45 protein-coding genes are annotated in these 51724 nt (G+C 70.7%); 24 read left to right on the top strand and 21 right to left on the bottom strand.

The annotated features are described in order from the left end of the window. Positions 1–113: 113 nt before the first annotated feature. Entirely contained in the window at positions 114–1130 is a 1017-nt protein-coding gene (locus ACFWYS_RS07110) for an iron-siderophore ABC transporter substrate-binding protein (protein WP_384764517.1), read from the bottom strand. Between the two features lie 86 nt (positions 1131–1216). Continuing rightward, positions 1217–2170 (bottom strand): methionyl-tRNA formyltransferase, encoded by a 954-nt coding sequence (locus ACFWYS_RS07115; protein WP_384764519.1) that lies wholly within the window; start codon positions 2168–2170, stop codon positions 1217–1219. An 84-nt stretch (positions 2171–2254) separates the two neighbouring features. Between ACFWYS_RS07115 and ACFWYS_RS07120 the strand changes: the two genes are divergently transcribed. Then, on the top strand, positions 2255–3580 hold the full coding sequence (locus ACFWYS_RS07120; RefSeq protein WP_384764521.1) for a lysine N(6)-hydroxylase/L-ornithine N(5)-oxygenase family protein: 1326 nt from the start codon (positions 2255–2257) through the stop codon (positions 3578–3580). Between the two features lie 7 nt (positions 3581–3587). On the opposite strand, the gene ACFWYS_RS07125 is transcribed toward ACFWYS_RS07120, so the two are convergent. From ACFWYS_RS07125 to ACFWYS_RS07135, 3 genes are all read right to left on the bottom strand, one after another. After that, a complete protein-coding gene (locus ACFWYS_RS07125; protein WP_384764523.1) occupies positions 3588–4268 on the bottom strand; it encodes an isochorismatase family protein in 681 nt (226 codons plus the stop codon). 83 nt (positions 4269–4351) lie between these two features. Further along, entirely contained in the window at positions 4352–6199 is a 1848-nt protein-coding gene (locus ACFWYS_RS07130; RefSeq protein WP_384764525.1) for a glycoside hydrolase family 15 protein, read from the bottom strand. A 199-nt stretch (positions 6200–6398) separates the two neighbouring features. After that, positions 6399–7178 carry a DeoR/GlpR family DNA-binding transcription regulator gene (locus ACFWYS_RS07135; protein ID WP_384764527.1) on the bottom strand — a complete coding sequence of 260 codons (780 nt, stop codon included), beginning with the start codon at positions 7176–7178 and terminating at the stop codon, positions 6399–6401. A 133-nt stretch (positions 7179–7311) separates the two neighbouring features. On the opposite strand from ACFWYS_RS07135, the gene ACFWYS_RS07140 reads away from it, so the two are divergent. Together ACFWYS_RS07140 and ACFWYS_RS07145 are read left to right on the top strand one after the other, a co-directional pair. After that, positions 7312–8193, top strand: coding sequence for an SIS domain-containing protein (locus tag ACFWYS_RS07140; RefSeq protein ID WP_384764529.1), 882 nt, complete (start codon positions 7312–7314; stop codon positions 8191–8193). 33 nt (positions 8194–8226) lie between these two features. After that, positions 8227–9081: a ketose-bisphosphate aldolase gene (locus tag ACFWYS_RS07145; protein WP_384764531.1), complete on the top strand. Its 855-nt coding sequence runs from the start codon at positions 8227–8229 to the stop codon at positions 9079–9081. Positions 9082–9120: 39 nt separating this feature from the next. Here ACFWYS_RS07145 and ACFWYS_RS07150 read toward each other — a convergent pair whose 3' ends face one another. Further along, positions 9121–10254: a methyltransferase gene (locus ACFWYS_RS07150; protein WP_384764685.1), complete on the bottom strand. Its 1134-nt coding sequence runs from the start codon at positions 10252–10254 to the stop codon at positions 9121–9123. 102 nt (positions 10255–10356) lie between these two features. Here ACFWYS_RS07150 and ACFWYS_RS07155 point away from each other — a divergent pair, with 102 nt between their 5' ends. Further along, complete coding sequence (locus ACFWYS_RS07155) at positions 10357–11013, top strand: alpha-ketoglutarate-dependent dioxygenase AlkB family protein (RefSeq protein ID WP_384764532.1); 657 nt, start codon at positions 10357–10359, stop codon at positions 11011–11013. 36 nt (positions 11014–11049) lie between these two features. Beyond that, on the top strand, positions 11050–12288 hold the full coding sequence (locus tag ACFWYS_RS07160) for an ROK family protein (RefSeq protein WP_384764534.1): 1239 nt from the start codon (positions 11050–11052) through the stop codon (positions 12286–12288). 185 nt (positions 12289–12473) lie between these two features. Here ACFWYS_RS07160 and ACFWYS_RS07165 read toward each other — a convergent pair whose 3' ends face one another. Continuing rightward, positions 12474–12761: a hypothetical protein gene (locus tag ACFWYS_RS07165; RefSeq protein WP_384764535.1), complete on the bottom strand. Its 288-nt coding sequence runs from the start codon at positions 12759–12761 to the stop codon at positions 12474–12476. A gap of 84 nt (positions 12762–12845) precedes the next feature. Between ACFWYS_RS07165 and ACFWYS_RS07170 the strand changes: the two genes are divergently transcribed. Continuing rightward, the gene (locus tag ACFWYS_RS07170; protein ID WP_384764537.1) at positions 12846–13295 is read left to right on the top strand and encodes an RpiB/LacA/LacB family sugar-phosphate isomerase; all 450 of its coding nucleotides are present in this window, start codon (positions 12846–12848) and stop codon (positions 13293–13295) included. Positions 13296–13354: 59 nt separating this feature from the next. Here the strand turns inward: ACFWYS_RS07170 and ACFWYS_RS07175 are convergent, their stop codons facing one another. The 3 genes from ACFWYS_RS07175 to ACFWYS_RS07185 all read right to left on the bottom strand — a co-directional run bounded on the left by ACFWYS_RS07175 (position 13355) and on the right by ACFWYS_RS07185 (position 15018). Continuing rightward, the gene (locus ACFWYS_RS07175; RefSeq protein WP_384764539.1) at positions 13355–13756 is read right to left on the bottom strand and encodes a tautomerase family protein; all 402 of its coding nucleotides are present in this window, start codon (positions 13754–13756) and stop codon (positions 13355–13357) included. A 106-nt stretch (positions 13757–13862) separates the two neighbouring features. Then, positions 13863–14435, bottom strand: coding sequence for a DUF4865 family protein (locus ACFWYS_RS07180; protein ID WP_384764542.1), 573 nt, complete (start codon positions 14433–14435; stop codon positions 13863–13865). A 13-nt stretch (positions 14436–14448) separates the two neighbouring features. Then, positions 14449–15018 (bottom strand): TetR/AcrR family transcriptional regulator, encoded by a 570-nt coding sequence (locus ACFWYS_RS07185; protein WP_384764544.1) that lies wholly within the window; start codon positions 15016–15018, stop codon positions 14449–14451. A 216-nt stretch (positions 15019–15234) separates the two neighbouring features. On the opposite strand from ACFWYS_RS07185, the gene ACFWYS_RS07190 reads away from it, so the two are divergent. The 3 genes from ACFWYS_RS07190 to ACFWYS_RS07200 are packed head-to-tail and all read left to right on the top strand — an operon-like array spanning position 15235 to position 18838. Then, positions 15235–15516 carry an SHOCT domain-containing protein gene (locus ACFWYS_RS07190; RefSeq protein ID WP_384764546.1) on the top strand — a complete coding sequence of 94 codons (282 nt, stop codon included), beginning with the start codon at positions 15235–15237 and terminating at the stop codon, positions 15514–15516. Beyond that, positions 15513–16280, top strand: a complete 768-nt coding sequence (locus ACFWYS_RS07195) for an ABC transporter ATP-binding protein (protein ID WP_384764547.1) — start codon at positions 15513–15515, stop codon at positions 16278–16280. Before ACFWYS_RS07190 ends, ACFWYS_RS07195 begins: the two co-directional genes overlap by 4 nt. After that, complete coding sequence (locus tag ACFWYS_RS07200) at positions 16277–18838, top strand: ABC transporter permease (RefSeq protein WP_384764549.1); 2562 nt, start codon at positions 16277–16279, stop codon at positions 18836–18838. Before ACFWYS_RS07195 ends, ACFWYS_RS07200 begins: the two co-directional genes overlap by 4 nt. Positions 18839–18899: 61 nt before the next feature. On the opposite strand, the gene ACFWYS_RS07205 is transcribed toward ACFWYS_RS07200, so the two are convergent. Then, positions 18900–19526, bottom strand: a complete 627-nt coding sequence (locus ACFWYS_RS07205; protein WP_384764550.1) for an ATP-binding protein — start codon at positions 19524–19526, stop codon at positions 18900–18902. A 200-nt stretch (positions 19527–19726) separates the two neighbouring features. Next, the gene (locus ACFWYS_RS07210; RefSeq protein WP_384764552.1) at positions 19727–20050 is read right to left on the bottom strand and encodes a hypothetical protein; all 324 of its coding nucleotides are present in this window, start codon (positions 20048–20050) and stop codon (positions 19727–19729) included. Between the two features lie 343 nt (positions 20051–20393). Between ACFWYS_RS07210 and ACFWYS_RS07215 the strand changes: the two genes are divergently transcribed. Continuing rightward, a complete protein-coding gene (locus ACFWYS_RS07215) occupies positions 20394–21533 on the top strand; it encodes a PLP-dependent cysteine synthase family protein (RefSeq protein WP_384764554.1) in 1140 nt (379 codons plus the stop codon). Positions 21534–21548: 15 nt separating this feature from the next. Here the strand turns inward: ACFWYS_RS07215 and ACFWYS_RS07220 are convergent, their stop codons facing one another. Together ACFWYS_RS07220 and ACFWYS_RS07225 are read right to left on the bottom strand one after the other, a co-directional pair. Continuing rightward, positions 21549–22028 carry an SRPBCC family protein gene (locus tag ACFWYS_RS07220; RefSeq protein ID WP_384764557.1) on the bottom strand — a complete coding sequence of 160 codons (480 nt, stop codon included), beginning with the start codon at positions 22026–22028 and terminating at the stop codon, positions 21549–21551. A 183-nt stretch (positions 22029–22211) separates the two neighbouring features. After that, positions 22212–23042 carry a DeoR/GlpR family DNA-binding transcription regulator gene (locus ACFWYS_RS07225; RefSeq protein ID WP_384764559.1) on the bottom strand — a complete coding sequence of 277 codons (831 nt, stop codon included), beginning with the start codon at positions 23040–23042 and terminating at the stop codon, positions 22212–22214. A 291-nt stretch (positions 23043–23333) separates the two neighbouring features. On the opposite strand from ACFWYS_RS07225, the gene ACFWYS_RS07230 reads away from it, so the two are divergent. Continuing rightward, a complete protein-coding gene (locus ACFWYS_RS07230; protein ID WP_384764560.1) occupies positions 23334–25700 on the top strand; it encodes a hypothetical protein in 2367 nt (788 codons plus the stop codon). A gap of 64 nt (positions 25701–25764) precedes the next feature. On the opposite strand, the gene ACFWYS_RS07235 is transcribed toward ACFWYS_RS07230, so the two are convergent. The 4 genes from ACFWYS_RS07235 to ACFWYS_RS07250 form a co-directional block, all read right to left on the bottom strand. Beyond that, on the bottom strand, positions 25765–28206 hold the full coding sequence (locus ACFWYS_RS07235; RefSeq protein ID WP_384764562.1) for a right-handed parallel beta-helix repeat-containing protein: 2442 nt from the start codon (positions 28204–28206) through the stop codon (positions 25765–25767). A gap of 294 nt (positions 28207–28500) precedes the next feature. Next, positions 28501–29106: a hypothetical protein gene (locus ACFWYS_RS07240; protein ID WP_384764564.1), complete on the bottom strand. Its 606-nt coding sequence runs from the start codon at positions 29104–29106 to the stop codon at positions 28501–28503. A gap of 202 nt (positions 29107–29308) precedes the next feature. Continuing rightward, entirely contained in the window at positions 29309–30136 is an 828-nt protein-coding gene (locus tag ACFWYS_RS07245; RefSeq protein ID WP_384764566.1) for an MOSC domain-containing protein, read from the bottom strand. 43 nt (positions 30137–30179) lie between these two features. Next, the gene (locus ACFWYS_RS07250; protein ID WP_384764568.1) at positions 30180–30614 is read right to left on the bottom strand and encodes a DUF6643 family protein; all 435 of its coding nucleotides are present in this window, start codon (positions 30612–30614) and stop codon (positions 30180–30182) included. Between the two features lie 300 nt (positions 30615–30914). On the opposite strand from ACFWYS_RS07250, the gene ACFWYS_RS07255 reads away from it, so the two are divergent. After that, positions 30915–32168: a TerD family protein gene (locus ACFWYS_RS07255; protein WP_384764687.1), complete on the top strand. Its 1254-nt coding sequence runs from the start codon at positions 30915–30917 to the stop codon at positions 32166–32168. 32 nt (positions 32169–32200) lie between these two features. On the opposite strand, the gene ACFWYS_RS07260 is transcribed toward ACFWYS_RS07255, so the two are convergent. Next, positions 32201–33376, bottom strand: a complete 1176-nt coding sequence (locus tag ACFWYS_RS07260) for a glycosyltransferase (protein ID WP_384764570.1) — start codon at positions 33374–33376, stop codon at positions 32201–32203. Between the two features lie 57 nt (positions 33377–33433). Here ACFWYS_RS07260 and ACFWYS_RS07265 point away from each other — a divergent pair, with 57 nt between their 5' ends. Then, a complete protein-coding gene (locus ACFWYS_RS07265) occupies positions 33434–34219 on the top strand; it encodes a glutamate racemase (protein ID WP_384764571.1) in 786 nt (261 codons plus the stop codon). 105 nt (positions 34220–34324) lie between these two features. Further along, a complete protein-coding gene (locus ACFWYS_RS07270) occupies positions 34325–34867 on the top strand; it encodes a hypothetical protein (protein ID WP_384764573.1) in 543 nt (180 codons plus the stop codon). Between the two features lie 36 nt (positions 34868–34903). Here ACFWYS_RS07270 and ACFWYS_RS07275 read toward each other — a convergent pair whose 3' ends face one another. Further along, a complete protein-coding gene (locus tag ACFWYS_RS07275) occupies positions 34904–35971 on the bottom strand; it encodes an O-antigen ligase family protein (protein WP_384764575.1) in 1068 nt (355 codons plus the stop codon). Positions 35972–36283: 312 nt separating this feature from the next. Here ACFWYS_RS07275 and lnt point away from each other — a divergent pair, with 312 nt between their 5' ends. The 4 genes from lnt to ACFWYS_RS07295 all read left to right on the top strand — a co-directional run bounded on the left by lnt (position 36284) and on the right by ACFWYS_RS07295 (position 41373). After that, positions 36284–37894 (top strand): apolipoprotein N-acyltransferase, encoded by a 1611-nt coding sequence (lnt, locus tag ACFWYS_RS07280; RefSeq protein WP_384764577.1) that lies wholly within the window; start codon positions 36284–36286, stop codon positions 37892–37894. A 91-nt stretch (positions 37895–37985) separates the two neighbouring features. Then, positions 37986–38465, top strand: a complete 480-nt coding sequence (locus tag ACFWYS_RS07285) for an NUDIX domain-containing protein (RefSeq protein WP_384764579.1) — start codon at positions 37986–37988, stop codon at positions 38463–38465. Positions 38466–38519: 54 nt separating this feature from the next. Then, positions 38520–39329 (top strand): 3-hydroxybutyrate dehydrogenase, encoded by an 810-nt coding sequence (locus ACFWYS_RS07290; protein WP_384764581.1) that lies wholly within the window; start codon positions 38520–38522, stop codon positions 39327–39329. A gap of 97 nt (positions 39330–39426) precedes the next feature. Next, positions 39427–41373, top strand: a complete 1947-nt coding sequence (locus ACFWYS_RS07295) for a helix-turn-helix domain-containing protein (RefSeq protein ID WP_384764583.1) — start codon at positions 39427–39429, stop codon at positions 41371–41373. Positions 41374–41448: 75 nt separating this feature from the next. Here ACFWYS_RS07295 and ACFWYS_RS07300 read toward each other — a convergent pair whose 3' ends face one another. After that, on the bottom strand, positions 41449–42834 hold the full coding sequence (locus ACFWYS_RS07300; RefSeq protein ID WP_384764585.1) for an MFS transporter: 1386 nt from the start codon (positions 42832–42834) through the stop codon (positions 41449–41451). 928 nt (positions 42835–43762) lie between these two features. On the opposite strand from ACFWYS_RS07300, the gene ACFWYS_RS07305 reads away from it, so the two are divergent. From ACFWYS_RS07305 to ACFWYS_RS07330, 6 genes are all read left to right on the top strand, one after another. Then, on the top strand, positions 43763–44278 hold the full coding sequence (locus ACFWYS_RS07305; protein ID WP_384764586.1) for a hypothetical protein: 516 nt from the start codon (positions 43763–43765) through the stop codon (positions 44276–44278). 12 nt (positions 44279–44290) lie between these two features. Further along, the gene (locus ACFWYS_RS07310) at positions 44291–45307 is read left to right on the top strand and encodes a hypothetical protein (protein WP_384764588.1); all 1017 of its coding nucleotides are present in this window, start codon (positions 44291–44293) and stop codon (positions 45305–45307) included. Positions 45308–45546: 239 nt separating this feature from the next. After that, positions 45547–45810, top strand: a complete 264-nt coding sequence (locus tag ACFWYS_RS07315; protein WP_384764590.1) for a hypothetical protein — start codon at positions 45547–45549, stop codon at positions 45808–45810. Positions 45811–45890: 80 nt separating this feature from the next. Further along, positions 45891–46076 carry a hypothetical protein gene (locus ACFWYS_RS07320; protein WP_384764591.1) on the top strand — a complete coding sequence of 62 codons (186 nt, stop codon included), beginning with the start codon at positions 45891–45893 and terminating at the stop codon, positions 46074–46076. A 225-nt stretch (positions 46077–46301) separates the two neighbouring features. Then, positions 46302–47117, top strand: coding sequence for a hypothetical protein (locus ACFWYS_RS07325; RefSeq protein WP_384764592.1), 816 nt, complete (start codon positions 46302–46304; stop codon positions 47115–47117). Between the two features lie 32 nt (positions 47118–47149). Further along, on the top strand, positions 47150–51616 hold the full coding sequence (locus ACFWYS_RS07330) for a hypothetical protein (RefSeq protein WP_384764689.1): 4467 nt from the start codon (positions 47150–47152) through the stop codon (positions 51614–51616). Positions 51617–51724: the final 108 nt, after the last annotated feature.

Here is a 51724-nt window from a genome sequence, read left to right on the forward strand (position 1 = left end):
GTGTTGTGGTCTCTCTCCTCTGTTGTGGTTGGTTTTTGTTTCTGTCTTTTGTTGGTGGGGGGTGCCCCCCAACCCCCCCCACCCCCCCACCTACCGCCGCCCCCCTCGGGCCGTCAGTCGAGCTTCTTGAACCCGGGCTCCAGGTTGTCCAGCGCCCACGGGATGCCCAGCACGGACGGGCTGCGGAGCTGGCTGATGGTCGCGACGTCGGTCACGACGTACCGGCCGTCCTTCACCGAGGACATGTTCTTCACCAGGTCACTGGCCTCGAACGCCTTCTGCAGGGCTGGTGTGGTGAACGCGATGACGGCCAGATCGGCGTCCAGCTTGTCGAGCTGCTCGAAGGACAGCTCACCGGTCGGGCTGCCGTTGACCGTCTTGATGTTCTTCACCGACGGGGTCAGGCTCATCCCGACCTGGCTCATCAGCTTGGCGGCGAAGTCCTCCTCGGACGCGATGGTGAAGATCTTCGCCGGGGTGTTGCCGATGGACAGGCTGTAGGTCTTGCCGTCCAGTTTCGGGTGCTTGGTCTTCACCGCGGTGATGCTGTCCTCGGTCGCCTTGACGACCTGCTCGCCCTGCTCCTCCTTGCCTACGGCCTTGGCGACCACCTGCACATGCTCCTGCCAGGTCTGCTGCCCCCAGGCCGTCTCGTAGCCGATGGTCGGCGCCACCGCGGCGAGCTTCTTGTAGTCCTTGTCCAGGGTGAAGTCGGAGGTGGCGAGGATCAGATCGGGCTGGAGCGACGCCACCTTCTCGAAGTCGACGGCTGTCAGGGTGTCGAGAAGCTCGGTCTTCTTGGTGTCGATCCTGTCCTTCAGCCAGGGGTAGACGCCGTCCTTGCTGAGGGCGTCCTTGGAGATGGCGACCGGCGTGACATCCAGGGCGTACAGCGCGTCGATGTCGTCGGTGCCGCCGTTGCCGATCACCACGATCCGCTCGGGCGCCTTGGTGATCTTCGTGGTCCCGAACTTGTGCTTGACGGACACCGGGAAGGCGGACGAGGTGTCCGCCTTCGCGTCGCCGGAGGCATCGGAGGAGGTGTTCGAGTCGTCCTTGACGGAGCCGCAGGCCGCCAGCGCGGCGGCCAGAGTGGCGGTGAGAACGGTGCTGAGGAGCTTTCTCGACATGCGCGTCAGTAAAGCAAGGTAAGCCTTGCCTTAGCAATGCGTTTCGGACAACTTCTTTGCTTTTGGCGGCAGTTGGCGTTCTTTGATCACGGACGGGCGGTGAGGTAGCCCCCCATCGTGCGGAAGTAGTCGGTCGCCGCGTACTCCGTGCCGTCGTCGGTGCGCAGCCGCCGGATCACCAGCCCCGGCTGGCGGCCCGAGTGGGCCTCCGCGCCCGCCACGATGACGATGCCGTCGCCCTCGCGGATGAAGATCCGGCCCGGAGTGCCGCCGTAACGGCCCTCGGAGACGGCGGCCGAGACGATCCTGATCCGCTGCCCGTGATGGAACGTGTACGCGTTGGGGTACGGGTCCGACTGCGCCCGTACGAGGCGCTCCAGACGCTCCGCCGGCCAGCTCCAGTCGATGCGGCTGTCCTCCGGGGAGCGCTTGTGGAAGAAGCTCGCGCGGCTGCGGTCCTGCGGCTGCCAGTGGGCGGCGTCCTGGCCGGAGGCGATGAGGTCGAGCGACTCGCGCACGATGGGTGCGATGAGGTCGACCGTGCGGTGGAACAGGTCCGTCGCCGTGTCCTTCGGTCCGACCGCGACCGAGCGCTGCACCAGGATGTCGCCCGCGTCCAGCTCGGCGTTCATGCGGTGTGCGGTGACGCCGACGCGTGCCTCGCCGTTGATGAGCGCCCAGATGATGGGCGAGAAGCCGGCGTAGGACGGCAGCAGTGAGTCGTGGACGTTGAGCGTGCCGTGCGGGGGCAGGTCGAAGAGCTCCGGCGGCAGCCAGGTGCGCCAGTTGTTGGTGACCAGGATGTCGGGCCGGGCCTCGCGCAGGGCGGCGAGGAGTTCGGGGTCGTCCGGGCGGTTGCGCAGGAGTACGGGGACGTCGTTCTTCTCGGCCAGTTCGGCGACCGAGTCGTCCCAGATCTTTTCGTAGGCGTGGTCGCTCTTGGGGTGGGTGACCACGAGGACGACCTCGTGATCGGAGTCCAGCAAGGCCTGCAGTGTGCGGTGACCCCAGGTCTGGTAGCCGAACATGGCGACGCGCATGCGGTTCTCCCCTTCGGCGGGCTCCATTGCAAGGTAAGGCTAACCTTATCTAACATGTGGCTGCCTGAGGGAGGCGATGCCACGGTGAAGTCACCGCTCACGGGATCGGACACCACCTACGACGTCCTCGGAATCGGCTTCGGGCCGTCAAATCTCGCACTGGCCATAGCGATTGACGAACACAACGCGACCCTTCCGGCCGACCGTCGGATCAACGCCCTTTTCCTGGAGCGCCAGCCGCGTTTCGGCTGGCACCGGGGCATGCTCATCGACGACGCCACCATGCAGGTGTCGTTCCTCAAGGACCTGGTGACGCTGCGCGATCCGGCCAGCGACTTCAGCTTCCTGTGCTTCCTGCGCGAACGCGGCCGGCTGGTCGACTTCCTGAACCAGAAGACGCTCTTCCCGCTCCGCGTCGAGTTCCACGAGTACTTCGAGTGGGCCGCCGAGCGGGTGCGGCACCTCGTGGCGTACGACCACGAGGTGACCGCCATCGACCCCGTGCGCGACGACACGGGCACCGTCACGCACTTCGAGGTGGTCTGCCGCGACCCGGAGCGGCCCGACCGTCATGTCACGTACCGCGCCCGGGACATCAGCGTCGCGGTCGGCCTGGAACCCCATGTGCCGCCCGGCGTCGAACTCTCCGAACGGATCTGGCACAACAGCCAGTTACTTCCCCGGGTGACCGAACTAGCCACCACCGGGACCCCGGTGCGCCGCGCGGTCGTCCTCGGGGCCGGGCAGAGCGCCGCGGAGACCGTCGACTATCTGCACCGCTCCTTCCCGCAGGCCGAGGTCTGCGCGGTGTTCGCCAAGTACGGCTACACCCCGGCCGACGACAGCCCGTTCGCCAACCGCATCTTCGACCCGGAGGCGGTGGACGTGTACTTCGTGGCCCCCTCCGAGGTGAAACAGTCCCTCTTCGACTACCACCGCTCCACCAACTACTCCGTGGTCGACATGGAGTTGATCGAGGCCCTGTACGCCACCGCGTACCAGGAGAAGGTCACCGGCCGCGAACGGCTGCGCTTCCTCAACGTCTCCCGCATCCGCGACGTCGGACGGCGCCGTGACGGAGGGCTCGACGTCGCGGTGGAGTTCCTGCCGACCGGGGAGCAGCGGGTCCTTGAGGCCGACGTGCTCGTGCACGCCACCGGCTACCGGCCCCGCGACCTCACCGCCCTGCTCGGCGAGGCGTCGAAGGTCTGCCTCCGGGACGACGGGGACGCGATCCGGGTCAGCCGCGACCACCGCGTGGAGACCGCTCCCGACGTCGCCGCGGGAATCTACGTCCAGGGCGGCACCGAGCACACCCATGGACTCACCTCCACCCTGCTGTCGACCACCGCGATCCGCGCCGGGGAGATCCACCGCTCCCTGCTGGACCGCCGTACGGCGTCCGTCTGAGCCGGGGTCAGACCGCTTCCGCCGTGGGCACGGCGGGGGCGAAGACGGTCACCACGCGATCCGTGGACGTCACCGCCCCGCAGGTGTCCGCCACCCATTCCAGCGCGAACTCATGGCTCCCGGCGGACACATCGGCGATGGCGTCCGCGACGACGAACGGCTCCAGGTCCGCCACCCAGGCGTCGGCGGCCGTCATCAGCACACCGACCCGGGCGAACAACCCGACGACCACCACCTGATCACGCCTGAGCTCCCGTAACCGGCCGTCCAGCCGGGTCCGGGCGAACGCGCTGTACTTCCGCGCGGTGAGCACGGTGTCGCCGATGTGCGGCAGCACCTGCTCGGCGAACGCCTCGCCGTCCCGGTCGGTGGGCGGGCCGGAGGGGCGGCCGGTGGGGGCGGGGCCCCGCTCGCCGGCCGGCACCGAGTGGATGACCGGAACACCCACGGCATGGGCGGCGTCCACCAACCGGCCCGCGTTCGCGAGGAGTTCGGCGACCGGAGCGCCCTCGCGGCCCAGCTCCCGCAGGAAGCGCCGCTGCAGATTGAGTACCAGGAGCGCCGCCCGGCCCGGGTCGAGGGTCCACCCGGTCGGATCGTCGGGGAGCATTGCGGGGGTGGGCATGACGTACGGGAAGATCGAGCCAGGGGTCATCTCGGGTTGCCCTTCGGTGAGTTGGGGCTGCATCGATATGCGGCTCCATCGCGCCCCAATTTAGGTTAGCCTCACCTAAGTTCGATTGTCTTTCCGGTAAAACCGGTCAACTCCCGTCATCCCAAGGCACGGTCGAGGTTGAAGGCCGCACTGATCAGGGCGAGATGGGTGAACGCCTGCGGGAAGTTGCCCTGCTGCTCACCGGTGTGGCTGATCTCCTCGGCGTACAGGCCCAGATGGTTGGCGTACGTCAGCATCTTCTCGAAGGCGAGCCGTGCCTCGTCCACCCGGCCGGCCCGGACCATCGCCTCGACGTACCAGAACGAGCAGATCGAGAACGTGCCCTCGTCGCCGCGCAGCCCGTCGGGGCTCGCCCCCGGGTCGTAGCGGTAGACCAGCGAGTCGGACACCAGCTCCTGCGTCAGGGCGTCCAGGGTGGACAGCCACTTGGGGTCGGTCGGCGCGATGAACTTCGACAGCGGCATCATCAGTACGGCCGCGTCCAGCACGTCGCCGTCCTCGTGCTGGACGAACGCCTGACGCGTCTCGGACCAGCCGCGCTTCATGATCCGCCGGTAGATGGTGTCCCGGCAGGCCTGCCAGCGGGGCAGATCGGCGGGCAGTCCGCGCCGGTTGGCCATGCGGATCGCCCGCTCGATCGCCACCCAGCACATCAGCCGCGAGTACAGGAAGTTCTTGCGGCCGCCGCGGGTCTCCCAGATGCCCTCGTCGGGCTGGTCCCAGTGCTCGCACACCCAGTCCACCAGCGCGCACACGTCGTCCCACTGGTCGCTGGAAATGGGCTCCGCCCATTTGTCGTACAGGTAGATCGAGTCGATCAGCGCACCGTAGATGTCGAGCTGGAGCTGGTCGGAGGCGGCATTGCCGATCCGTACCGGGGCGGAACCGAGATGCCCCTCCAGATGGCCGAGTTCACGCTCCGGCAGATCGGCGCGGCCGTCGATGCCGTACATGATCTGAAGGGGGCCCGACGGCTTGCCGTCGCCCGGGGTGATGTGCCGGGTCACGAAGTTCATGAACGCCTCGGCCTCGCTGGTGAAGCCCAGCCGCAGCAGCGCGTACACACAGAAGGCGGCGTCGCGCACCCACACGTACCGGTAGTCCCAGTTGCGTTCGCCGCCGATCTGCTCGGGCAGGCTCGTCGTCGGCGCGGCCACGATGGCGCCGGTCGGCGCGTAGGTGAGCAGCTTCAGGGTGAGGGCCGAGCGGTGCACCATCTCCCGCCAGCGGCCCCGGTACTTGGAGGCGGACAGCCAGTGCCGCCAGTAGGCGACCGTGCTGTTGAACTGCGCCTCGGCCTCGCTGTGCGCACACCGGCGCGGGGTCACCTCGCCGCCGACCTGGTCCAGCGCGAACACCGCCGACTCGCCCTGGGCGAGCTTGAACTCGGCGTGCGCGTCCAGGTCGTCGACCTCCAGCGGCACGGTCGAGGTCAGCCCGAGCGACAGCTTCTCGGACTCGAACACCGCGACGTCGCCGACCATGCGTACGGTGTGCGGCTCGGCGCCGTAGTCGAAGCGCGGCGCCACGCGGGTGCGGAACGGGATGGATCCGCGGACGCACACCACGCGCCGGATCAGCCGGTGGCGTTCCGCCTCCACCGAGCCGCCGTCGACCGGCATGAAGTCCTGCACCTCGCCGACGCCGTCCTCGGTGAAGAAGCGGGTGATCAGGACGTTCGTGTCGGGGAAGTAGAACTGCTTGGTCTGTGCCGGCACCGCGGCCGCCAGCTCGAAGCAGCCGCCCCGCTCCGCGTCCAGGATCGCCGCGAAGACACTCGGCGCGTCGAAGGCCGGGCAGCAGTACCAGTCGATCGTGCCGTCCGTCCCGACCAGGGCCACACTGCGCAGATCGCCGATCAGCCCGTGCTCGGCGATCGGCAGATACCGCCCCGGCCGCCGCGAAGCCGCCGGTTCGTCCTGGTCGATCGGTGTCGTGCTCATCGGAGCCTCCCTGGGCCGACCATGCGCCTCGCTCCCAGCGTAGGAGAAATCGGGCGGGCGGGTGCCGGGATCGGGATCAGGGCGAGGGCGAGGGTGGGGGCGGGGGGCGAAGCGAGCCGGCGTCGGGGCCGGTCCGGGAACGAGAGGCTGGGGATGGGGGGTCGGTCCGCGAACGGGGGCCCGGGATCGGTGTCGGCGGTCAGACCGTGACGACCCGCAGGCCCGCCTCTTCGAAGCGCCGCACCGTCTCCGGGTCGGCCGCCGCGTCCGTGACCAGCGTGTCCACCGCGTCGGCCGCGCAGATCCGGGCGAACGCCCGCTGCCCCAGCTTGCTGGAGTCCGCGGCCACGATGACCCGCTCGGCCCGCTCGCACAGCAGCCGGTTGATCGCCGCCTCCGCCTCGTCGTGCGCGGCGGCGCCGTGCGTGAGGTCGAAGGCGACGACGCCGAGCACCGCCACATCGATGGTGATCTGGGCGAGCACCCCGTCCGCGAGCGGCCCGATGAGCTCGTACGACTGCGGGCGCGCGACCCCGCCCGTGACCACGATCTTGAACTGGGGGCGCACGGCCAGCTCGTTGGCGATGTTGAGCGCGTTGGTGACGATGGTCAGCGCGGGCGTGCCGGACGCCAGGTCGCTGCGCACGGCCAGGGCGCGCGCCACCTCGGTGGTCGTCGTCCCGCCGGTCAGCCCCACCGCCTCGCCGGGCGCGATCAGATCGGCGACCGCCTTGGCGACGCGCTGCTTCTCGGAGACGTGCCGGGCGGTCTTGTAGCGCAGCGGCAGTTCGTACGACACCCCGTGCACGACGGCGCCGCCGCGCGTGCGCACCAGCATCTGCTGCTCGGCGAGCTGGTCGAAGTCACGCCGGATCGTCGCGGCCGACACCGCCAGCTCGGCGGCCGCCTCCTCGACGTCCAGCCGGCCCCGCTCGACGAGCAGCTCCAGCAGCGCCTTCCAGCGGGCGTCGCGCGACATCCGCCCTCCATTCCTCGATCTCCGGCGACCTTAGCGCACCCCTCTCAGCTGCAATGCTTGATTATGCTCGAAAGTCGGCTATATCTTGCATGAACAATCACGAGGATCCATGGTGGGCCGGAAAGGTGGCGGCATGACGCATGTCGAGGACGAGCTCAACAGCCAGCCCGAGTGCTGGGCGCGCGCCGCGGCCGAGGCGACCGGCCTCGGCGGGGTGCTGCCGGCGCCGGGGGAGCGGGTCGCGGTTGTCGGCTGCGGCACGTCGTACTTCATGGCGCAGGCGTTCGCCGCGCTGCGCGAGGAATCGGGCGCGGGGGAGACGGACGCCTTCGCCGCGTCGGAGTTCCCGCACGGACGGACGTACGACCGGGTCCTCGCCCTCAGCCGCTCCGGGACCACCACCGAAGTCCTCGACCTGCTGGGGAGGCTGAAGGGCCGCACACGCACCACGGCGATCACCGCCGACCCGGACACGCCCGTCATGGCGGCCGCGGACGAGGTCGCCGTTCTGGACTACGTGGACGAACGGTCCGTCGTGCAGACCCGGTTCGCCACCACCGCCCTCACCCTGCTCCGCGCCCACCTCGGTCTGCACACCGACGCGGTCGTCGCCGACGCCCGCACCGCGCTCGCCGACGAGCTGCCCGAAGGGCTCGTGGCGTGCGGGCAGTTCACGTTCCTGGGACGCGGCTGGACCGTGGGCCTGGCCAACGAGGCCGGGCTGAAGATGCGCGAGGCGTCGCTGTCCTGGACCGAGGCCTACCCGGCCATGGAGTACCGGCACGGTCCGATCAGCATCACCACCAGCGGGACGGCGACCTGGATGTTCGGCGAGGCACCCGAAGGGCTCGCCGAACAGGTCCGCGCCACCGGCGGGCTGTGGATCGAGGGCCGCCTCGACCCCCTAGCCGAGCTGGTCCGCGCCCAGCGGCTCGCGGTCGCCGTCGCCGCGGCCCGCGGCCTCGACCCGGACCAGCCGCGCCACCTCACCCGCTCGGTGATCCTCGCCCCCTGACGCGTCCCGTCACACGTCGAGAAAGGACAGGCCGTGCCCCTCGCGACCACCGGCGAGCTCGTCACCCGTGCCGCCGCAGCCCGTTCCGCAGTCGCCGCTTTCAACGTCATCACCCTGGAGCATGTCGAGGCCGTCATCGCCGGCGCGGAGTCGGTGGGCGCGCCCGTCGTCCTCCAGGTCAGCGAGAACGCCGTCAAGTTCCGCTACGGGCGCCTGCTGCCGCTCGCCCGCGCGGCCGTCGCCGCCGCCGAACGCGCCGCCGTCCCCGTCGCGCTGCACCTCGACCACATCCAGAGCGACGACCTGCTGCGGCAGGCGCCGGCCGCCGGGTTCAGCTCGGTGATGTACGACGCGGCCCGGCTGCCGTACCTGGACAACCTCGCCGCGACGAAGGCGGCCGTCGACTGGGCGCACGCCCAAGGCCTGTGGATCGAGGCCGAGTTGGGGCGGCTCGGCGGCAAGAACGGCGAGCCGCCGCTCGACGCCCACGCGCCCGGCGCCCGCACCGACCCGGCCGAGGCGCACGCCTTCGTCGCCGACTCCGGCGTCGATGCCCTCGCCGTCGCCGTCGGCAGCTCGCACGCCATGACCACCCGCACCGCGACGCTCGACCACGACCTCCTCAAACGCCTCTCCGCCGCCCTGGACGTCCCCCTCGTCCTGCACGGCTCCTCCGGAGTCCCCGACGGCGAACTGACCGCGGCGGTCGCGGGCGGCATCGCCAAGGTCAACGTCGGCACGGCCCTCAACATCGCCATGACGGCCGCGATCCGGGACTTCCTCGCCGCCCATCCCGAGGCGGTCGACTCACGCAAGTACCTCAGCGTGGGGCGGGAGGCGATGGTGGACGCGGTGGCCCGCATCATCCGGGTGCTGAGCGCTCCCTGACCCGCCGCCCGGGCCTGCTGCTCGCCGTGGGCGCCGCGGCTATCGCTTCACGGCCCGCAGTACCACGAACTTCGGGTCGCTCGCGACGAGTTGGCTGTTGCCGAACAACCGCCGCAGCTTCAGGTGATAGCCGAGATGCCGGTTGCCGATCACCCACAGCTCACCGCCCGGCCTCAGCGCCCGCCGCGCCCCTGAGAACATCCGCCAGGCGGTCGCGTCGGTCGTCGCCTGATGCGAATGGAACGGCGGGTTGTTCAGCACGAGGTCGACACTCCCGGCCGGTACGCCCGCCATCCCGTCCCCGACCCGGAACTCGGCGTGCCCGGGAACGCCGTTCGCCCTGTACGTCGCCTCCGCCGAGGCCACCGCCTGGAACGACTCGTCCACGAACAGCACCTCGGCCTCCGGGTTCGCCAGCGCCACCGCCGTACCGACGACCCCGTTGCCGCACCCGAGATCGACCACCCGCCGGACACCCTTGCCGTCCGGCAGATGCCCCAGGAAGAACCGCGTGCCGATGTCGAGCCGGTCGGCGCAGAACACGCCCGCGTGATTGACGACCGTGCGCCCCGAGACCACCCCGACGCCGTCGGGGAGGGCGTAGCTGTACGGCCACGGGTTCGCGGGCCGCCGCAGCGAGGGATCGGGCGTGCAGAAGATCAGCCGGGCCTTCTTCTCGGCGAGCGAGGTGCGGGTCGGGCCGAGGATCCGCTCGAACAGCTGGAGCGTCGAGGTGTGGATCTCCTTCACCATGCCCGTGCCGACGATCACCGTGCCCTCGTGCACCGCGGGCGCCAGCCGATGCAGCTGGTCCTCCAGCAGCGCGAGGCTCTTGGGCACCCTGATCAGCAGGAGATCGACGCGGGCGGGCGGCGGATCCTGCGTGGTGAGCAGCCGTACGGCACCGGCCTCGACCCCAGCCCGGGCGAGGTTGGCCCGCGTCGCCTCCTGGGCGAGGTAGGAGTCCGTGATCTGCGTCGGCCGGTGCGCCGCCAGCGCCGTGGCCAGGGCGCCCCAGCGGTCGCCGACGACCACGACCGTGCCGGAGAGCGGGATCTCCTGCTCCGCCAGGTGCCTGAGGAGGTACTCGTCGGAGGCGTCCCAGGCGCGCAGCCTGTCGCGCGGGTCCTCGGGGAAACGGGTCGGCGCGAGCTCGCCCCAGGGCGTCGTCATACGGTCGTTCATCGTGCGTCAAGGCTAAGCGACCGCGGGGAGGTGCCCGCACCCGCCGCCGGCCGAGCCGCAGCTCACGGCCGGTGGGGGAGGATGGAGGGCATGGACGCCGAGCTGTTCCCGCGGGAGCGTACGGAGGTCGCGCCGGGCGCGGTACATCTGCCCGACTGGCTGGACGCCGAGGCCCAGCGCGAGCTGCTGGAGGCCTGCCGCGAGTGGGCCCGCCCACCGGCCGGCCTGCGCACCGTCCGCACCCCCGGCGGCGGCACGATGACCGCCCGGCAGGTCTGCCTCGGCTGGCACTGGCACCCGTACACCTACGCCCGCACGGTCGTCGACGGAGACGGCGCCCCGGTGAAACCGTTCCCCGACTGGCTGGGCGAGCTGGGCCGCCGCGCGGTGCGGGACACGCTGGGTGCGCCGCAGGCGACGTACGCGAAGGCCGCGTACGACATCGCGCTGATCAACTTCTATGACGCCGACGCCCGCATGGGCATGCACCGCGACAGCGACGAGAGATCGCAGGCGCCGGTCGTGTCCCTGAGCCTGGGCGACACCTGCGTCTTCCGCTTCGGGAACACCGAGACCCGGACCCGGCCGTACACGGACGTCGAACTGCGCAGCGGCGACCTGTTCGTGTTCGGCGGCCCCTCACGCCTCGCCTACCACGGTGTGCCCAAGGTGCAGCCGGGCACCGCGCCGCCGGAGTTGGGGCTGACCGGGCGGTTGAACGTCACGCTCAGGGTGAGCGGGCTGTAGGCCACGGCCACTGCGGATCATGGGAGACTCCCCCTCATGAGCGGCAACGCGGACCCCCGGCCGGCGGGGGAAGGGACCACCTCAAGGACGCGGCTGGACCGGGGGCGCGGTGCGCTCGGACCCGCGTTGGAGCTCGTGCACACCGGGCGCGCGCCCACGCGTGCCGTCCTGACCGCCGAGCTCGGCGTGACCCGGGCGACGGCCGGGGCGGTGGCCGCCGAGCTGGAGGCGCTCGGGCTGATCCGGGTCGACGCCCGGCCCGGCGCGGCGGCCGGATCGCAGGGCCGGCCCTCGCACCGGCTGTCGGTCGCCGAGGACGGGCCCGTCGTCCTTGCCGCACAGGTGCACGCCGACGGTTTCCGGGCGGCGCTGGTCGGCCTCGGCGGCCGTATCGTCGCCACCGCGCCGGGCTGCGAGACCGTGGACGCCGACCCGGCCAAGGTGCTCGGCTCGGTCGTCGAGGCGGGCGCCGACCTGCTGCGCACGACCGGACGGCGCTGCGTCGGCGCCGGACTCGCCGTACCGTCCGCGGTGGCCGAACCCGACGGCCTGGCCCTGAACCCGCTGCACCTGGCGTGGCCCGTGGGCGCCCCCGTGCGCCGTATCTTCACCGAGTGCGTGCGCGCCGCCGGGATCACCGGGCCGGCGTTCGCCGCCAACGACGTCAATCTCGCCGCGCTCGCCGAACACCGGCACGGCGCGGGACGCGGCGCCCGCGACCTGCTGTGCGTGGCCACCGGGCACCGGGGGGTCGGCGGTGCGCTCGTGCTCGACGGCCGCCTGCACACCGGCAGTTCGGGCCTGGCCCTGGAGGTCGGCCACCTCACCGTGAACCCCGAGGGCCGCCCCTGCCACTGCGGCAGCCGGGGCTGCCTCGACGTCGAGGCCGACCCGCTGGCCTTCCTCACGGCGGCGGGGCGGGAGCCCGGCCCCGAGGTCTCGTTGCTCCAGCAGGCCAAGGACCTGATCGGCAACCACTACGACGACCCGACGGTCCGTACGGCCACCGAGGCCCTCATCGACCGCCTCGGCCTGGGCCTGGCCGGCCTGGTCAACATCCTCAACCCCGACCGCATCATCCTCGGCGGCCTCCACCGCACCCTCCTCGACGCCGACCCCGAACGCCTCCGCGCCGTCGTCGCCGACCGCAGCCTGTGGGGGCAGAGCGGCGGCGTCCCGATCCTCGCCTGCACCCTCGACCACAACAGCCTGGTCGGCGCGGCCGAGTTGGCGTGGCAGCCGGTGCTGGACGATCCGCTGGGCGCGCTGGCCTAGGGACCGCCCGGCGGGGACAGGCCGAGCTCGCGGCGTACCGCCGACGAGTCCGTGTACACCCGCCACTCGCTGACCAGCGCCCCGGAGATGCGGGCGGTCCACAGTGCCGGACCGGCCAGTACCGGCTGTGAGCAGACGGAGTACCCCGGAGTGAGGGATCCTCGGCAGCCGAGCCGGCCGCGACCTCACCGCTCCTCGGCGATCTCCAGGATCCGCGTCCGGGGCGCCCCGGACAGCGCGGGCGCGTTCTCGGACGACGACCACACCCTCGTCCTCAGGAACCCCAGGAACCGCTCGGCGTCGGCGACGTCGTCGAAATCGAGGTCCACGATGACGTAGGAGGGGTCGTCGACGGGCTGCTGGACGCGGTAGTGGCGTACACCCGCGTCCGCGCGTGCCGGGGCGAAGCGGTCGAAGGCCGTCTTCCACCTGGCGAAGTCCGTGATCGGATGCTCGATGTGCAGGGTCGGCATGGTTCCTCCTCGGCCGTTCCCACCGCTCATCTCCATGCTCGGCCGCGCGCAGGGCGGGCGCACGCCCGGCGGTAGGCTCGGGACATGCGGATCTCGGTCTCCTCGGACATGGACAAACCCGTCGCCCGCCTCCTCGTCGCCGAGTTGCGCGACCGCGGGCACGATGTGGTGACCCACGGCGCGCTGAGCCCCGGCGACGACCCCCAGTGGGCCGCCTGCTCGGAGGCGGCGGCCCGTGAGGTCGCCACCGGCACCGCCGACCAGGCTGTTGTCTGCTGCTGGACCGGCACGGGCGCGTCCATCGCCGCGAACAAGGTGCCGGGCGTCCGGGCCGCCCTGTGCACCGACGCCTACACGGCGGGCGGTGCCCGCCGCTGGAACGACGCCAATGTGCTCGCCCTCAGCCTGCGCCTCACTTCCGAGCCCCTGCTCAAGGAGATCCTCGACGCCTGGTTCACCGGCGAGCCGAGCGGGGACGCCGAGGTCGGGGAGAACGTGGCGCGCGTGGGGCGGCTGGACGGCAGCGGGCGGTAGGGCTGTCGCGAACAACTCCTGGGCCGTGACGGGAACGGGTCCGGCCGTCAAGCCGTGTCCTAGGGCGGAGGCGCCACGGTGGCGTACTGCGCCACCCCGTCGCCGAAGGACCAGTCGATCGGCTCGTTCTCCAGCAGGTTCACGAAGACGTTGCGCGGCTCGGTGCCTGCGTAGGCGAGGGCGAGTTCGGCGATCCGCCGGTACAGGGCCTGCTTCTGGGCGGGGGTCCGCCCGGAGCGCATGGTGATCGTGACGTGGACGAGGCCGTCGTCCCGGTGGATTCCCAGGTAACCGTCGTCGTAGCGCAGCGTGCTCCGGGTGCCGTCGTGGCCGGTCAGTATCTGGAAGCGGTCGTTCGGCGGGATCCCGATCGCGTCCACCAGGGCGTCGTGCACGGCACGGCCGAGGGCGTCGAGCCGCTCGGGATCGGCTCCCATGGCGTCGATGCGGACGAAGGGCATGTGTGAGGTCTCCTTGTCGTCTTGTCGTCACATGCGGCGGAGCCTCGGGACCAGCTCTCCACCAGCGCGCCACCGCAGTTGGGGGCAGATGTCGTCGCGTTCCTCGTCAGCCCGGCAAGCGGTCCCGTCCCGGCTCGGACAGGTGCAGCACCTCGTACATGTCGCCGTCGGCCTTGGGCGTGTCGTTCTCCCAGAGGGAGAAGTGGATCAGCTCCCAACGGCTCGTGTCCACGGCGGACGCCGCGAGCACCGCGCCGTCCTCGCAGGCCAGCCGCCCGGACTCCCGCACGGCCTCCGCCGCCATATCGGTCAACGGAGCCCCGTCCGGCACGTGTTGATGCCGTAGTACCGCGACCCGCGCGGGGGAGCCGGCGGCGCCGCCCTCCTCGTACGCCAGCCCGGTCCACTGCCGGACCGGCGGCCGTCCGAAGTCGTCGGCGATGCCCTGGAAGGGGCCGCCCCAGAGGAAGGAGTTCATGCCGGTCACGGTGTTCCAGAGATAGAACGGCGCGTACTGGTTGACCGGCGAGCCGTGTACGCCGCGCTCACGCACGAGGTACGCCTTGAGGCCCAGCCCCTCCCAGTCGTCGAGCAGATGCCCCTTGCGGGCGACGCGCCGACGGATGATCTCCATGTCGTAGTCGGCGGGCAGGGTGAGCCGGTACTGCATCGCATGCATCGGAGCCGCCTTCCTAGTGGGGTTCCCGGCGCGGGGAGAGCAGTGAGAGCAGCCCGCGTACGCCCACGTCGAAGGCGTCGGGCGAACCGGACGCGCGGGCAAGGACATAGCCGCCCTGGACGGTCGCGACGATCGTCGCCGCGATCGCCTCGGCGTCGAGCCCGGGCCCGAACTGCCCCTGCTCCCTGCCCTCCTCGACGATCCCGGCGAGCCGCTCCCGCAACCAGTCCAGCGTCTCGTCGACCGGCGCCCGCAGCTCGTCGCTGGCGATCACGTCCGGGTCCATCGTCAGCCGCCCGACCGGACAGCCGCGCAGCACATCACGCTCGCGCCGCAGATACGCCTCGATGCGCTCGTACGGCGTGCCCGGCCCGTCGAGTACTCCCGCGGCGGTAGCCCGCATCTCCTCGGCGGTCCGCCGGATCGCGGCCAGCGCGAGATCCGGCTTCCCCTTGAAGTGGTGGTACATGCTGCCCTGCCCGGCACCGGCCCGCTCCAGGATGGCCTTGGGGCTGGTGCCCACGTAGCCGCGCTCCCACAGCAGCTCCCGGGTGGACTCGATCAGTCGGTCCGAGGTGCTCATGCGATCACTGTACATACTAGTAGTTACAGAAGTCGAGCCCACCCGAGCCGCTTCGGAGCAGTTGAGTCGGCCCTCCGTACTCCCCACGAGGTACGCACACTGCCGCTGGCCGTACGACGACCCGGACCCCCCTCCGGCGCGAGTCTCAAGGCATCACCGAAGAAACGCCCGAAGAACCGTCCGAACCGTCCGAACCGACCCGGGAGATGACCAGAGATGCAGACCCTCGCACACTTCGCCGACGGCGGCCCCGGCCCGTGGATCCTCTTCTTCCCACTGATCTGGGCGGCCGTGGTGATCGGCGGCATCACACTGCTGCGCCGCACGGTGTGGCGCGGACGCCGCGGCTCCTGGCGGCCGGCCCCCGACGACAACTCGCCCATCGCCGTACTCGGCCACCGCTTCGCCTCCGGCGAGATCGACGAGGACGAGTACTGGCGCCGGCTGTCCGTCCTGGACGAGCAGTTCGGCCGTACGGGCAAGGGCGGTGCGGCATGACGACCGCAACCGTCACGACCACCACGCCGACGGCCGCCCGGGTCGTGGACGCCGTGAAGGTGTACGGCAGTGGCGACACCAGCGTGCGGGCCCTGGACGGGGTGAGCGTCGACTTCCCGGTCGGCCGCTTCACCGCGATCATGGGGCCCTCGGGCTCGGGCAAGTCCACTCTGATGCACTGCGCGGCCGGTCTCGACACGCTCACCTCGGGCACCGCCCACATCGGCGACACCGAGCTGAGCAGCCTGGACGACCGCCGCCTGACCCTGCTGCGCCGGGACCGCGTCGGCTTCGTCTTCCAGGCCTTCAACCTGGTTCCGACGCTGACCGTCGCGGAGAACATCACGCTGCCGCTGGACCTCGCGGGCCGCAAGAGCGGCATCGGCGACGACGAATGGATCGACGCGCTGATCGACGTCGTCGGCCTGCGCGACCGGCTCCACCACCGCCCCTCCGAACTCTCCGGCGGCCAGCAGCAACGCGTCGCCGTGGCCCGCGCCTTCGCCGGACGGCCGGACGTCGTCTTCGCCGACGAGCCGACCGGCAACCTCGACTCCCGCTCCGGCGGCGAGGTCCTCGGGCTGCTCGGCCGCGCGGTGCGCCAGACCTCCCGCACGGTCGTCATGGTCACCCACGACCCGGTGGCCGCCGCCCACGCCGACGAGGTCGTGTTCCTCGCCGACGGACGCCTGGTCGACCGGATGGAATCCCCGACCGCCGACAAGGTCCTGGACCGCATGAAAGCCTTCGAGGTGCCGTCATGAACGCATCCGTCCGCCTGAGCGTGTCCTCCCTGCGCGCCCACAAGCGCCGCTTCGCCGGTACGTTCCTCGCGGTCTTCCTCGGCGTCGCCTTCCTCGCCGGGACCCTCGTCATGGGCGACACGCTCCGCGCCAGCTTCGACACCATGTTCGGCAACGCGACCAGCGGCACGGACGCCGTCGTCCGCAGCGCCGACGCCATCACCACGCCCGGCGAAAGCGCGGGCGTGCGCGCACCGGTCGCCTCGGACCTGGTCGGCACGATCGAGAGGGTCCCCGGCGTCGCGGCCGCGGCCCCCACCATCCAGGGCGCCGGCCAGCTCGTCGGCAAGAACGGCGACCCCATCGGCGGTCAGGGCCCGCCCACCCTCGCCGGCAACTGGATAGCCGACCCCGAGCTCAACGCCTACCAGCTCGCCGAGGGCCGCACGCCCCGGAAGTCGGGCGAGGTGGTCATCGACCGCGGCACAGCCGAGCGCGGCGACCTGAAGATCGGCGACACGACGACCCTGCGCACGCCGGATCCCGTCAAGGTGACCGTCGTAGGCCTCGCGACCTTCGGCGGCGAGGACGGCATGGCCCAGGTGACATACACGGGCATGACCCGCGCCGACGCGGAGAAGTACCTGACGGCCAGGCCCGGCGAGGCCACGAGCATCCAGGTGCGGGCCGGACCGGGGGTGAGCCAGCAGGAACTGGTCGATCGGCTGACTCCCGCCCTCCCCAAGGGAGTTGAGGCCATCACCGGCCAGGAGTCGGCCGAGGAGAACACCGATATGATCTCCAGCCAGTTCCTGACCGTCTTCACCACCTTCCTCCTGGTGTTCTCCGGCGTCGCCCTGCTCGTCGCGACCTTCTCCATCCACAACACCTTCGCGATCGTCGTGGCCCAGCGCACTCGCGAGAACGCCCTGTTGCGCGCCCTCGGCGCCTCACGCCGCCAGGTGACCGCGTCGACCCTCGCAGAGGCGACCGCCGTGGCCGTCACCGCGTCGGCAGCGGGCCTCGCGGGCGGGATCGGCATCGCGGCCGGGCTCCAGGCCCTGTTCCCGGCGATCGGATTCCCCTTCCCCGAGGGCGACCTGGTGATCGGCGCACTCTCCATGAGCCTGCCCCTCGCGGTCGGCATCGTGGTCTGCCTCGGCTCCGCGGTCCTGCCCGCCGTGCGCGCCGGCCGCACCGCACCGCTGGCGGCGCTGCGCGAGACGGCGGTCGACACCTCCGGCGCCTCCCGCACCCGCGCGGTCACCGGCCTGGGCATGATCGCCCTCGCCATCGGCGTCACCCTCACCGGCGTCCTGCTCTCCCCGTCCCTCTGGCTGGCGGGTACCGGCGCGGTCCTCGCCCTGGTCGCCTTCGTGGTCCTGGGCCCGGTCGCCTCCTCCACGGCCGTACGCGTCCTCGGCAGCCCCCTCGACCGCCTGCGCGGCGTCACCGGCGGACTCGCCCGGCGCAACGCGCTGCGCAGCCCGAAGCGGACGGCGGCGACGGCCGGCGCCCTGATGATCGGCGTGGCCGTCGTGTCCCTGTTCACGGTGTTCGGCGCGTCGCTGAAGGCGACGATGGACCAGACCGTGTCCCGTTCCTTCGCGGGCGACGTGGCCGTCAGCACCCCGGGTTTCGGCGCGGGCGGCAGCGGCCTGAGCCCCCGCCTCGCCGACGCGGTCCAGCGTCTGCCCGAGGTGGACACGGCCGTAGGACTCGGCCGGGGCGTCGCCGACGTCGACGGCGAGGGCAGGGCGCTGACGGTCACCGACCCGCTCGCCCTGGAGCGCACCTTCGACCTCGGCCGGGTCCAGGGCTCCCTGAGCGACCTGGGCACCGACGGCATCGCCATCACCGAGAAGGAGGCCGACAAGCAGCACCTGACGACCGGCGACACGGCCCGCCTCACCTTCACGGACGGCCGTACGCAGACGTTCACGGTCCGCGCGCTCTACGGCCAGTCCGAACTGGCCGGTGACTACGTCATCACCCGCGACGCCTGGGCCCCGCACCGCACACAGGACGCCGACACCCTGCTCGCCGTGTCGTTCAAGGACGGCGTGGGCACGGACGCCGGCAAGGCGGCCGTGGAGAAGGTGGCACAGCAGTACGGCAACCCGGACGTGCAGACCCGGGACGAGTACGCGCAGTCGTCGGCGGCCGGCATCGACATGATGCTCACCCTGGTCTACGCCCTGCTGGCCCTCGCCGTACTCATCGCGCTCCTCGGCATCGCCAACACCCTCACCCTGGCCATCCACGAACGCACCCGCGAGCTGGGCCTGTTGCGGGCGGTGGGCCAGACCCGCTCCCAGCTGCGCGCGATGGTCCGCTGGGAATCGGTCTTGGTGGCCGCCTTCGGCACGGTGGGCGGCCTCGGTCTCGGCGCCTTCCTCGGCTGGGTCCTGGTCGAGGCCTCCGACGGAGCGAGCGACAGCGCGTTCGCCTTCGCGATGCCACCCCTGCAACTGGCGGTCGTGGCGCTGGTGGGCATAGCGGCCGGAGCCCTCGCGGGCCTACGCCCGGCACGCCGAGCGGCACGCCTGGACGTACTGAGGGCCATCGCCACGGAGTAGGCGACCGGGCCCGGCGGACCACTCAGCACAACACCGACCCACGACCCCCCTCACCGCCCGGTCAGCCCAAAACGGCCGACCGGGCGGGAGCATGTTCCGGCCGACGCAGATCGACCCGCTGCGTGACCTCGGCGAACTGCGGCGCGGCCGCCTTCTCCACGGCCTTGTCCACGGCTGTTTCCATGGCCTTCTCCACGCCCACCGCCACCCCCGCCCGCTGCGGCGGCTGCGGCCCCCGCAGCCCCGCACGCCGGGCCACCGCCGGCGCATGCGTGGGCAGCGTGAACCACACGACCTTGCCCGACTCGCCGTCCGGTCGTACGCCCCAGCTCTCGCTCACGGCGGCCACCATCGCCAGCCCGCGCCCACATGTGGCGAGGGTGTCGGCGGCGTCGGCGGTCTCGGCGTCGTCGGAGTCCGCCACTGTCGGAAGCCGTGGGTCGTGGTCGCGCACCGAGACCATGAGCCGGTCGAGCAGGAGCTCGATCTCGACGGTGCACATCTTGTCCGGCTGTGCGTGCTGGTGGACGTTGGTCAAAAGCTCGGTCACGCCGAGCGCGGCGCGGTCGATCAACGGATCCAGATGCCAGTAGCGCAATTGTGCAGAGACGATTCTGCGGACCTGTCCGATCCGCGACGGCAGGGCTTGGAGCTCCACCGTGCAGTGCCTGCTTGGATAACTGATCACGGCTGCGACTCCCCGACTGAAGAGGTCCGGAAGAACACGGAGTAGGGATCCGGCGAAGTACGGATCCAGCAGGGTGCTTGAGGAAAACGGCCGCCTGCTGTCGTGGCCGGCGGGCTGGTTCGCAGCGTTATCGCCGGTAAACCCAGAGTGACGTGAGACCAGCGTGACGCAGGGGGTGCGGTACCGCAACTCGCGGTGACTCAGCCCTTACGTCCCGCGGCCTTCCGCACGGCCTCGATGAACCGGCGCGCCGCGGGAGGGCCCGGTTCTCCCGGAGCGGGGTCGTGATCGCCCAGGGTCAGCGAGTAGCGCTTGCCGTTGAGGTCGGCCAGCGCCTTGTCGTCCTGGGCGAACCAGGGCTTCGACGCCCGCACCGCCTGCACCGGCGCGCTGTCTATCTCGCTGCCGTAGCTGGTGAGCAACTGCAGCCTGCCGTCGCTGATCCGCACCTGCCCGGCCCGGGTCAGCGAACGCAGCCGCTTCCCGATCCGCACGCCCGTGGCCGTGAACTCCGGCTCCGCCATGCCCCGCCCCCTTGTGCGCGTCGGTGTGCCGGCTGGTGATGCGTCTGTGCGGCCGGCCCTGGTCGTGATCCAGTGTGCCCCCGTTCGGGATCGACGTCCCGCTCGGGATCGTCGTCCCGCCCGGTGCAGTCTGCCCGTGTACCGCGTCGAGCACCAGTACGCACGTCATCCCTGACCGGGAGCGCTCGGCGCACTCGTGTGAATGCGCCCCCACGTGCCCCGTGAGGCCAACGGCCCAGGGATGCCTTTGAGGCTCCCAAAGGCATGTTTATGCAGGTGAGAAGCGTGCGGAAGGTGTTTATGCTCGAAGTGACGGCCGCGCGAGTCGGCGCCGCCGCACAGCATGAGGAGCAGCGCCGTGAGCACCCTTCAGCAGATCCCGTCCGGCGTGACCCTCGACGTCGACCACAGTGACGTCGCCTACCGCGACTGGCTGAAAGAAGCCGTGCGCAAGGTCCAGGCCGACGCCAACCGCTCGGCCGACACCCACCTGCTGCGCTTTCCGCTGCCCGAGCAGTGGGGCATCGACCTGTACCTGAAGGACGAGTCGACGCACCCGACCGGCAGCCTCAAGCACCGGCTCGCCCGCTCGCTGTTCCTCTACGGCCTCTGCAATGGCTGGATCCGGCCGGGCCGCCCGGTCATCGAGGCGTCCAGCGGCTCGACGGCCGTCTCGGAGGCGTACTTCGCGAAGCTGATCGGTGTGCCCTTCATCGCGGTCATGCCGCGCACGACGAGCGCCGAGAAGTGCCGACTGATCGAGTTCCACGGCGGGCAGTGCCACTTCGTGGACGACTCGCGCAGGATGTACGAGGAGTCGGCCCGCCTCGCGGTGGAGACCGGCGGCCACTACATGGACCAGTTCACCTACGCCGAACGGGCCACGGACTGGCGCGGGAACAACAACATCGCCGAGTCGATCTTCCGCCAGCTGCGGCTGGAGCGGTTCCCGGAGCCCGCGTGGATCGTCGCCACGGCCGGCACCGGCGGCACCTCCGCGACCCTCGCCCGTTACGTCCACTACATGCAGCACGACACCCGCATTTGTGTCGCCGATCCGGAGAACTCGTGCTTCTTCGAGGGCTGGACGACGGGCGATCCGGACGTCACCTGTGACTGCGGTTCCCGGATCGAGGGCATAGGCCGACCGCGCATGGAGCCGAGCTTCGTGCCGGGTGCCATCGACCGGATGATGAAGGTGCCGGACGCGGCGAGCGTGGCCGCCGTACGGGCCCTGGAGCAGGCCATCGGCCGCAAGGCGGGCGGCTCGACGGGCACCGGTCTGTGGAGCTCGCTGAAGATCGTCGCCGAGATGGTGGCCGAGGGGCGGCGCGGGAGCGTGGTGACGCTGCTGTGCGACCCGGGGGACCGGTACCTCGACAAGTACTACTCGGACGCGTGGCTGTCCGAGCAGGGGCTGGACATCGCGCCGTACTCGGCGGCCATCGAGCAGCTGCTGGCGACGGGCGTGTGGCCGGAGTGACCCGCTGACGGGCTCTCAGCGCGCGGCGGAGGCCAGCCGCCGGTCCAGCGAAGTCACCGCGTCCCGGAACGCCCGGCCGAGCCCGGGCCGCGCGAGCCCCAGGGCGAACCGGAAGGGCGCCGTGCCGTCCACCGCGAACGTCCACTGCACCCGCGTGCCCGTCCCCGCGGGGGCGAGCCGCCACTCCTCGACCATGGTCCGCGCCCCGGGCGCGTTGGTGAGGTCGATGCGGTAGGCGTACACCTCCGGGCTCTTCGCCGCGAGGATCGTCTCCTCGAAGCGCGTACCGCCTTTGAGCCGGACCTCGCGCCGCGCCCCGCCGTCCAGCGGCCGGGCCAGCGTCACCGCGGAGAACCACTGCGCCCAGCCCGGCACGTCCTCGGCGAGCGCCTGGAAGACGGCCTCCGGGGGAGCGGAGATCTCTCGTACGAAGACATGCCGTACGGGCGCGCTCTCGACGAAGTCGAGCCCCACCTCGCGCAACAGGTGAGCCATGGACGAAACCCCCTACGCCGACGCTGCACCGGGCAGCGTCACCATAGCTGGCGCCCCGTCAGATGTCTGCACCGCCGATGGCCGGGGACCTCGCCGGCGCGCACCGGCCTCAGAGGCCCGTGCCGACCTCAGACGTCCGTGTCGGCTCGGAGGCCCCACGTCGGCTCAGGAGCCCGCGTCGGCTCAGAGGTCCGGGTCCTCGTCGGGCTCGCCCGCCACCACCAGCCGGCGCAGGTGCTCCGCGATCTCAGAGCGGGCGTCGGTCGCCAGCCCGGCGTCCGTCACCAGGGTGTCGACCTGCTCCAGCGCCGCGAACGAACTCAGCCCCACCACACCCCACTTGGTGTGGTCGGCGATCACCACGACCCGGCGTGCCGACTGCACCAGACGCCGGTTCGTCTCGGCCTCCGCGAGGTTGGGCGTGGACAGGCCGGCCTCGATCGATATCCCGTGCACACCCAGGAACAGCACGTCGAAGTGGAGCGTCGCGATCGCCTGGTCGGCCACCGGGCCCACCAGCGAGTCGGACGGGGTGCGCACGCCACCGGTCAGCACGACAGTGGCCGCGCCCTGCCGGGGGCCGGTCGTGCGCTGCGCGGCATGGAAGACGTCGGCGACCCGTACCGAGTTGGTGACCACGGTGAGGTCCGGCACGTCGACCAGCTGATGGGCCAGCGCATAGGTCGTCGTACCGCCCGAGAGCGCGATCGCGGAGCCCGGCGCCACCAGGTCGGCGGCGGCCCGCGCGATGTCCTCCTTGGCCGTCAGCTCCAGACCCGACTTGGCCTCGAAACCCGGTTCGTGCGTGCTCGCCTCGACCACCGGGACCGCGCCGCCGTGCACCTTCTCCAGCACACCCTGCCGGGCGAGCGCGTCGAGATCGCGGCGTACGGTCATGTCCGACACGCCGAGCTTGCGGGTCAGCTCGTTGACACGGACCCCGCCTCGGCGCCGTACCTCGTCCAGGATCAGGGCGCGCCGCTGCTCCGCGAGGAGGTTCTGATTCTCGCTCACGTACGCTCCGGTCCTTTCGCCGCTGCCGTCCGACATGTCCTGCGCAACCCCTCCGACAAGGACATTCTCGCCCCTCCCGGTGTACGGGACGTCCCATACTCGCATGGGTCGGTACCGGTCGCGCCACTGGCTGTCACGACGCGCTCATGTCACTTTCGCATCGGCCGTTCCCCTGTTCGTCACACGGATCGGGGAGATTCCGTGAGAAGAGGTGTAAGGGGCGCCCTTCGGGGAGATCCTTGAGGCCGCACAGACAGAAGCCGACGGCTCGTCACGGGGGAAGTGCGAACAGTGGAACGTGCGCAGGAACGCGCCGCGACGCATGACGCGGACGCGGGGAACGAAGGGCCCGACGGCCATGTCGCGGGGCCCGACGGCGGTGCCAGGATCGCCCTGGAACTCCTGGTCCACGGGGTCGGGGGCACCACACCGCAGGAGATGCTCGACGACCCGCGGACCGTGCGGATCACCGGCGACGACACGGCCGCCGTCTTCCGCCGCTCCGACGACGTCGACGCGGAGGCCAGGCCGGACGACTACCGGGGCCGGCCGGTGCCGGAGGCGTACGTCTGGTGCAACCTGACCTCGGGAAACAGCGCACGCGCCCTGTGGCTGCTGTTGCTGCCGTTCATGGTGGTCAACCTCGCGCACTGGATGCGCCCCACCGCACGCGACCGTGAGCGGACGGTGCGTCTGTACGGCCTGCTCGTGCGGCTGGCGGGACTGACCCTGACGGTGCTGCTCGTCGCGGCCGCGTGCGAGGTCGCCCTGGACCTGGCGGCCTGGCAGTGCGCGGGCACGCGCGCGTGCGCCGAGCGGCACAGCTGGCTGGGCTTTCTGTCCCCGGTCGGCCCGGACGGCGGCTGGTGGAGCCGGCCCGGCCGCAGGCTCGCCCTCGCCGCCTTGGTACCCGCAGCGCTGACCGGTCTGCTCTGGTACCTCTCGCGCCGCACCTGGAGCGCCTACGAGTCCCAGCAGCCCATGTCCCGCGAGCGCGAGCCCGACGAGGAGTCCGGCCGCACCTCGCTCGGCCGCCCCGGCTTCTGGTACGGCCGCCGCCTGGTCGCCCGGCTGCGTGCCGCGCACACCGCCGCGGGCCTGCTGACGGTCGCCGCGGCGGTCGGCTCGGCCGCGGCCCGCTTCGACCGCCGCTCCGACGGCCCCGCGCTGCTCAACACGCTGGGGTGGCTGCTGGACGCGGCGATCGTCGCCGGCGCGGCCGTCGTGGTGTGGGTGGTCTGCCGCCGGGGCCGCAGCGAGAACCGCCTCGACCAGGAACTCGACGAGCACCTCGTACGACGGCTCCCGCTCGCCGCCCTCGTCCTGCTGGCGCTCGCCCTGCTGTACGCGGGCTGGGAGCGCCCGGGCTGGCAGTCGGAGGGCCGCCTCCCGGGCGACGCCACCTTCGGCGCCATCGCGTTCCTCCAGGGCCTGCTCGTCATCGTCCTCGCCGTGGTCGCCCACGTCCTGCACCGCGCGGATCCCGACCCGCGCGCCGCGATGCGGGGCCTGGGCGGACCGGCCGTGGCGATGCTGGCCTGCGCGCTCGGCGGCGTGATGTCCGGCGGGGTGTCGCAGCGGGTGGCCGACTGGCTGGACGGCACGGGCACGTCCATCGACGGCCCGCCGGTCCTGCTCACCTGGCAGGCGTCCGTGATCCCACCGCTGCTGGTGCTCCTGCTGCTGCTCTGCGGCTGGCTCGCCCGGCGGGCCTGGGTGCTGCGCCGCACCGAGCTGGGCACGGTGGAGCTCGACTACGCCGGGGAGCCCCGGGACACGGCACGCACCGGCCGTATCGCGAGCACGCGCGCGATGGCCACGCTCACCGACCGCGCGCCCCTCGTCGTCGCCGTCACCTCCGCCGCGACCCTGCTCCTGGGCGCCGGAGCCCTGGTCGGCGCGCTGACCAGCGACGAGACCCCGAGCCGGGCCGCCGACGGGTCGTACGCCTTCGTGCACGGCGCCGCGCAGACCGCGCAGGCGCTGGGTTCCTGGCTGATCGGCGTCGGCTTCATACTGTTCGTCACCTGGGGCAGGCGCGCCTACAAGGACGCCTCCGCACGGCGCACCATCGGCATCCTGTGGGACGTCGGCACCTTCTGGCCCCGCGCCGCGCACCCCTTCGCTCCGCCCTGCTACGCCGAGCGGGCCGTGCCCGACCTGACCTGGCGGATGGCGACCTGGACCCGCGCCGAGGAGGGCCGCCGCCTCGTCATCTCCGGGCACTCCCAGGGCAGTGTCCTCGCGGCCGCGGCGGCCTGGCAGCTGACGCCGGCCGACCGCAAGCGGGTGGCGCTGCTGACCTACGGCTCCCCCCTGGAACGCCTCTACGGCCGCTGGTTCCCGGCCCACTTCGGACCCGCCGCGCTCACCTCGCTGCACGCCGAGGTCGACTGCTGGCGCAACCTGTACCGGCTCACCGACCCCATCGGCGGCCCGGTCCGGCTGCCGGGCGACTGCGGCCCCGTGGTGGACCGCGAGGCCCTCAAGGACCCGCTGGCGTACGGCCGTACCCCCGAGCACCCGCTGCCGGCCCCGATCCTGGGCCACGGCGAGTACCAGGCGGACCCGGCGTTCGCGGAGGAACGGGAGCGGCTGCTGGCCCGGCTGAGGCCGGAGGTGCCGGTGCAGCGGGTGGAGGTCACGGTGGAGAGCTGATCCGGCCGGCGCGGGCGGAGCACGACCGCGGACGGCACGCGTACTGCCGTGCCGTCCGCCGAGGTCAGCTCAGCTCCGGCAGGTCCTCCGCGTACAGCAGGGTCAGATCGTCCGTGCTGGGCTCCGCCAACTGGGCGACCCGGCCCGCGTGGCGCTCCACCATCGCCTCGAAGGTCTGCCGTGCCGTGCGGCCGTTGCCGAACGCCGGGCCCTTCGGGATCGCCGTGAAGTACTTCAGCAGGGCCTCGGCGAGCCCCGGGCCGAGCCGGTACTCGTGCTCCTCGGCCTGCTGTTCCACGATCCGCAGCAGTTCGTCGGGGTTGTAGTCGCTGAAGGTGATGGTCCGTGAGAAGCGGGACGCCACACCGGGGTTGACCGAGAGGAAGCGCTCCATCTCGGCCGTGTAGCCCGCGACGATCACCACGACCGCGTCCCGGTGGTCCTCCATCAGCTTCACCAGCGTGTCGATGGCCTCCTTGCCGAAGTCCCGGCCCGAGTCCTCCGGCGACAGCGCGTACGCCTCGTCGATGAACAGCACACCGCCGCGCGCCTTGTCGAAGGCCTCCTGGGTGCGGATCGCCGTGGAGCCGATGTGCTCGCCGACCAGGTCGACGCGGGACACCTCGACCAGGTGGCCCTTCTCCAGCACGCCGAGGGAGGCGAGGATCTCGCCGTAGAGACGGGCGACCGTCGTCTTGCCGGTGCCGGGGGAGCCGGTGAAGACCAGGTGGCGCTTGACCGACGCCGCCTTCAGGCCCGCCTGCTGACGGCGCCGACCCACCTCGATCATGTCGGTGAGGGCGCGCACCTCGCGCTTGACGCTCTCCAGGCCCACCAGCGCGTCCAGTTCACCGAGGACGTCCTTCGAGGTCCGCGCAGGCTGCCCGGCCCCGGCGGCGGCGATCAGCGGCTCCTGCTCGGTGGTGCGCTGACCGGGGATGGCGCCGAGCAGGCCGGGGGACTGATGCGCCGTCTGCACGGCGGGCTCGGGCGCCGGGGACGGCTGCCTGAGGCCCGCGCTCTCGTCGCTGCTGCAGTCCTCCACGTCCGGCCCCGCACCGGAGGCCGCGTCCGGCCCGCCGTCCGCGAACTCGAAACCGCCGCGCGCGCACCGCTCCGTACGGCACTTCTTCAGCGTCGTACGGCAGCCGTCGATCACATGGAAGCCGTAGCCCGCGCTGCCGCGCACCCGGCAGTTCAGGAAGGTGCCGCGGCCGCCCGCCGAGACGTAGAACCCGGCCTCCGTGGGGGAGTCGACCGTGCAGCGCTCGATGGTGGGGTCGGCGCCCTTGGTGACGATCACGCCGGTCTGCGTGCCGTCCAGGGTGCAGTTGTTGAGGGTGCCGCCACTGCCGTGGTCGCGGAACCAGGCGCCCGTCGCCGCGTCCCGGATCCGGCAGTCGTCCAGCTGGGCGGTGGCGCCGTCGCTCACCGACACGGCCGTGTTGCGCACCTGGGAGAGGTCGCTGTCGACGACGTCCGCCCGCGAGCCGCGGTCGAGGACGAACAGCGCGTCCGGCACGTCGTGCACCCGGCACGAGTCCAGTACGACGGTGGCGCCGTCGCTGACCCACACCGCCGGGTAGTCGCCGGTGCTGTCGAAGATCTCGCACTGGTTGGCGTCCACGCGCGTGCCCGGATCCCACACCGACAGCCCGTTGCGGCCGAACTGACGCACCGTCGTGCGGGTCAGGGTGAGCACGGAGCGGGAACGCAGGTCGACCGCGTTCTCCGGGATGTCGTGGATACGGCAGTCGGCCAGCGTCAGCACGGCGTCCGTGTCGAGCGTGACACCGTCGGCGGTGGTGCGGTGCACATCGCAGTCCGTGAGGTGTGCGGTGGCCCGGCCGGTGATCTGGACGCCGGAGCCCCGGACCTCGTAGACCTCGCAACCCACCGCCTCCAGCGCGGAGTTCTCCCCGGTCGCCGTCAGCCCCGAGCCCGACGCGTGGTGCACCCGGCAGCGCTCCAGACGGGGGTGCGCGCCCCCGCGCACGGCGACGCCGGCCTGGCCGGCCGCGACGACCTCGCACTCCTCGAACACCCCGCCACCGCCGTCGAGTACGGCGATGCCGATCCCCGCCGGGTTGTCGACGGTGCAGCGCCGCACGCTGGGCCGCGCACCCCCGCGCACCTCGATCCCGGCCGCGGACCGCGTGACGATCCGGACGTCCGACAGCTCCGGGGTGCCCTCCTCGATCAGCAGCGCGGGGGCCGCCGCGTCCTGGCCCTCCACATGCAAGTCCTGAACGACCGCCGAGGCGCGCACCGTCAGCGGCACCCCGTCCACGGGCGCGATGCGCACCGAGCCGGGGGAGCCCTCGGGACCGCGAAGGGTGACCGCCCGCTGGACGACGAGGTTCTCCCGGTAGGTGCCGGGGGCTACGGTGAGGACGTCACCGTCGGCCGCGGCCTCCAGGGCGGCGGCGAGCGATGCGTACTCACCCGTGCGGCGCCGCCACCGCGACGTGCCGGTGTGCGTCACCTGGACCGTGCCCTGTGCCATGGCGTTGACGTGCCCCCACCTCGTAGTACGCGGGTTTAGGCCCTGCCGTTTGGATCATCCCGGCGTCGCGGGGTCTGGCACGCACATCTGCCGCGTTGTCGTCGGTCGCCGACGCTCCGCGTCGACTCCCTCCTCCGCCTTGCAGCTGCACGCACCAGACCCCGCTCGGGTCAGCCAAGAGGAACTGCGCCTCACAGCCGGCCTGATCCAAACGGCAGGGCCTACTGCCGAAGAGTTCGGCCGGTCCACCGTAGCGTGCGCGAGGACGGTGGGTTGACCAGAGCCGGAAGGCCGTCAGCTGCCGGCGCCGGTCCGGCCCCAGTCAGGGCCCGCCTTGTCCCAGGCCTGGTCCCAACGGGCGTACCGGCGGCGGATCATGCGCCAGACGATCAGCCGTCTGCCGGCCTCGACGAGGCCGGCCGTCAGCAGGGCCGCGCCGAACCCGGCGAGCACGGCGTGCGTCGCCGCGGTGGCGGAGTCCAGCGGGCGGGCCACCGTACGGCCCTGCTGGTCCGTCCATATCGTGAAGTGGTCGCCGGGCTGCGGGGTGTCGAGGCTCGCCATGACCGCCGCGTGGTGAGCGGTGCCGTCCGGAGCGGTCCAGTCGGCCACCACCCGGGTGCGTCTCTCCCGGCCGGTCGTGGCCTCGGGGTCGGTGTCCAGCGCGGCGCCGGTGATCTTGCGGACCACGGTGGCCGTCACCAGGTGCCGGGACGCGCGCTGTTGGCGCACGGACTCCTGCAGGGTGCCCTGGGCGAGACCGCCGACCAGCGAGCCGACCGAGGGAGCGACGACCAGGATCAGCAGCAGTGCCCCGAGGGCGACCCAGGCCTCGGCCAGATCGGTGGCACGGCGCAGCGGATTGTGCCGCCAGCGCCAGAGTCCGCTGATCGCCCGCATCGTCCGGCCACCCCCTTCCCGCTCCGTGATAACCCCTGGCAGAGTCGTTCACCCGCGGGCCCGGGGAAGAGAGAGCGAAATCACCTGCGCCCGGGGCCTCTCATGAACTTCTCACAAAAGGCCCAACGCGCGGGCCCCCGGCCCTGGTTCCCGCTCGCCGTCGCTCGGCCGGATCTTTCTCGGCGGAGAGTCCGGATCCTGCTCAACCGAGGATCGTGACCGGGTCACCGACCCGGACGGTGCCGCCGGACAGGGGCACCAGGTTCTGGCCGAACACGAGCTTGCCGTCGATGCGCCGGTGCCTGCCGAGGGTGTGCAGGGGTTCCCGGCCCCGCCCGGCGGTCGCCTGGTCGGTCGTGGTCACCACGCACCGCCCGCACTTCTTCGGGACACGGAAGGCGACGTCGCCGATGGCTATGCGCGACCAGTCGTCCTCGGCCCAGGCCGTGGTGCCCGAGACGACCACGTTGGGCCGGAAGCGGTTCATGGGCAGCGGGCCCTCGCCGGAGTGGTCGCCCTGCTCGATCAGGGAGTTGAGGGCGTCGAGGGAGGCCGCCGTGGTGAGCAGCAGCGGGTAGCCGTCGGCGAAGGAGACGGTCTCGCCCGGCAGGGCGTACTCGGGGTCGACGGGACGGCGGGTGGCGGGGTCGTCCATGTGGGCGAGGCGTACGTCGGCGCCGAGAAACGCGCTGAACCAGGTGTGCGCGGCGTCGTCCTCGGCGAGCACCGCCTCGACCTTGTCGCGGAAGATCTCCACCGGCACCGTGCCGACCGGCCTGGGTACCGGCACCGTCAGCGGATCCATGCCGGGCGCGGACAGCCGAACGCCGCCGCCGGGCAGCAGCTCGGCGGCGGCGAGCGCGAGGCGCGGTCGCTGGCGCTGCGTCACGACCTTTCCCCTGTCGTCGATCAGCACCCAGCGCCGGTCTCCGGCCAGCCCCCAGGGCTCCACGTCGGCCTCCCGGGGCGATACGCCCCGGCACGCCTTGACCGGATGAAGGTGAATCGACTGCAGCTTCGCGTGCCCCATGGAGCCATCGTGCCAGGTGGCACCGACAGCCTGGGGGAACGGGTCAGTAGCCGCGGTACTGCTGGTTGTTGTACGGGTCCTGGTAGGGAGCGGCGGCGGGGCGGGGAGCCGCGGGGCGCATCGCCTCGTAGCCCATGCCGCCGGGCGCCACCGGGCGAGGCTGCTGCGCCTGCGGACCCGGATAGCCACGCGGCGCGGCCGCCTGCTGCGGGATGTACGCCGCGGGAGCCTGCTGTAGCGGAGCGGGCTGCGGCGTCTGCGGATAACCGTAGGAGGGCTGGGAGGGGCCCGCCGGGAGAGCGGGCAGTGCTGAGGGCAGCGCCGGAAGGTTGCTGCCCGGCATGTCGTACGCGGCGGGCACCCGGATCGGGGCGATCTGCGGGGTGCCCCGCTCGGCCACGAGCGAGTCGTAGATCGGGGTGTCCGGGAACGAGGCGGAGTAGTAGCCGCCGCCGTAGGTGGAGCGGGGGGAGGTCATGGCGCATACGTTAAGCCCACGATGTGCTGGTTGGGGAGACCGATAAGAGGGTTGTTTTATGTGCCCGCAGTGACGGCGGATCCCCAATGCGAGCGAACTTGGCAAAAAGGGACGCCAATCGGCGTTCGGATCGTGTAAATGCCGAGTTCCGAGCGGGTTACCGGCGGTTGGCCTCCGGTGATCCCGGCGGCTCCACGTGGGAGTTCGTCATCGCGGGGAATAGGTTGGTCTTGTAGAAGAACCCGATGAGCGGCCGGGGCGTGCCTGGCGCGGTGACCCGTGATGGGGGCGGACATGTCAATGTCGAAAGGATCGAATACTCCGGTGCCGACGACGGCGCTGCGGGTCGAATTGGGGTGGCGATCCGGACCGGGTGTACCCGACGCGGACGCCTCGGCGCTGTTGCTGGTCGGTGGAAAGGTCCGCTCCGACGGGGACTTCGTCTTCTACAACCAGTCCGAGCACTCCTCCGGCGCCGTCCGGCACGAGGGCAAGCGGGAGGCCGGCGGCCGGGTGACCGACAGTCTGCTCGTCGACCTCGCGCGCGTGGAGCCCGCGATCGAGACCGTCATCCTCGCCGCCTCGGCGGACGGCGGCGCGTTCGGCCAGGTGCCGGACCTCGGCATCGAGGTCAAGGACGCTGCCCAGGGCACCGTCGTGGCCCGCTTCGACAGCATGGGCGCCACCGTCGAAACCGCTTTCGTCCTCGGCGAGTTCTACCGCCGCCAGGGCGCCTGGAAGTTCCGCGCCGTCGGCCAGGGCTACAGCAGCGGCCTTGAGGGCCTGGCCACCGATTACGGCATCACGGTCGACGAACCCCAGCAGGCGGCCCCCGCCCCGGCCCCCGTGGCCCCGCCCGTCGCGCCCCCGATGACCATGCCGCCGGTTCCCCCGCCCGCGCCCCAGGCGGCGCCCGTCAGCCTGAGCAAGGTCACGCTCACCAAGGCGGCCCCCTCCGTCTCGCTCACCAAGCAGGGCGGCACCTCGGGCGCCATGCGCGTGAACCTCAACTGGCAGGTGCGCAAGCAGTTCTCCGGCTGGGCGAGCAAACTGGGCCGCCCGGTCGCCATGCACAACGACCTCGACCTCGACCTGTGCGCCCTGTACGAGCTCACCGACGGCAGCAAGGGAGTGATCCAGTCCCTGGGCAACGCCTACGGTGCCCTGCACCAACCGCCGTACATCCACCTCGACGGCGACGACCGCACCGGTGCCATGGCCAGCGGCGAGAACCTCACCATCAACCTCGACCAGCAGCGGGCCTTCCGGCGCATTCTGGTCTTCGTGACCATCTACCAGGGGGCGCGCTCCTTCGCCGACCTGCACGCCACGGTCACCCTCACTCCGCAGCACGGCGCCCCGGTCGACTTCTCGCTCGACGAGTGCACGGTCCCCTCGACGGTGTGCGCCCTCGCCCTGATCACCAACACCGGCAGCGACCTGATCGTCCAGCGCGAGGCCCGCTATCTGGTGCCCGAACGCGGCGTGAGCCCGCAGCGCACCGTCGACTACGCCTACGGATGGGGCATGAACTGGACGCCCGGCCGCAAATAGTCGGCCCGCTGGTCAGTTGGTCGGCACGCTGGTCAGCCCTCGTCGGGCACCGCGCCGGGGCGTGGGTAGGTGCGGCCTTTCCAGGCCGCGCCGCGCCCCCGGTAGTGCTGCACCGCGGAATCGACCGTCATGAGGAGGTAGAGGAACGCGGTGAACGGCAGCAGCGGAGCGAGCCACAGCGGCTGGCGGTAGTAGCGGAGCATCGGCATATACGTCCCCGCCATCACCAGCCACGCGGCACCGCCGAGGGCCGCCGTCGCCGTATCGCCGCCGATCGCCCCCATGACGACGGCCACGGGCGGCACCAGATACACCAGCGCCAGCCCGGCGACCGTCCCGGCCAGCACCAGCGGGTTGTGCCGCAACTGCGCGTACGCGCTGCGCGAGACCATCCGCCACAGGTCGCGCAGCCGCGGATACGGGCGCACGCTGTCCACCCGCTCGGCCAGCCCCAGCCAGATGTGCCCGCCGCCGCCCTTGACGGCCCGCGCGAGCGCCACGTCGTCGATGACGGCGTGCCGGATGGCGTCCGGAATCCGCGCCCGCTCGGCGGCCTCGGTGCGCAGCAGGACACAGCCGCCCGCCGCGGCCGCCGTCCGTGCCCCCTTCCTGCCGATCCGGCGGAACGGATACAGCTGCGCGAAGAAGTAGACGAAGGCGGGCACGACCAGCCGTTCCCACAGGCTCTCGACACGTAGCCGGGCCATCTGCGAGACGACGTCGAAGCCCCCGGTGCGTGCGGCCGCGACCAGTTCCCGCAGGCTGTCGGGCGCGTGCGCGATGTCGGCGTCCGTCAGCAGCAGGTACTCGGGGTCACGCGCGCGTGCCAGGCCGATGCCGTGCCGTACCGCCCACAGCTTGCCGGTCCAGCCGGCCGGCGGTTCGCCGGGGGAGTCCACGGTCAGCGGCAGTCCGCCGTGCCGCCGCGCCAGTTCGCGCGCCAGGTCCCCGGTGCCGTCCGCACTGCCGTCGTCGATCAGGAAGACCTCCGCGTGCCCCGGATACTCCTGGGCGAGCAGCGACGGCAGGCTCGCGGGAAGCACCGCCGCCTCGTCGCGGGCCGGCACGACGACGCAGACCGACGGCCACGCGTCCGGTTCCGTACGACGCGGAAGTCTGACGTCCGTACGCCAGAAGAGGCCCTGGCAGAGCAGCAGCCACAGCCAGGCGGCGAGTGATCCGGCGGCGGTCCACGCGAAGGCGCTCACCCGCGCAGTCTGCCCCACCGGACCGGCCCGCAAGGGCCCATCGACTATCGTGGCCGGGTGAAGATCGCGCTGATGGACTCCGGAATCGGCTTGCTCGCGGCCACCGCCGCGGTACGACGACTGCGACCCGACGCAGATCTCGTGCTCTCCCTGGACCCCGACGGTATGCCCTGGGGCCCCAGGACTCCCGAGGACCTGACGCAGCGCGCCGTGGCCGTCGCCGAGGCCGCCGCCGCGCACCGCCCCGACGCCCTGATCGTCGGCTGCAACACCGCGACCGTGCACGCCCTGCCCGCCCTGCGCGCCCGCCTCGAACCCGGCATCCCGGTCGTCGGCACGGTCCCGGCGATCAAGCCGGCCTCGGCCGGCGGCGGCCCCTTCGCGATCTGGGCCACGCCCGCCACCACGGGCAGCCCCTACCAGCGGGGCCTCATAAAAGACTTCGCCGACCGTGTGACCGTCGCGGAAGTGCCGTGCTTCGGCCTGGCCGAGGCCGTCGAGCACGCGGACGAGACGGCGATCGAGGCCGCTGTCGCCGCGGCCGCCGCCCTGACCCCCAGGGACGTGACGACCGTCGTCCTGGGCTGCACCCACTACGAACTGGTCGCCGAGCGTATCCGCACCGCCGTCCAGCGCCCCGGCTTCCCGCCCCTCGCCCTGCACGGCTCCGCCGGAGCGGTCGCCGCCCAGGCACTGCGCCGAATCGGCGAGCAGCCCGCCCCGGAGGCCGAGGCGAGCGGCACCCTGACGGTCCTGCTGAGCGGCCGCGAGGGCAGCCTCCCCGAGCCCGCGCTCGCCTACGCGGAAGGCCGCCTCCTGCAGGCGATCAGCCCCGCGCGATAACCGACGGTCACGAACCGGACGTTTCCGGTCCGCCCTGGTCCGGACGGCGCAGTCACCCTGCGCGACGAGGTTCCGGCGCAGCGAATCCTGAGTAACCTCAAAGCTATGAGGGACCACCCCCACAGCGGCAAGCCGCACCCCGATGTCTGGACCGGGCGGGCGACCAACCGGGTCCAGTGGCTGCTGGCGCTCGTCGGCGCCGCCTGCATGGCGCTGGGGATCGAGCTGGCCGTCGAGTCACCGTGGACGGAGGGCATCGCCCCGCTCGCCATGGCCGTCGTCGGCTGCATCGCCGCCGGGCTGCTGGTCCTCTTCGGCACTCTGGCCTTCGTGCACGTCGCCCTGAAGGTCGACCAGGAATGCCTTGAGGTGCGCTGCGGCCACATAGGTGTCCCGCGCCGCCGCATTCCCCTGTCCGAGGTCGTCGGCGCCGACTTCGTCCCGCTCGTCACTCCGCGCCACTGGGGCGGCTGGGGCTACCGGTGGCGGCCCGAGAAGGGCACCGCGGTCGTCGTACGGCGTGGCGAGGGCCTGGTACTGAGGCTGTGGGACGGCCATACGTTCACGATCACCGTGGACGACGCGGAGGCGGCCGTAACGGTCATCCGGGACCGGCTGCGGACCCGGACGCCCGGCCCGGCGCACTGAGAGCCGTAAGGGCCTCTGCGCCGCACATCGCATCGGTCATGGGGCCAAACGGTCGCCACGCGCGCGTACCTCGATCTCGCGCCCCGCTGATCCGTCGGCGAGCGGCCGGGCCGTGGCCAGCCCCGCCAGCAGGCCCGCGCCCACCGACACCGAGGTGAAGCTGAGCGCGTTGCCGACCGCGGCGATCGCGGCCACCGCCGTCAGGGCGGCCCCCGCGGTCAGCGCGACCGGAGTGGGGCGCGCGGTGCGCCACAGCGCGAACAGCATCCAGCAGAAGGCCGCCGCCAGCAGGATCATGCCGACGACTCCCTGTTCCGCCGCCACCTGCAAGGGCGCCGAGTGCGGCTTGCCGTCGGACAGCAGCGTCTCGGTCGCTGTCGTACTGAGCTCCCCGAACCGGCCCGGGCCCACGCCCAGGCCGGGGTCTTCGTGGGCCAGGTGCAGGGCGTCCCGCCACAGCTGGATGCGGTGCGCCGTCAGCTGACCCTCCAGCCAGGAGGCGAATCCGCCGCGCACCGCGCTCCCGGCGACCGCCCAGATCAAGCCGGAGACCGCGGTGGCGGCCACCGCCAGTCCGGCGATGCCCACGCCGCGACGGTGCATATGGCCGGCGGCGAGCGAGCACAGTACGACGGCGGTACAGGCGACGAAGCCCGAGGTCGAGCCGAGGACGGCCGCGGTCACCGCGATTCCGGCGGCCAGCGCGCGCAGGGCCAGTCGCAGGACGGTCGCCGAGGCGGCCCAGGCGGCGCAGCACGCGGCACCGGCGGAGAGCGTGAGCACGGCGGCGGTGGCCCCGGCGTGTCCGAGCGGGGTGTCGATCTGCGGCCCGGGGGCCAGATGCGGAACGGTCAGCGTGAGGCTCACCCCGGCCAGCGCTCCGGCGCAGGGCGCGGCGACCGGCAGGAGCGCCCCGCCGATCCGTCCCGCGGCATAGCCGGCGGCCACGGCGAGGATCGCGAGCAGGACACCCTCGGGCCGGCCGCCGTGCACGGCCGCCGAGACCAGCGACCACGTGGCACAGGCCCCCAGGACCACCACGCCGGCCGCATCAGAAACGTTTCGTCTGTCGCCGTCCTCGCTCGGACTCACCGCAGACGCCATCCCCGTGACACCCACCCCGCCCCCCGAACCCGGTCCCCCGACCTGTTGCGGATCCCGGCCGCCCGCACCTGACCGGCAGGTACGACCGAGACTCCGGCATACCGTAACTGCTGATGGCCGATTTGTGGACGTCTCGTGCAGGAACGATGCATCGGGTGAGTGGGCAGGCGGCGGCCCCCTCGTCCGAGCTCGGCCGGGGTGAGGACGCGTGCGTCGACGCGGGCCCGCTGCCGTGGCCGGGGCGCCTAAACCAAGGTCGCTGGGGCCGGACCGCGCTGTCGGTGCCGAGGTCAACCGCCGTACACTCCCGGAGTGACCGTCACCGCAACTTCCGTGGGCGAGTCGGACCAGCTGCAGTCGCAGACCGCGCCCGCCTCGCGCGCGGCACGGCTCGTGCGCCTGGTTCCGGCCCTCGCCGCGGCGCTCTCCGGAGTGCTGCTCTACGTCAGTTTCCCGCCGCGCACCCTGTGGTGGCTGGCCCTGTCGGCCTTCGCCGTCTTCGGCTGGGTGCTGCGTGGCCGCAGCTGGAAGGCGGGCCTCGGCCTCGGCTATCTCTTCGGCCTCGGCTTCCTGCTGCCGCTGCTGGTGTGGACCGGAGTGGAGGTCGGGCCCGGCCCCTGGATCGCCCTGGTCCTGATCGAGGCGGTCTTTGTCGCGCTGGTCGGCGCGGGAGTCACCGCGGTGTCGAAGCTGCCGGGCTGGCCGGTGTGGGCGGCGGCGCTGTGGATCGCCGGAGAGGCGGCACGCGCGCGTGCGCCGTTCAACGGCTTCCCCTGGGGCAAGATCGCGTTCGGCCAGGCCGACGGCGTCTTCCTGCCGCTCGCCGCGGTGGGCGGCACACCGGTCCTCGGCTTCGCGGTCGTCCTGTGCGGCTTCGGGCTCTACGAGGCCGTACGCCTGGTCGTGGAGCGGCGGCGCACCCGGGCCGTACAGCGGTCCGCCGCGGCCGTGGCCCTGCTGAGTGTGGCCGTACCGGTCGTGGGCGCCGTGGCCGCACGGCCGCTGGTCAGCGACAAGGCCGAGAACGGCACCGCCACCGTCGCGGTCATCCAGGGCAACGTGCCGCGCGCGGGACTGGACTTCAACGCCCAGCGGCGGGCCGTACTGGACTACCACGCGCGCGAGACCGAGCGCCTGGCCGCCGAGGTCAAGGCGGGCAAGGTCGAGCGGCCCGACTTCGTGCTGTGGCCCGAGAACTCCTCCGACATCGACCCCTTCGCCAACGCCGACGCCCGCGCCGTCATCGACGCGGCCGCCAAGGCGATCGGCGCGCCCATATCGGTCGGTGGCGTCGTCGAGCGGGACGGCAAGCTGCTCAACGAACAGATCCTGTGGGACCCGGCCAAGGGGCCCGTCGACACCTACGACAAGCGGCAGATCCAGCCATTCGGTGAGTACCTGCCGCTGCGCTCGGTCGTCGGGGCGATCAACGAGAACTGGACCTCCATGGTCCGCAAGGACTTCAGCCGCGGCAGCGAGCCGGGCGTGTTCACCATGGACGGCGCCAAGGTCGGCCTCGTCACCTGCTACGAGGCCGCCTTCGACTGGGCCGTGCGCTCCGAGGTCGTCGACGGCGCGCAGATGATCTCCGTGCCGAGCAACAACGCCACGTTCGACCGCAGCGAGATGACCTACCAGCAGCTCGCCATGTCCCGGGTCCGCGCCGTGGAGCACAGCCGGACCGTCACCGTCCCGGTGACCAGCGGCGTGAGCGCCATCATCATGCCGGACGGGAAGATCACGCAGAAGACGGGCATGTTCGTGGCCGACTCGCTGGTCCAGAAGGTGCCGCTGCGCTCCTCCGAGACGCCCGCCACGAAGCTCGGCATCCTGCCGGAGATCGCCCTGCTGCTGGTCGCCGCGGGCGGTCTCGGCTGGGCGATCGGCGCCGGGCTGCGGGCACGCCGCGCCGACGACGTGTAGCCGACCTGTGGACGACGCGGAGCCGCACGCGCCCGTCGCACGCCCCCGGGAGTCGCCGGGTGCGCGGGTCCCGTCCCCTTAGGGTCGGGCCATGGCTACTCCTGACTTCATTCGTACGATCCGGGCTTCCGCCGGTCACCAACTGCTGTGGCTCCCCGGGGTCAGTGCCGTCGTCTTCGACGACGAGGGACGGGTCCTGCTGGGGCAGCGCGCCGACAACCACAAGTGGACGGTGATCAACGGCATCCCCGACCCGGGCGAGCAGCCGGCGGACGCCGCCGTGCGGGAGGTGTACGAGGAGACGGGCGTCCGCTGTGTCGCCGAGCGGATCGTCCTGGTCAGGTCGGGGCGTGAGGTCACCTACCCCAACGGCGACATGTGCCAGTTCATGGACGTCACCTTCCGCTGCCGGGCAGTCGGCGGCGAGGCACGTGTGAACGACGACGAGTCCCTGCAGGTGGGCTGGTTCGAGGTGGACGCACTGCCCGTGATGGACGAGCGCCAGCTGTTCCGGATCAAGCAGGCGCTGGCTGATGAACCCACGTGGTTCGAGCCCATGAGTTCGCACTGAACTGTGGGCCGTGACCATATGTGGGCTGGTGAGGGTGCTGCCTAGGGTCGAGCCATGACCCCGCCCAGCGCTCTCCCGGCCCACGACTCCCGCCGGCCCTCCTCGCTCGACCTCGGTGGCCGCACCGCCCTTGTCACCGGCGCCGCCGGTGGCATCGGCCGCGCGTGTGCGCTGCGGCTCGCCGCCGCGGGGGCCAAGGTGAGAGCGGTCGACCGGGACGGCGCGGGCCTGGAGGCGCTCGCCGAGGGCGCGCGGACACTGGCGGGCACGGTCGAGCCGCATGTCCTCGACCTCACCGATCTGGAAGCCGCCGAACTCGCCGCCGCCGGCACGGACGTCCTGGTCAACAACGCCGGGCTGCAACTGGTGCGCCCCATCGAGGACTTCCCGCCCGATGTCTTCCACACGGTGCTCACCGTGATGCTGGAGGCGCCGTTCCGGCTCATCCGTGGTGCCCTGCCCCATATGTATGGGCAGGGCTGGGGCCGGATCGTCAATGTGTCCTCCGTACATGGGCTGCGCGCCTCTGCCTTCAAGTCGGCCTATGTGGCCGCCAAACATGGTCTGGAGGGACTCTCCAAGACCGCAGCCCTGGAGGGCGCACCCCATGGAGTCACCTCGAACTGTGTGAACCCCGCCTATGTGCGCACCCCACTGGTCGAGAAGCAGATCGCCGACCAGGCCCGGGCGCACGGCATCCCCGAGGACCGGGTGCTGTCCGAGGTGCTGCTTCAGGACAGCGCGGTCAAACGGCTCATCGAACCCGAGGAGGTCGCGGAGGCGGTGGCGTACCTGTGCGGCCCGCAGGCGTCCTTCGTGACGGGGACGTCGCTGGTTCTCGACGGCGGCTGGACCGCTCACTGACGTGCCCGCGACATGCGCGTTTGATCGAATATCCGGCCGACGTCCGAGTTATCCACAGGGCTGACGGGGTGGCGGTGCGATGAGCAATCCTGTGGGCATGTCCCGCGATCACGTGCAACCAGCTGAGCGTTCCGCCGCCGCAGCCGGAGCGCCCCCGAGCAGCGCCGAGGCTCCGTTCCTCGAACTGCTGGCCAGGGGCGCGTCCGCCGACGCCTACGAGCAGCCGGTGCTGCTCGCGCGCGCCGAGGGCAGAGCGACCGAGCAGATCGTCGCCCTTGAACAGGCCAAGCTGCTCGCGCTGCGGGTGCGCTCCGAGCTGGAAGGGCGGCGCAGGCGGGAGGCCGAGCTGTCGGCCCTCTTCGAAACGGCCCACGACCTGGCCGGTCTGCGGGACCTGGACTCCGTACTGCAGGCGATCGTGCAGCGCGCCCGGTCGCTGCTCGGCACGGACGTCGCCTATCTCAGCCTGAACGACCCGGCCCGGGGCGACACCTATATGCGGGTGACCGAGGGCTCGGTCGCCGCCCGGTTCCAGCAGCTGCGGCTCGGCATGGGGGAGGGCCTCGGCGGGCTCGTCGCGCAGACCGCCCGCCCCTATGTCACCGACGACTACTTCCAGGACGACCGCTTCCAGCACACGCTCGCCATCGACTCGGGCGTGCGGGACGAGGGGCTGGTCGCCATCCTCGGGGTGCCCCTGATGCTGGGACACCATGTGATCGGGGTCCTCTTCGCCGCGGACCGGCGGGCCCGGGTCTTCGAGCGGGAACAGATCGCGCTGCTCGGCTCCTTCGCAGCTCTCGCCGCTGCCGCCATCGACACGGCGAATCTGCTCACCGAGACCCGCTCCGCCCTGGCCGACCTGGAGCGGGCCAACGAGATCATCCAGGACCGCAGCGGAGTCATCGAACGAGCCTCGGACGTGCACGACCGGCTCGCCGAGCTCGTGCTGCGCGGCGGCGGGGTGCACGACGTGGCCGCCGCGGTCTCCGAAGTCCTCGACGGCACGGTCGAGTTCGCGGACGCCGCCATCGCACCGGCCGGCGCACTGGAGGCCTCACGCGCAGAGGGCCACGCAGTACGGCACGCGGACGACTGGATCGCCGCGGTGGCCGCGGGCGGCGAACTGCTCGGCGCGCTGGTGCTGCGCGGTCACCCCGGCCTCGACCCCGTCGACCAGCGCACGCTGGAGCGGGCCGCGATGGTCACCTCCCTCCTGCTCCTCGCCCGCCGCTCCGCCGCCGAGGCCGAACAGCGCGTCCGGGGCGAGCTGTTGGACGACCTGCTCGACGCCCGCGACCGCGACCCACGTCTGCTGCGCGAGCGGGCCTCGCGGCTGGACGCCGACCTCGACGCCACCCATGTCGTCCTCGCCGCCCGCCTCGAAGCCACCGCGGCCGACGCCGACCAGGAGGCGGCCGCCCGCAGACGCCTGTGGTCCGCCGCGTCCCACCTCGCCGCGACCCGGCACGGCCTGGCCGCCGCCCGCGAGGGCGGCACGGTGCTGCTCCTGCCCCTCGAAGCCCCGGACACGGCAGCCGCCCTCGCCCGCCGCACCGCCCGGCATCTCGGCACGGCCGTCCACGAGGCGGTCACCGTGGGCGCCTCCGCCCCGGTCGAGAACCTGGCCGCCCACCCCGACGCCGTGGCCGCCGCCTACGAGGAGGGCCGGCGCTGCCTGGACGCCCTAAGGCTGCTCGGCCGCTCCGGAGACGGCGCCGCAGCCGAGGACTTCGGGTTCCTGGGACTGCTGCTCGCCGGGGACCGGGACATCGCCGGCTTCGTCGGCCGTACGATCGGCCAGGTCGTCGCCTACGACGAACGGCGCGGCACCGACCTGCTGCGCACCCTCGACGCCTACTTCGCCTGCGGGATGAGCCCGGCCCGCACCAAGGACGAACTGCACGTCCATGTGAACACGGTCGCCCAGCGCCTGGAGCGCGTCGGCCACCTCCTCGGCGACGACTGGCAGAGCCCCGCCCGCGCCCTGGAGATCCAACTGGCCCTGCGGCTGCACCGGTTGTCGGCACCCACACAGCGCTGACCCCCGCACGCACGGGCGTACGGGGGCCGGTCGGAGAGGAGCCGAAAGCAGAGGCTCGGGGCGTCGGGGCGGGGGTCAAACCGTGCGCGCGTCCGCTGTCCGAGACGTGCCGGGCTCCGCGTCGGCGATCGGCTCGATGTCGGCCAGATCCCGGTGGCGGGTCTCCTTGGCGGCGCCCACCGCGATCACCGTCACGAGGGCTGCGGCGATGACGTACAGGGCGATAGGGGTGGAGCTGCCGTAGTCGGACAGCAGCGCGGTGGCGATCAGCGGTGCGGGAGCGCCCGCGGCCACCGAGGCGAACTGGGCGCCGATCGAGGCACCGGAGTAGCGCATCCGGGTCGCGAACATCTCGGAGAAGAAGGCGGCCTGGGGCGCGTACATGGCGCCGTGCAGCACCAGACCCACGGTCACGGCGAGAAGCAGGTTGCCGAAGCCGCCGGTGTCGATGAGCGAGAAGAACGGGAACATCCACAGTCCCACGCCGACCGCGCCGAGCAGATAGACGGGACGCCGACCGATGCGATCGGACAGCGCGCCCCACGCCGGGATGACGGCGAAGTGCACGGCGGAGGCGATGAGTACGGCGTTGAGGGCGGTCTGCTTGGAGACGCCGGCCGAGGTGGTGGCGTAGACGAGGATGAACGCGGTGATGACGTAGTAGCTGATGTTCTCGGCCATGCGCGCGCCCATCGCCACCAGGATGTCCCGCCAGTGGTGGCGCAGCACGGAGACCAGCGGAGGCCGTTCGGCATCGGCCTTGTGCGCCGCCCTGCGGGCCTCGGCCTCCGCCAACGCCTGCTGAAAGACAGGGGATTCATCGACAGACAGACGAATCCACAAGCCGACGATCACCAGCACGCCGGACAGCAGGAACGGGATCCGCCAACCCCAGCTGACGAAAGCGGCGTCCGACAGCACGGCCGTCAACAGGGACAGCACGCCGGTCGCCAGCAACTGCCCCGCGGGCGCGCCGGTCTGCGGCCACGAGGCCCAGAAGCCGCGCCGCCGCGCGTCCCCGTGCTCGGACACGAGCAGCACGGCCCCACCCCACTCACCCCCGAGCGCGAAGCCCTGCACCAGCCGCAGCACGGTCAGCAGCACGGGCGCGGCGGACCCGACGGTCGCGTGCGTCGGCAACAGCCCGATCGCGAAGGTAGCCCCACCCATCAGCAGCAGACTCAGCACCAGCAACTTCTTACGGCCGAGCCGGTCGCCGTAGTGCCCGAAGACCAGCGCGCCCAGCGGCCGGGCGGCGAATCCGACGGCGTACGTCAGGAAGGAGAGCAGCGTGCCGACGAGCGGGTCGGAGTCCGGGAAGAACAGCTTGTTGAAGACGAGGGCGGCGGCGGAGCCGTAGAGGAAGAAGTCGTACCACTCGATGGTGGTGCCGATGAGGCTGGCGGCGACGATGCGCTTGAGGTTCGCGGGTGGTGGGGGAGCGGTGGTTCCGGAGGCCATGTGCGCCACTTCCTCGTGTGCGGTGGGGACGGGTACGTGTTCGCACACCGTAGGAACGTGCAGGTCAGGGGCACATGTGGTGGGGCTACATAGTTTGAGGCGTGGCTATGCGTGAGACCACCATGCCCGCTCGTGGAGGGGCGGCTGAGAGTCCTGGAGAGGCATGAAACGAGTGCTGTCCGGGAGGCGTAGTCGGAGGTGATTTGACGGTGGCATGCCGACTCCCGTGGTGGTTTGATGCTGACCAAATTCCCACGTCATCACCCGTGTTTGTCCTCCCGTGCTGACTTGGTGCTGACTACGCTCCGTAGAACTCGGGCATCAGGGGCGGATAGGGCCCAGAGCTGCGCTGCGGCAGGCGGCTCGAACGAAGCCAAAGCCGGTCGATGAGAGTCGGTCTGGCCCGTGACCGCCTCGCCGCCTGGAGTGCCGGCGAACTCGCCGATGACCTAGCCGTGCTGGTGATGGACGAGGCCGGGGGGCCTGCTCGCGGACCTGGACGATGTCTACGAGCCCGTTGATCACAATGACCGGTTGTTGGTGGGGCTGAAGGAGACGATCAGCGGTGCGGCGCGAGGGCGCACCATGCAAGTGAACTCGCCGATGGCCATCGCATCTGCGACGCCCGACGGGCGCTCTTGAGGGCGGACCCCAACGCGCACAACCAGCAGTCGGGCGGCCCCGGCCCACTCACCAGGGTGGACGCATGAGCTTGTCCGTAACTGGCCACGTGAGGTTGTGCGCCTCGACAGTGACCACCGAAACGGCGAACCCTCCGAAAGATCGTCAAACCACGCTCAACGTAAGGCAGTTGCCGTGATCACCCGAGCCGAGCCCAGGCAGGTCACGATCAGGCAACTTTCATGGTCATGACGTCAACCGGGCGTGAAGATCTCCCTCGTACAAATGATCTATCGATGGAGATGTGATGAGGGGCTTCCGCATCGGGAAGAAGATGGCCGCCTGCGCTACGTCCTTCGCGGCCGTGGCGGCTGTGATAGCGACCGCCGGTCCGGCGCGCGCGGCGGAGTACACGGTCTCCGACAACTGTGACGTTCCGTGGATCACCTGCTCGTACGGTGATCTGTGGCTGTTCTACAACTCGAAGGACATTGCCATCCAGGATGGCTACTACAAGTCGGCGTTCACATTGTTCTACGGCAACGTGTACGACCACTGGGGCACGAGCCAGTACCAGGGATCGACTCTGACGACCTACCGGTACGTCTTCGGCAACGGCGGCTATGGCAACGGCCAGTACATGAAGAACAATGCGGCGTCCGTGCAGAACTGCGCCCGAGACGACAACTACCGCGTGTACTACAACTCCGGCTATGGCGGCACCTCTCAGTACTTCGCCAAGAACGGCCCGTACGGAGACTGCAACATCACCAACCTGATCTCCGCCCTGAAGAACAACAACGCCTCCTCCCACTTCGCTTAAGAAGGAACTCCCGTGAAGCACATCAAGCGGACCGCCACCGCCGTAGCCCTGACCGCTTCGGCTCTCCTGGTCAGCGCATGCTCCTCCGGCGCGACTCCGGATACCACGAAGAACGCGGCTGACGGCAGACCGATCGTGAACAAGGAAAACTGGCCAGAGAAGATACCCACCAGTGGCCTGACGAAGGATCTGACCCTTCCACTGGAGGCATACATGGCCTCCTACGAGGACCAGGTCACCGTCGAGCAGGCCGCCAACGATCTTCAGCAGTCCTGCATGAAGGACTACGGCATCGACCTGACGCTGCCGCGGGCGGGCGCCAACCCGCCTCCCAGCGACAACGACGCCAACATCGAACGCCGTTATGGCATCACCGACCGGGCCGAGACCGAGAAGTACGGTTACGAGCTCCCCCCGGCACTGCAGGAGCACACCAAGCAGACCATGCGTGATCTGTCCGGTGTCGAGGTCGAGGTCCTGACCGGCCACGCCAAGCCCGAGCTGCCCAAGTCCCCCGAGGAAGTCAAGGCGGGAGAGCCGCTCGCCGCCCCCGGCCAGAACACGAAGCCCGCTCGGGCCGAGTACAACGGCAAGAAGTTGAAGACGGGCGGCTGCATCGGCTGGTCCAAGGATCAGCTCGGCGTGAGGGAAGCCGACCCGACCTTCGTGGCGCAGCTCGCCGGGGACAGCCTGGTGCAGTCGATGAAGGACGACAAGGTCATCAAGGCCATCGCCGAGTGGTCATCGTGCATGGACGGCAAGGGACACACGGGACTTGCCGATCCGTACAAGGCGATGGACCAGGGTGTCACCAACGACGGGAAGCCGTCGCAGGAGTCCATCGCTCTGGCCCTCGACGACATCGACTGCAAGAAGCAGACAGATCTGGTGAAGATCTGGTTCGGTGTGGAGTCGGCGATCCAGGACAAGCAGATCGCCGACAATAAGAGCCAGTTGACCGGCATCAAGGAGCAGCACGGCAAGGAAGTCACTGCCGCGCGCCAGCAGATGGCGGCTACGGCCCAGTGAAGGCTGGTGCCGGAGTGCCCGGACGGTGGAGGGTCCGGGCGCTGTGTCTGATGGCGGCGGGTGTGCTGGCCGCCGGGTGTACGGGCGGCTCCGCCGACAGGGCCCCTGCGTCGCAGCGGCCGTCGCAGCGGACGGCGACTCCGAGCGCTGAGCAGAGCAGTCCGCAAGTGCGTCCATCACCTGTTCCTTCGGTGCACTCCGAAGGCCGTACGCGTGTCCTGGAGTACGGAGACCTGATCGTGCGTGCCACACCGGAAAGCAGCGGCGTGCGTACCGAGATCGAGGTAGCCAATACCTACGAACGGGATACCACGTATTCGGTCCAGATCAGCATCGCTGACGGTGAGGGCTGGACCGCGCACAACCGGTTCTGGCTTCAAGATGTCCCTCCGGGCAAAACCGGCCGGGATGCTGCGGTGATCGGCTCGGAAGACATGGGTCCGGTTCCGCAGGTCCCGAAGATTTACGTCGACGAGTTCACTCCCATCGTCGACCGAAACTAAAAAGCTCCTCCGGTCCGATCGCCCAACAGCTGCGCGACACGATGCACCGCAACGCATCCCACGGCACCGGTGCTCAAACCATGAACGGCATCAGCGGAACATTCGGCTCCATGGCCGGCATCGCGGAGCAGGGCACGGGACGGGCAGATCACGCATGGTTCACCGCATTCAGCGGAGACCTCGCCCTCTCCGCCTGGCCAACGGACGACGGTCGGGGCGTTGCAAGCCCGGGTGACATCACCCGGGCCATCCTCGACGCCCGCTGACCAGCTGAAACAACGACAGCATTCTCCCTCGGCGTTTTGTGTAGACAAGGAAAGCCCGTGCGCGTCCTCAAACCAACAACCACCGCAGCAGCTGTCATGCTCGCGGCAATATCTCTAGGTGCATGCTCATCGTCCGGATCGGGCTCCAGCTCGGCGAAGGACCACACCCCTGTCGACCGGAGCAACTGGCCTGCGGAGACCCCTGCTTCAGGACTGGTCAAAGGCTTGGAGCTGCCGCTTGAGGCCTATATGTCCTCGTACGCGGATCAGGTCACCGTAGACACCGCGCTGCGCGCCCTCCAGACGCGGTGCATGGCCGAGTACGGGCTCGCCGTCGACCTGCCGCGCCCCGGTATGAACCCGCCGCCGTACAGCAACGCCATTTCGATCGAGGCCCGTTACGGCATCACCGACCGCACCCGGGCGGAGAAGTACGGGTACGGGCTGCCGAAGGAACTGACCCGGAGCACCGAACCGGTCGACAAGGGGCTTTCGGGTGTGGAGACCGAGGTGCTGACCGGGCGTACAAAGTCCGAATTCCTTCCGCCCGAGGGTGCCGAGGGTGACGGGCCGTACTTCAGCGGTGCGGACTCCGAACCCGCCCGCGCCGAGTACCAGGGCAAGAAGCTGCACGAGGGCGGCTGCGCCGGATGGTCGAAGCGACAGCTCAAGCTGAACGAGTCGGATGCGGGCTATGTCTCACAGCTCGCCTCGACAAGCCTCTCCGAGTCCCGGTCGCGCAAGCCGGTCAAGAAGGCCGTCAAAGACTGGTCGGCCTGCATGAAGAAGCAGGGACGGCCCGCCGCGGACCCGTACAGGGCCATGGAGCGGGGCTACGCCAACGGCGACGGCACCACCGAAGACGCGATCGAGCTCGCGCTGGACGACATCGACTGCAAGGAGCAGACCCGTCTGATCGAGGTCTGGTTCAAGGAGGAGTCGGCAATCCAGAAGCGGCTGATCGAGGAGAACAAGGACCAGCTCGCCGCGGTCAAGACGCGCATGAGCGATGTCCTCGCAGCCGCCAAGGCTGTCAAGTAACCAGAGAAGGAATGAAGTTGAGACTGAGACGTATGCGCCTGCGCGTGCCGCTCACCCTCGCGGTGGCCACCGTGCTGGCGATACCGCTGAGCCTGCCCGCACAGGCCGAGGAACCTTTGCCGCCCAAGGGCGCGGCGCAGGGCTGGAATGATGCCGCACAGGAGCAGAAGAAGCTCTCCCTGAAGCCTTCCGCGATCCCCGCGAAAGACCGCGCCGGCCTGCTCGGCAAGGACTATGCGGAATCCGCCGACACCGCCGTCACCACGACCGGCGACGGCACCGGCTTCCACCTCCTTGCGGGCAAAGAGAAGGACGGCTATCAACTGCGCACGATAGCCAGCCTGTTCGAGGATGGTTTCGCCTCGGACACCTGGATCGGCAACCACTGCGTCACCGGGTCAGGCAAGTACGCGGCCGTCTCGTACGCGCCGCGTATGTTCACCAACAAGCCCGAGCTGATGGTGCGCGGCGCATTCACCGCAGTGGTAGATCTTCAGTCGGGCCAGGTCACCAAGCTGCCGTTCCAGTCGTCGCTCGCCTACTTCTCGCCCGGCTGCGGTCAGGGTGAGAAGGCGGTGTTCACTCAGCTCAGCCACGACGGTGACAAGAAGCAGCAGACCCGCCTGATCACCGTCGACGCGGCAACCGGCAAGGAGTCCCAGCCGGTCACGCTCGCAGGCGCGGTCACCTCGGCCATCCCCACGGACGCGGGCATCATCGCCGCGCACGGCAACAAGCTGGTACGGATCAACGGCACGGCCGAGAAGACACTGGCGTCCACCACAACGGTGCCGTTCGAGATCACCGCCGACGCCGATGGCGGCATCACCTTCATCGACCGCGAGCTGGACAAGAAGGCGTCCAAGACGCCGACCAGCTGGGCCAAGCACCTCGACCGTGCCAAGGTCGAGAAGGGCCAGAAGACCGAGCCCGTCACCGTCGTATCCGGCAAACTCGAAGCCTGGGACCTGACCCGCTCGGCGCGCGGCGAGGTGTTCGTCACCGGTGCCGCCACGTCCAGAACATTGCCCAAGCGGGTGCATAACCCAGGCAAACTCCCCAAAGGCGCGGCGATCTCCAGTCACGCCAGGACAGCCCTGACCACCACGTGGTCCGACGGGAAGACCACCCTGGTCAATCCGGAGGACGCCGCCAAACCCCGCCCCGCGCGTACTGTCCTGCGCATGCTGGAGTCCGGCAGGTCCGTGACCCTCGATCTGCGTCCCGGCGCCAACCGCGTGGGCGAGGAGGCCCAGGGGCGTGTCCTGTCGCCCGCTCTGCCCACCGGCGGCCCGGTCGAGTCCGGCCCGGACACAGGCAAGCAAAGCGAAGACGGCCTGTCCACGCAGACCGTCAGTACCCAGGCTCTCACCGCACAGGCCGACAACCCGAGCGAAGGCACCGGGGAACGCTACTGCGCGGTGGCCCGTAACGATGCGAAGAAGCAGGCCTTCCAGCCCACCCCGCGCCAGGTCGAGTGGGCTGTGGACCAGGCCGTCGTCGGCGAGCTGGACTTCTACCGTGAGGGGAACTGGAAGAACACCGGGGCCGGTGGCTACCAGCCTCAGGGACTCTTCCCGCCGACCGTGCTCGCCGGTGACCCCAACGGCACCCTCGACAACGAGGACCCCGATGTCACCGACAAGTGGCACATTCCCGCGCAGGTGATGCTCGGCATCACCGCGCAGGAGTCCAACATGTGGCAGGCCACCCGCTTTGCCGTGCCCGGTGTCACCTCCAACTCCCTGATCGGCAACTACTACGGTGTCGACTACGCCGCCGACGGTGCGCAACTCGACCCCTGGCGGATCAACTGGGCGGACGCCGACTGCGGTTACGGAATCACCCAGGCCACCGACGGTATGCGCCTCGCGGGCAAGACCAAGCCCGGCGAGACCGCCCTGTCGACCCTCGCGCAGGAAGCCGTCGCCCTGGACTACACGGCGAACATCGCCGCCGGTGTGCGGATCCTGTCGGAGAAGTGGAACCAGACCTACAACGCCGGCATGACGATCAACGGCGGCCACCCCAAGTGGATCGAGAACTGGTTCTTCGCCCTGTGGGCATACAACTCCGGCTTCTACGACACCGCCGACTCACAGGGCCACTGGGGCGTCGGCTGGACCAACAACCCCGCCAACCCGCTGTGGAAGGCCAACCGCGTCCCGTTCCTGCAGAGTGCGTCCGACCCTTCCGGTGACGACTACAGCCATGCCGCGCACCCGCAGGACTGGCCGTACCAGGAGAAGGTGATCGGCTGGGCTGCCCGCCCGATCTCGGCGATGTTCGCGCCTGGTGACTTCCAGGCGGGCTACCGTCCCGCGTGGTGGACCACCAATGCGGACCGCTCCAACGCCAAGCCTCCCGTCGATCTCTTCTGCAACGCGTCCAATTACTGCAACCCGTCCAAGATCGGCGACAACGACTCCAACGACCCGGGCCTGGGCGCCTGCACCCTCGACTCGGGCGACAGCGACACCAACCCGCACTGGCTCCACTGCTGGTGGCACGAGAAGATCACCAAGGACCAGTGGAAGGACTGTGAACGGCTCGCCGAGTGCGGCAACGGCGTGCACCGCTTCAGTACCTCTTACGGCGAGCAGGCGGATGCCGGCTCGTACCCGCCGAACTGCTCCACCACCAGCCTGCCCACCAACGCTCTGGTGGTCGACGACCTGCCCGACGGCACCACACCCGCAGGAGTCGACACCAAGCGCGGATGCGGGGCGGTGAAGTCCAGCGGCACGTTCGGCTTCACGTTCGTTCCGTGGGACACCCAGATGGATCTCACCAACGACGGGACGGACAACCCGACCACCGTCACCACGTATCCGGGGAAGATCGACACGCACCAGATCGGCGCGGGCTACGGCAACCACTTCTGGTTCACGCACACCCGCTCGCCGGAGTCCTACCCGGCCAACGCCAACCGGATGAAGGTCACCGGCACGTGGAAACTGAACGCTCCGCTGACCAACACCACACGCCAGGCGAAGGTCTTCGCGCATATCCCCGACCACGGAGCGCAGACCTCCAACGCCGTCTACCGGATCCAGACCGTTGACGGGGAGGAGGAAGTGGCCGTCTCGCAGACGGCGAACCAGTCCAACAAGTGGGTGGACCTGGGCGCCTACGACTTCGGTGACCAGATCCCCGAGGTGCGGCTCGACAACTTCAACGGCGGCAGCGGAAGCGCGGACATCGCCTTCGACGCGCTGGCGTTCGTCCCGGGCACGTACAACGGCCTGAAGATGACCGGCAGCATGACGGTCGATCCGACCGCACCGGACCCGGCGCCGGTCGAGCCCGGCGAGGACATCTCCGACAGCCTCTTCCCCGATGTCAGCGGGTTCTCGGCCGACACCGCCACGGCGGCGCCGATGGCGACGACCATGAGCACCGCGTCGTGCTCGACGGTGTCCCTTTCCATCACCCGCAAGCGCACCAACAGCTGTCTCCACGACGAGCTCTGGGTGAATCACTACTCGAACAACACACCGGACGGAAACGCGTCCTTCGACTTCTACAACACGATCTACCTCGACCCGGCGAGTGATGAGTTCTCCCAGGTCACCACGATCCGTCTCCAGTCGATGAGCGGCGTGATGAACACGGTCGACCTGGACTACCAGGCCAAGTGCCGCGGGTACTGCAACATCACCAGCGTCACCTGGGACGGGTCGAAGATCTTCAAGAAGGGCGACACGATCCAGCGGACCATCACCACGCGGTTCAAGTGGACGCCCAGCGGCGCCGCCAAGAACACGATCACCCCGTACTGGTACTTCAGCGGTCTGGCCAACACCACTCCGATCGCGAATCCGCTCGAAGTCGAGAAGTCCAAGCTGGACATCCGCTGCGACAACGAGGTCCCCAATGCCGGAACCGGCTGTGTGTTCTCCGGCTACGACCCGACGTACGTCATGAACTCCAAGAAGTTCCCGGGGGCCGCCGCACACATCGACATGATGTGGCGCAAGACCAACCTCGACTGGGGCAACCGCAACGGCGGCAAGCCGCTCACTTACCTGGGCAACAAGATGTCCGTCGACGGCTCCGGCAAGATTCAGTCGGACCGCAACCGGCAGCTCATCTGCGGCAGGCAGTGGAAGACCTACAAGGACACCGGCCTGTTCAGTGACATGTGGACCCTGGAGGCAGGGGCGACACGTACCGACTCGAAGAGCTGTGACGAGTTCGCGTTCGCCAACTCCTTCCAGAGCGCCGGAAACTCCGCGGGCCCCAACCCTGTCACGTACAGCGGCAAGGAATGCGTGCAGACCTATGTCAGGCGCAACGCCGACGACACCATGACGCTGCACCTGCGTCCTGATGCCCCGGCACCGACCTGGAAGGAGCCCTGCGGCCGGGCCTCGATGTCGAACTGGCAGAACACCCAGTCGATGCGGCCCTTCGGCGACTTCATCAAGGAACAACGCTTGATGGAGGACGACGACTACTGGCTCGACCTGGGCGGATTCACCGCGCCCACACCGTAACCGGGCAATAAGAAGTGGGGGGCGCCCCCCCCCGCCGCCGGGGCGGGCGCCCCGGTCACCGTGTACGAGGCCCACCACACCCTCGGCGGGCGGGCCCGGACCGCCGAG

The sequence above is a fragment of the Streptomyces sp. NPDC059010 genome (assembly GCF_042740355.1).
Taxonomy (GTDB): Bacteria; Actinomycetota; Actinomycetes; order Streptomycetales; family Streptomycetaceae; genus Streptomyces.

What these genes read in the sequence shown, in the direction of transcription:
- ACFWYS_RS07295 (WP_384764583.1), top strand. Translation starts at nt 39,427, where the DNA reads ATGTCCCGCGATCACGTGCAACCAGCTGAGCGTTCCGCCGCCGCAGCC.
- ACFWYS_RS07195 (WP_384764547.1), top strand. Translation starts at nt 15,513, where the DNA reads ATGACGACCGCAACCGTCACGACCACCACGCCGACGGCCGCCCGGGTC.
- ACFWYS_RS07160 (WP_384764534.1), top strand. Translation starts at nt 11,050, where the DNA reads ATGAGCGGCAACGCGGACCCCCGGCCGGCGGGGGAAGGGACCACCTCA.
- ACFWYS_RS07235 (WP_384764562.1), bottom strand. Translation starts at nt 28,206, where the DNA reads ATGGCACAGGGCACGGTCCAGGTGACGCACACCGGCACGTCGCGGTGG.
- ACFWYS_RS07240 (WP_384764564.1), bottom strand. Translation starts at nt 29,106, where the DNA reads ATGCGGGCGATCAGCGGACTCTGGCGCTGGCGGCACAATCCGCTGCGC.
- ACFWYS_RS07250 (WP_384764568.1), bottom strand. Translation starts at nt 30,614, where the DNA reads ATGACCTCCCCCCGCTCCACCTACGGCGGCGGCTACTACTCCGCCTCG.
- ACFWYS_RS07180 (WP_384764542.1), bottom strand. Translation starts at nt 14,435, where the DNA reads ATGCATGCGATGCAGTACCGGCTCACCCTGCCCGCCGACTACGACATG.
- ACFWYS_RS07330 (WP_384764689.1), top strand. Translation starts at nt 47,150, where the DNA reads ATGCGCCTGCGCGTGCCGCTCACCCTCGCGGTGGCCACCGTGCTGGCG.
- ACFWYS_RS07140 (WP_384764529.1), top strand. Translation starts at nt 7,312, where the DNA reads ATGACGCATGTCGAGGACGAGCTCAACAGCCAGCCCGAGTGCTGGGCG.
- ACFWYS_RS07155 (WP_384764532.1), top strand. Translation starts at nt 10,357, where the DNA reads ATGGACGCCGAGCTGTTCCCGCGGGAGCGTACGGAGGTCGCGCCGGGC.
- ACFWYS_RS07200 (WP_384764549.1), top strand. Translation starts at nt 16,277, where the DNA reads ATGAACGCATCCGTCCGCCTGAGCGTGTCCTCCCTGCGCGCCCACAAG.
- ACFWYS_RS07300 (WP_384764585.1), bottom strand. Translation starts at nt 42,834, where the DNA reads ATGGCCTCCGGAACCACCGCTCCCCCACCACCCGCGAACCTCAAGCGC.
- ACFWYS_RS07130 (WP_384764525.1), bottom strand. Translation starts at nt 6,199, where the DNA reads ATGAGCACGACACCGATCGACCAGGACGAACCGGCGGCTTCGCGGCGG.
- ACFWYS_RS07245 (WP_384764566.1), bottom strand. Translation starts at nt 30,136, where the DNA reads ATGGGGCACGCGAAGCTGCAGTCGATTCACCTTCATCCGGTCAAGGCG.
- ACFWYS_RS07115 (WP_384764519.1), bottom strand. Translation starts at nt 2,170, where the DNA reads ATGCGCGTCGCCATGTTCGGCTACCAGACCTGGGGTCACCGCACACTG.
- ACFWYS_RS07285 (WP_384764579.1), top strand. Translation starts at nt 37,986, where the DNA reads ATGGCTACTCCTGACTTCATTCGTACGATCCGGGCTTCCGCCGGTCAC.
- ACFWYS_RS07135 (WP_384764527.1), bottom strand. Translation starts at nt 7,178, where the DNA reads ATGTCGCGCGACGCCCGCTGGAAGGCGCTGCTGGAGCTGCTCGTCGAG.
- ACFWYS_RS07305 (WP_384764586.1), top strand. Translation starts at nt 43,763, where the DNA reads ATGAGGGGCTTCCGCATCGGGAAGAAGATGGCCGCCTGCGCTACGTCC.
- ACFWYS_RS07125 (WP_384764523.1), bottom strand. Translation starts at nt 4,268, where the DNA reads ATGCAGCCCCAACTCACCGAAGGGCAACCCGAGATGACCCCTGGCTCG.
- ACFWYS_RS07170 (WP_384764537.1), top strand. Translation starts at nt 12,846, where the DNA reads ATGCGGATCTCGGTCTCCTCGGACATGGACAAACCCGTCGCCCGCCTC.
- ACFWYS_RS07175 (WP_384764539.1), bottom strand. Translation starts at nt 13,756, where the DNA reads ATGCCCTTCGTCCGCATCGACGCCATGGGAGCCGATCCCGAGCGGCTC.
- ACFWYS_RS07210 (WP_384764552.1), bottom strand. Translation starts at nt 20,050, where the DNA reads ATGGCGGAGCCGGAGTTCACGGCCACGGGCGTGCGGATCGGGAAGCGG.
- ACFWYS_RS07220 (WP_384764557.1), bottom strand. Translation starts at nt 22,028, where the DNA reads ATGGCTCACCTGTTGCGCGAGGTGGGGCTCGACTTCGTCGAGAGCGCG.
- ACFWYS_RS07165 (WP_384764535.1), bottom strand. Translation starts at nt 12,761, where the DNA reads ATGCCGACCCTGCACATCGAGCATCCGATCACGGACTTCGCCAGGTGG.
- ACFWYS_RS07275 (WP_384764575.1), bottom strand. Translation starts at nt 35,971, where the DNA reads ATGGCGTCTGCGGTGAGTCCGAGCGAGGACGGCGACAGACGAAACGTT.
- ACFWYS_RS07110 (WP_384764517.1), bottom strand. Translation starts at nt 1,130, where the DNA reads ATGTCGAGAAAGCTCCTCAGCACCGTTCTCACCGCCACTCTGGCCGCC.
- ACFWYS_RS07215 (WP_384764554.1), top strand. Translation starts at nt 20,394, where the DNA reads ATGAGGAGCAGCGCCGTGAGCACCCTTCAGCAGATCCCGTCCGGCGTG.
- ACFWYS_RS07185 (WP_384764544.1), bottom strand. Translation starts at nt 15,018, where the DNA reads ATGAGCACCTCGGACCGACTGATCGAGTCCACCCGGGAGCTGCTGTGG.
- ACFWYS_RS07270 (WP_384764573.1), top strand. Translation starts at nt 34,325, where the DNA reads ATGAGGGACCACCCCCACAGCGGCAAGCCGCACCCCGATGTCTGGACC.
- ACFWYS_RS07255 (WP_384764687.1), top strand. Translation starts at nt 30,915, where the DNA reads ATGTCGAAAGGATCGAATACTCCGGTGCCGACGACGGCGCTGCGGGTC.
- ACFWYS_RS07290 (WP_384764581.1), top strand. Translation starts at nt 38,520, where the DNA reads ATGACCCCGCCCAGCGCTCTCCCGGCCCACGACTCCCGCCGGCCCTCC.
- ACFWYS_RS07320 (WP_384764591.1), top strand. Translation starts at nt 45,891, where the DNA reads ATGAACGGCATCAGCGGAACATTCGGCTCCATGGCCGGCATCGCGGAG.
- ACFWYS_RS07190 (WP_384764546.1), top strand. Translation starts at nt 15,235, where the DNA reads ATGCAGACCCTCGCACACTTCGCCGACGGCGGCCCCGGCCCGTGGATC.
- ACFWYS_RS07150 (WP_384764685.1), bottom strand. Translation starts at nt 10,254, where the DNA reads ATGACGACGCCCTGGGGCGAGCTCGCGCCGACCCGTTTCCCCGAGGAC.